The sequence below is a fragment of the Ectopseudomonas oleovorans genome, assembly GCF_029845265.1.
In the GTDB taxonomy this organism is placed as follows: Bacteria; Pseudomonadota; Gammaproteobacteria; order Pseudomonadales; family Pseudomonadaceae; genus Aquipseudomonas; species Aquipseudomonas oleovorans.
In genome coordinates this window covers 1-55951 of record NZ_JAOCLK010000027.1, presented here as the reverse complement: position 1 = coordinate 55951, position 55951 = coordinate 1, and the positions used below count along the sequence as shown (strand labels likewise).

Below are 55951 nucleotides of genomic sequence, written 5' to 3'. Positions count from 1 at the left end.
CCGTGCCCGCGCGCTGCCCGAATGGGTGGCCTTGACCGCGTTCTGCACACCGATCTGCAGACGCTCGATCATCTGCTGAGTATCCTTGGCGGACTCCTGAGTAAGCGCGGCCAACGCGCGCACTTCATCGGCTACCACAGCAAAACCACGGCCCTGCTCGCCTGCCCGCGCCGCCTCGATGGCAGCGTTTAGCTCCAGTAGGTTGGTTTGCTCGGCAATACCCTTGATCACCGCCAGTACGGCACCAATATTGGCGGTTTCCTGCTCCTAGGTCTGAATGGTAGTGGAGGCACTCTCCACTTCCTGTGTCAACTGGCGGATGGAGTGTATGGTGGCTCCCACCACCTCGGCTCCCTAACGCGACTGCACTTCGGCCTGGCGCGCCGCATCAGCGGCATTCTGCACATTGCGCGCCACCTCATGCACCGCTGCGCCCATCTCGGTTGCAGCCGTGCTGACCTGATCTACGGCCACATGCTCGCTACTGATGAGGCGGTCATTAGCGGTTGCCATTTCTGCCAGGCTTTGCGCTGAGTCGGCCACCTCCCCGGTGGCCCTGCCCACTTCCTTGATCAAGGGCTGCAGCTTGTCGAGAAAGCGATTGAAGGCGTGACTGAGCTTACCCAACTCATCTCTGGACAGCACATCCAGACGCACCCGCAGATCACCATCCCCATCGGCAATCTGCTCGATGCGATGCAGCAGGCTGTGCAGCAGACGCGTAACCAGCAGCGGGAAGCCCACTATCAGCACCAGACACACCAGCAGGCCTATGGCGATCAGTAACCCCTGCTGCCAGACCAGCGCATCGCCACGTGCTATGGCATCGGTACCCACCGCATTGGCTGCGCCATCTTCCAACTCGCCAAGTTTGTCGATGGCGGTACGTGCCTATTCGAATTGCGCCTCACTGTCAGCAAAACTCAGTCGGCTGGCGCTCTCCGGGTCACTCGAACTCATTTCCAGCACACGCAGAGACATTGCCTTCCAACGCTCATAGCCACGGTCAAACTCGGCCACCAGGGCAAGCGCCTCATTGCCGGGCTGCATGGCGGCGAACTTGTGCACACGGTCATACGCCTGCTGCAGATTTTCAGCATGGACAGCGCGCAACTGGTCGGCATACCGATGCGCACTCTCATCAAGCAAGCTGCGCTCGGCAACGAAAGCCTAATAGAGATCCCCGTCGGCATTGAGCAACAGGCTGACAGCTGGCAAATGGCGATTGGTCAGCGTCGTGCTGGACTCGGCAACCTGAGTGATGCCACGACCCCCCATCGCCACCAGCAGAATCGGCAGAGCAATCTTCCAGCGAAAACCAAGATCAGCGAATACACGCAACATGATGGCACTCCAGCATGACATTACCAGCAACTGCTTAGTCGAGCCTTGCCAGGCTGCTGCATACCCTGACAAATCGCAGCTGAACGCAGCGGACTGTGCCTGCCTGAATGCTTGCGATTTTCTACTCATGGGCTGGAACCACAGGGGCCGATGCGACACTAAGCCCTACCGGAAGGGCTTTCAGGACACTGCCGAGCCTTACCTTTTGTGCTAGCGTTCCCATGTTTTCGGCTGTGCGGCCCTGCCCGCGCCGAACCTCTCACCTGCAAACGGAGTTACATCATGGCAATCACCAAAGACCAACTGATCGGCGACCTGGCCGAGGCCACCTCCCTGCCGAAAGCCAGCGTACGCAATCTGCTCGACCAGTTGGCAGAGATCGTCGGCGACGCGCTGGAAAACGACGGTGAGATCACCCTGCCGGGTATCGGCAAACTGAAGGTAAGCGAGCGCCCGGCACGCACCGGCCGCAACCCGCAGACCGGCAAAGCCATCGAAATCGCTGCCAAGAAAGTGGTCAAGCTGGTACCTGCCAAGGCCCTGACCGACGGCCTGAACTGAGTGTTCGCCAGCCCAGGCGCAATGCCTGGGCCGGCTCTCCTGGCTACTCCACTACCTGCAGTTCGGTAACGATGTAACGGTTACCCTGCTGCTGCACTTGAAACTTCACCTTCTCTCCGGCTGAAACCCCTTCCAGTAGTTCAGGCTTCTCGACTTCGAAGACCATGGTCATCGGCGGCATGCCGATACTGGCGATGGGGCCGTGACGCAGGGTGATCTTCTGCGCGGCGGCGTCCACCTTGCGCACCTCGCCCTGGCTCAGCGGCGCGGGGGCGGCGGCCTGCAACGGCAGGCTGAACAGGGCGGTCAGTGCCGCGATTAACAATGGTTTCTTCATGCGTGTTTCCTCTCGTAGGTCAGTCGGCCTGCACCTGGATGGTGCCGACCATGCCGGCCTGGTAGTGGCCGGCGATCAGGCAGGCGAAATCGAATTCGCCGGCGCGGTTGAAGGTCCAGATCATCTCGCCGCTCTGCCCCGGCGCCACGTGGGCCATATAGGGCTCGTCGTGCTCCATACCGGGAAAACGCAGCATTGCCTCGGCATGTTCATCCAGGGTTTCGCGGGTACCGATGACGAACTCGTGGAGGATCTTACCGTCGTTGTGGTGGACAAAACGGATGGTTTCGCCCTGCCTGACCTGTAGCCGATCCGGAGTGAAGCGCATCTGATCGGTCATGCGGATCTCGATGGTGCGGTCGACTTCGCTGGCATGGCCGGCGATGCCCCAGGGCTTCTGCTCCCTGATCGTTGCGGCGGCCTGATGGCCCTCGTGCGCCTCGCTGTGGGCCAGCGCTGCCGGGCTGCCGAGCAGCCCGATCAGGGTCAGAACCAGTAACTGTGCTGTTTTCATCTGTGAATCCTCGCTTGCTATGGGAACCGGGCCGCGTGGCGGCCCGCCCCGTCAATGCCCGGCATGACCGCCCGGCTTGCGTACCTGCACTTCCACCGGCGCCTCGAGCGGCTGCTTGAGCGGCATCGACTGGCCGCCGCCGTCGTGCGAGCGGCTCGGGTTGGCCAATGCGCCCTTCCACTCATAGGCCACCGTGCCGGCCGGATGCTCGAACCAGCCCGGGTCGCGGTAGTCGCCGGCGGCTTGCTCCTTGCGCACCTTGAGCATGGTGAACATGCCGCCCATCTCCACCGAGCCGAAGGGGCCGTCGCCAGCCATCATCGGTACGGTGTTGTCGGGTAGCGGCATCTGCATCTCCGCCATGTCGGCCATGCCGCGCTCGCCCATCACCATGTAGTCGGGCACCAGTTTGGCGATCTTGCGGGTCATGTCGCGGTGATCGACGCCGACCAAAGTCGGCACGTCGTGGCCCATGGCGTTCATGGTGTGGTGGCTCTTGTGGCAGTGCAGTGCCCAGTCGCCCTCCTCGTCGGCGATGAACTCGAGCTGGCGCATCTGCCCCACCGCCACATCGGCGGTCACCTCCGGCCAGCGCGAGCCGACCGGGGTCGGCCCGCCGTCGGTGCCGGTGACCTCGAACTCGTGACCGTGCAGGTGGATCGGGTGGTTGGTCATGGTCAGGTTGCCGACGCGCAGGCGCACGCGCTCGCCCTGGCGCGCCACCAGCGGGTCGATGCCGGGGAACACCCGGCTGTTGAAGGTCCACAGGTTGAAATCGAGCATCTCCATGATCTTCGGCGTGTAGGCGCCCGGCTCAATGTCGTAGGCGCTGAGCAGCAAGCAGTAGTCGCGGTCCACCTCGGCGATCAGCGGGTGGTGCTCCCTGGGGTGGGTGACCCAGAAGCCCATCATGCCCATGGCCATCTGCACCATCTCGTCGGCGTGCGGGTGGTACATGAAGGTGCCGGGACGGCGGGCGACAAACTCGTAGACGAAGGTCTTGCCAGAGGGAATCGCCGGCTGGGTCAGGCCCGTCACACCGTCCATGCCGTTGGGCAGGCGCTGGCCGTGCCAGTGGATGCTGGTGTGCTCGGGCAGCTTGTTGGTAACGAAGATGCGCACCCGGTCGCCCTCCACCACCTCGATAGTCGGCCCCGGCGACTGGCCGTTATAGCCCCACAGGTGGGCCTTGTAGCCGGGCGCCAGCTCGCGTACCACCGGCTCGGCGACCAGGTGGAACTCCTTGACCCCGTTGTTCATCCGCCACGGCAGGGTCCAGCCGTTGAGGGTGACCACCGGGTTGTAGGGCCGCCCGCTGCCCGGCTGCAGCGGCGGTTGGGTGTCGGCGCTGGCCTGTAGCACCGGTTCGGGCAGGGCCGCCATGGCCACCCGGCTGACCGCCGAAGTGGCCACCGCAGCGCCGATGGCGCCGGCCCCGAGAAAGAAATCGCGTCGTGAAACCATCTGGGAAATTCCTTGTTCAATGGCCGGCGGCGGCCGGCTCGGCAGCAGCGGCAGGCGCCGCGCCGAGCGAGGGATTGGGGGCACCCAACAGGGCCATGTCGAGGTCGGCGCGCGCCAGCCAGAAGGCGCGCTGCGCCTGCAGGTAGCCATCCACCGCCTGCACCTGGCGGCGCGCATCGGCGAGCAGGTCGAAGGTGCTGATGAACATGCCGTTGTAGCGCAGCAGGTTTTCCTCGGCGATGCGCTGGCGCAGCGGCAGCACCTCGGCGCGGTAGTGCTGCGCCAGCTCGAAGGCGTTGCGGTAGGCGTGGTAGGCCTCGCGCACCTGCGAGCGGGCATTGATCGCCGTTTCGGCGGCGCGGTTGAGCGCCTGGCGATACTGCGCCTCGGCGCGCGCCACCTTGGCACCGCTCCAGTCGAACAGCGGCAGCTCGACGCTGATTTCGTAGCCGCGCTGGGTCGGCTCCTCGTTGGAGCGGTTGTTGACCACACCCAGCTCCAGCACGTTGATGAAACGCGTGGTGCGGGTCAGGCCGAGGTTCTGCGCCAGGCGCTCGGTATCCAGGCGCACGGCCTGGATGTCCTGGCGCTGGTTCATGGCCAGGCGCTCCACATCCGGCAACTCGTCCGCGTTTTTCGGCAGCGCCGGCAGGCGTTCGGGCAGGCGGTAGTCGAGCTGCTCGCCCCACAGGCCGAGCAGGCGAGTCAGCTGCTCGCGGCTGCGCACCCGCGCCTGTTCGGCCTGCAACAGGCCGATGCCGGCCTCGGCGTAGAAGTTCTGCTGCTCGGCCTGCTGCAGCTTGCTGAAGTTGCCCACCGCGGCCATGCGCCGGGCCAGCTCGGCGCCGGCTTCGGCGGCGGCCAACACCTGCCGCGCGTAGACCAGGCTCTCCTCTGCGGCGACCGCCTGGTACCAGGCCTTGCGCGTCTCGCTGGCAAGCTCGAACACCGCCAGGCTGGTCTGCCGCTGCAGTTGCTCGAAGCGCCGACCCTCCAGGCGCGAGGTCAGCGGCAGGGCGATCAGCCGCGCCAGATTCAGGTGCAGGCCGCGCTCGTATTCGACCTCGCTGCCCTTCTCCAGGCGGCCGTAGGAGAAGCCGGGATTGGGCAGGCGCCCGGCCTGCACCCGTTCGGCCTCGCCGATGCCCAGTTCGTCGAAAGACGCCTGCAGGCCGCGGTTGTTGAGCAGCGCCAGCTGCACCGCGGCATCCAGGCTCAGGGGTTCGGCCAACAGCTCGGCGACGCGCGCCTCGATCTGGCTGCGCCCGGCCTCGTCGCGGGCCCACAGCAGTTGCTTGTCCAACTGGCGCTCGGCGCTTTGCTGCACCGGATCGAAGCCGCTGTCCTGGCTGAAGCCGGCGCATCCGGCCAACAGCAGTGCGGCGCAGAGCAGTACGGCGGGTTTAATGGTGAGCATGGCCACCTCCCTCGACGGGCTCGGCGCCCTGCTCGGCCGGCTGCTCCCAGCCTTCCATGCTGTAGGTGCGCCAGCCGCCGATACGGCCGACCAGATCGTTGGCCGCGCGCCAGTCCTGCAACGGCTCGTCGGCCTGGGCGCGGTAGTCTTTCAGAGGGGAACGGTAATCCTGCGCCGGCACGGCGGCGTTGGCGTCCAGCGGGTCAGGCTGGGCCGCCATCAGGATGCCGGGCAGCGCCAGGGCAGCGATGCCCAGCAGCCTTCCGGCAAGGGAATGCAAAGTCATGATGTGTTCTCGCGTACGGCGGCCAAGCGACCGCGTGAGCTACAGGCGCCGCAAGGCGGCGCTACCTAAGGGGCTCAGGCGAGAGAAAGACGCGGGGGGCGTTCGGGCGTGTCGGCCACGCCGACGATAAGGCGGTCGAGCCAGGCTGCGGCCGGCTCGGCGGTTTGCAGGGCGGAATCTTTCAAAAACGCTTGACCGGGAGCCGCGACCCCGACACAGAAGGCGCACAGGGTACAGAGGCTGCCAGCGGCAGGAACCTCGCTGCTGGCCACCGAGGCGGCGTCCTGATGCGCGCCATGCGCGCTGTCGGCCGTCATGTCGTGGTGCCCGCCATGCTCGCTGCCGCTTATCTGCAGGGCGCCGCTGCGATGCACCAGCTCACACAACTGCATGCCGAGCGCCGCCATGGCCTGTGCCGGCAGGGCCAGCATCAGCATCCAGATCAGGGCGGTACGCAGGGTCTTGCGCATGGGGGTGGCGAAGCCAGAGTCAAAGGGCGATGGGACGAATTATCCACGCGCGGCCGCTTTGTCCAGCGCTACAAACTCAGATGCCCGGCATACAGGCCGTAGCCGGCCTACGGCCGCAGTCAGCAATACGGCGGCGAAGATCGGCCATTCGTAGCGGGTGAACAGCACCTTCCCCTGCGCGCACTTGGCCTGGCGAAACAGCAGCGCGCCCGACGCGCAGAGCAACGCCGACAGCATCAGGTACTTGACCCCGCCGGCATACAGCAGCCAGATCGCGTAGCCCACTGCCAGCAGGCCGATGGCCAGATCCTTGCGGCGCAGCCCGGCCAGGTCTTCATAGGTTTCGCTGCACAGCGCCAGCAACAGTGCATAGACCGCCGACCACAGGTAGGGCACCAGAATCATCGACGATGCCAGATAGATGAGCGACAAGTAGGTGCCCTGGGAAAACAGGGTGATCAGCAGGAACAGCTGGATCATACCGTTGGCCAGCCACAGCGCGTTGACCGGCACCTGATGGGCGCTTTCCCGGCGCAGGAAGGCCGGCATGGTGCCGTCCTTGGCACAGACGAAAAGGATTTCGGCGCACAGCAGCGCCCACTGCAACAGCGCACCGAGCAGCGACACCGCCAGGCCGACAATGACGATAAACAGCAGGATCGGCACCAGCTTGGCCACGGTGGTGATCAGGTTGATCAGCGCCGCCTCCTTGATACCGCGCAGCACCAGGACATGCACGCACCACAGCACCCCCGAGGCGCAGACGATGGCCAGTGGCGTGTTGCCCTGGCCGAAGGCCGGGACGAAATCCCCCAGGGTCGAGAACAGCAAGACGAAGTAGCCGACATTGCCCAGCCAGGCGCTGATCCAGTAACCCCAGGCCGAGGAAAAATCCATGTAATCGCCGAGTCCCGCCTTGGCGTAGACGTACACCCCGCCATCGAGCTGTGGCTTACGATTGGCCAGGTTCTGAAACACGAAGGCCAGCGCCAGCATGCCCACCGCGGTAATACCCCAGCCGATCAGCACGGCGCCGACGTCGGCCCGCGCGGCGATGTTCTACGGCAGCGAGAAGATCCCGCCACCGACCATCGAGCCCACCACCAGCGCGGTCAGCGACCCCAGGCCCAGCTTGCGGCTTCCTTGCGACATGGCGGCGCCCTCTTGCGGTTACCGCCAAACTCTAGTCGAGGCCGGCCGCCCTGCCAGCCTCGAAGGCACTCAACCCAGCATGGTCACATGACGTGGATGACTGGCGACGCGATCAAGCCAGGCGCGCACCGCTGGAAAGGCTTCGAGACTGAAGCCGCCCTCATGAGCCACGTGCGTGTAGGCATACAGGGCGATGTCGGCGATGGAGTAATGCTCGCCAACCAGATAGGGCGTGCGTTCGAGCTGCTTCTCCATCACCTTCAGGGCCTTGTAGCCGAGCTTCAGGCAGCGCGCGTGCTCCTCGCGGCGTTCCTCAGGCATGCCCTGGTAGAGCTGGATGAAACGCGCCACCGCAACGTAGGGCTCGTGACTGTACTGCTCGAAGAACTGCCACTGCAGCACCTGGGTGCGCAAGCGCGGCTCGGTCGGCAGAAACTCGCTGCCATCGGCGAGGAGGTTGAGGATGGCGTTGGACTCCCACAGACAGGTACCGTCTTCCAGTTCCAGCACCGGGATCTTGCCGTTGGGGTTCTTGGCCAGAAAGGCTTCGCTCTGTGTCTCGCCCTTGAGGATATCAATGGGAATCCACTGGTACTCCTTGTCCTGCAGATGCAGCATCAGCTTGACCTTGTAGCAGTTACCCGAGCGGTAATCGCCGTAGACCATGAACATTGCGTTGCCCTCCCCGTATTTCCTTCTTTTACCTGTAGGAGCCGGCTTGCCGGCGATCCGTCTTAGCAAGCGCATTGCCAGCAAGCCGGCTCCTACGCTACAAGCTTCTACTTCGCCTGTGCCTCTTGAATTACCGTCGCCAACCGGCGCAGCCCCTCGCTCAGGCGCTCCGGCGCCACGTGGCTGAAATTCAGTCGCAGGTGGCCTGGGTTGGCGTCCGGATCGATGAAGAACGGCTCGCCCGGCATAAAGGCGACGTTCTGCGCCAGCGCCGCGTCGAGCAGCGTGCGGGTGTCGAGCGGCTGCTTGAGGGTCAGCCAGAAGAACAGGCCACCCTGAGGGATTTCCCACTCGGCCAGGTCGGCGAAGTGCTCCAGCAGCGCGGCCTGCATGGCGTCGCGGCGAATGCGGTAGAAATCGCGCAGCTCGGCCAGGTGGCCGCGGTACTGCTCGCTGCCCAGCCACTGCAGCGCCTGCCACTGACCGATGCGGTTAGTGTGCAGGTCAGCCGACTGCTTCAGACGCAGCAGGTGCGGATACAGGTCCTTGGTGGCGATCAGGTAGCCGACACGCAGGCCCGGCAGTAGCGTCTTGGAAACGGTACCGGTGTAGATCCAGCTGGCCTGCTTGAGGCGGCTGACGATGGGCGTGGCGCTACCGGCATCGAACACCAGCTCGCGGTACGGCTCGTCCTCGATCAGGGTCACGCCGAACTCGTCGAGCAGGGCCGCCACGGCTTCACGCTTGGCTTCGCTGTAACGGGTGCCGGACGGGTTCTGGAAGGTCGGGATCAGGTAGGCGAAAGCCGGCTTGTGATTCTCCAGACGCTGACGCAGAGCCGCCAGTTCGGGGCCGTCGGCCTCCTGCGGTACGCTGATGCAGTCGGCACCGAACAGTTGAAAGGCCTGCAGGGCAGCCAGGTAAGTCGGCGCTTCGAGCAGCACTTCGGCGCCCGGATCGATGAACAGCTTGGAGGCCAGGTCCAGTGTCTGCTGCGAGCCGCTGACGATCAGCACCTGGCTGGCATCGCAAGGCACGCCCAACGCCCGTGCTTCGGCGGCGATGGCTTCACGCAAGGCTGGCTCGCCTTCGCTCATGCCGTACTGACCCATGCTCGCCGGCATCTCGGCCCAGTCCACCTTTGGCAGCATCGGTTCGGCCGGCAGACCGCCAGCGAACGACATCACTTCCGAACGCTGCGCCGCGGCAAGAATTTCACGAATCAGGGAGCTTTTCAGGCGGGCGATGCGTTCGGAGAAGGCCATGGAATGTCCTGGGGTGCAAAAGTTATTGGAATTAAGTCAAACTGCTTGACCGAAACTACGCCTCCAACCAGAGATACGTCAATATGACTGACCTAAAAAATTTCTCCGAGAAATTTTTGACGTCGCCCGCCGAGGGCACGCAGGCCGGCCGTCACGGCGCGCAGCTGATCAAGAACAGCACAGCTCAGCAGGCCGCCATGGAGGCTTTCTTCTTCGGCTATCAGGCTTTCACCGCCAAGCCGGACGAAATGCTGGCCAAGCGCGGGTTGTCACGCGTGCACCACCGCATTCTGTTCTTCATCGCCAAGTACCCGGGCCTGAACATGACCGAGCTGCTGGGTTACCTGGGGGTGAGCAAACAGGCGCTGAACATGCCGTTGCGCCAGTTGATCGAGATGGACCTGGTGCAGAGCGAAGCTGCCGCGGACGACAAGCGCAAGCGTGTGCTGGGTTTCACCGCCGAGGGCGCCAAGCTGGAACAGGCCCTGCGCCGCGAGCAGGCGCGCCTGCTGCAACGCGTGTTCGGCGAGATGGGTGAAGAGGCCGTGCAAGGCTGGCTGGCCGTCAATCACGCCCTGGCACGCAGCCGCCAGGAACGCACCTGAGCATCGTCGTCACGCCCCCGTAGCTCGCGAACCCCTTTGTTCGCGAGCAGAGCTCGCTCCTACCGATTCAGCCTGCCTTTCCACTCCCCCACACCACCGGTCATACCACGCCAACGCGTGATTGCACCCTGACACGACCTCTGCAATCATATGCGAATCATTATCACCTTAACTTAGATCTCGCGAGGTGCGCGTGTCGGTTCAGGATTCCAGCAACCAACAGCTGGTCGGTCTGCTTTATCGCGATCACCGTGATTGGCTGTTCGGCTGGCTGCGCAAAAGCCTGAATTGCGCGCAGCGCGCCGAAGACCTGAGCCAGGACACCTTCGTCCGCCTGCTCGGTCGCGCTGACCTGCATAGCCCACGCGAACCCAGAGCCCTGCTCACCACCATCGCCAAGGGATTGCTTGTCGACCAGTTCCGCCGCAACGCGCTGGAGCGCGCCTACCTGGAAGCGCTCGCGCAAGCTCCAGAAGCAGTGCAGCCCAGCCCGGAAGAACAAACCCTGGCATTGGAGCAACTGGCCGAGATTGACCGCCTGCTCGGCCAGCTGTCGAGCAAGGCACGCGCGGCGTTTCTCTATAACCGCCTGGATGGCCTAGGCCACGCCGAGATCGCCGAGCGCCTTGGCGTGTCGCCGTCCCGCGTGCGCCAGTACCTCGCCCAGGGCCTGCGCCAGTGCTACGTCGCGCTTTACGGAGCGCCGCAATGAGCCATGTCTCGGCTCGCGTGCTCGATGAGGCCATCGCCTGGCAGCTGTGCCTGGACTCTGGCGAAGCCAGCGAGCAGCAACGCCATGACTTCGCCGACTGGCTGGCCGCTCACCCGGAGCATGGCCTGGTCTGGCAACGCCTGGGCCGTATCGACCAGCAGCTTTCTGCCGCCAGCGCGCCGATGGCACGACGCGCCCTGTTGCAGAGCAGCGTCAGCCGTCGCCGCAGCCTGCGCCGTATCGGCGGCAGCGCCCTGAGCCTGCTGCTGGCAGCAGGTGTAACACTGGTGCTGATGGCTCAGCAGCGCCCGCTGGGCGATTACCTCGCCGACTACCATACCGCCAGTGGAGAGCAGCGCGACCTACTGCTCGCCGACCGCAGCCAGGTACGCCTCAACAGCCGCAGTGCGCTGGATATCGAATTCGACGAAAACGAACGCCGCCTGCACCTGCACAGCGGCGAAATTCTGATTCAGACCGCCAAGGGCGATAGCCGTCCCTTCATCGTCGAGACGGAGCAGGGACGCTTGCGTGCGCTGGGTACGCGCTTTCTGGTACGGCGTGAAGGCGCCGTGACCGAGCTGATCGTGTTGCAGTCGGCAGTCGCCGCCAGGCCGCTGGCCGGTTCACAGGAACGCATTATCCACAGCGGCGAACAGGTGCGCATGGACAGCCAGCACCTCAGCGCAAGCCACCCTGCCCCCATCGGTGCCGACGCCTGGAGCCGCGGCATGCTGGTGGCGGACAACCTGCCCCTGCAGCGCCTGATCGATCAGCTCGGCGAATACCGCAGCGGTTACCTGAGCCTCGATCCGAGCCTGGCCGATCTGCGCATCAGCGGCAGCTTCCCATTGCACGACAGCGACAAGGCACTGGCCGCTGTCGCACTGAACCTGCCGGCGCGCACCGAGCAACTGAGCCCCTGGTGGACCCGCGTGCTACCGGCGGAAAAATAATTTTCCCCGCCCCTGTCACTTTTCCTTCCTGCTTCGGCAAAAGGGCATTGAGATACATTAACTCTTAGGAGACGTTCGCAATGTCCTTCCGCCCTGCCCCGTTCCGCCACACGCTGCTGGCCCTGACCATTGCCTTTGCCGGCCATACCGGGCTGGCCCACGCTGAGGTTTACCAACTGCCCGCCGGCCCTCTGGCGACCACGCTCAACCAGATCGCCAGCCAGGCCGGCGTGACCCTGAGCATCGACCCGGCCCTGACCGCGGGCAAGAACTCGGCACCGGTCAACGGCGACTACGAAGCCATCGAAGCCCTCAATCAGGCGCTGCGTGGCACCGGCCTGCAGCTGCAAGGCGGCAATGGCGGCGCCTACAGCCTGGCCCCCGCCGCAGAAGCGGCAATGGCACTGCCGGACGTCACCGTGACCGCCAGCGAACAAGCCGCCGAGACCGCCTGGGGCCCAACCCGTGGTTACCTGGCCAACCGCACCGCGACCGGCACCAAGACCGACACGCCGCTGCTGGAAACCCCACGCTCGATCTCCGTCGCCACCCGCGAGCAGATGCAGGACCGCAAGGTGCAGAACCTCGATGACGCCGTGCGCTACATGCCGGGTGTCATCGCCAGCAGCTACGGCAGCGACAGCCGCGCCGACTGGATGAAGATCCGCGGTTTCGAACCGATCCAGATGCTCGACGGCCTGCCACTGCCCAAGGGCAGCTACGCCATGGCCAAGCTGGAAACCTGGAACCTGGAGCGCGTCGCCGTGCTGCGCGGCCCGGCCTCGGCAGTGTATGGCCAGACCCCGCCCGGCGGCCTGGTGGATGCCGTCAGCCGCCGTCCGCAGGCCGAAAGCAGCCATGAAGTGCAGGTGCAAGTCGGTAACTACAACCACAAGCAGATCAGCTTCGACAGCACCGGCAGGATCGACGATGAAGGTCGCTTTCTCTACCGTTTCAGCGGTACCGGGCGTGACAGTGGCACCGTTATCGAGCATATGGACGACCAGCGTTTCAACCTGGCGCCCAGCCTGACCTGGAATATTGCCGACGACAGCAAACTGACCTTCCTCGGCCAGTTCAACCGTGACGATACCGGCGGCACCAGCCAGTTCCTGCCACTGCAAGGCACCAAATTGAGCCCCCCAGCCGGCAAGGTCGACTACCACAAGAACCTTGGCGACCCTGACTGGGAGTTCTACGACAAGACCTTCTATGCACTGGGTTATGCCTTCGAGCACCGCATCAACGATACCTGGCAGTTCAATCAGAATCTGCGCTACAGCAAGCTAGAACTGGATAACCAGATCATCACGGCCGGTGGTACAGCATTCTCTGTAGCGCCCGACGGCACAGTTGATCGTGGCGCTAATATCTATGATGAAAACATCAGCCACTTCGCCGTGGACAACAACTTCCAGGCCGATTTCAACACCGGTGCAATCGGGCACACCCTGCTGCTGGGCCTCGACTACCTACGAGTGAATACTGATTACCGCTGGCAGTTCGGTGGTTCCTACCTTTATGACAATAACTGGAACATCATTGGAATCAACGTTCCTCCGAGCAACATTAACAACCCACGCTACGGCCAAGACTTCAGTGGCGTTACCTATAGCGATCTCCAGAACTACAGCCAGAAACGCAGAAACACCGGCCTCTATCTGCAAGACCAGATGGCACTCGACGCCTGGCGCCTGACCCTGGGCGGCCGATGGGACCGTCTGGACACCGATTCGGTGTTCCACAACGCCAACGATGCCAAGGACAGCCGTCGCGACAGCCAGTTCAGCGGCAATGCGGCGCTGAGCTACGTGTTCGACTCCGGTTTCACGCCCTATGTGTCCTACGCTGAATCCTTCCAGGCCGAAGCGGGCGGCAACGGCGGCGCGGCGTTCAAACCCAGCACCGGCAAGCAGTACGAACTGGGTATCAAGTATCAACCGCCGGGTAGCGACATGCTGTTCACCGCCGCTGTCTATGACCTCACGCGGCAGAACATCGTGACCACCAACATCGCCGGCGCCACCGAGCCGGTCAGCGAGGTAGAAGTCCGCGGCCTGGAGCTGGAAGCCACCGGCAATATCACCGAGAACCTCAGCCTGACCGCCTCCTACAGCTACACCAACAGCAAGATGACCGAGGTCGGTGACACGCGCGACAAGAACCGCGCCCTGCCACTGATCCCCGAGCATCAGGCGTCGATCTGGGCCGACTATGACTGGAGTCAGGGTGTGCTGGCGGGCTTCGGCGTCGGCTTTGGCGCCCGCTTCGTCGGTTCCACCGACAACATCTCTGTCGGTAGCATGGGCTTCGTACGTGATCCTTCCGACGGCCACAGCAGCGCCTATACCGTCTACGACGCGGCAGTGCGCTACGATCTTGGCCAGATCGACGCCAGCCTGCGTGGCGCCAGCGTATCGCTCAACGCCAACAACCTGTTCGACAAGGAATACCTGGCCACCTGCGATGGTTTCTACTGCTACGCCGGCGACCCACGCCGAGTCACGGCCAGCCTCGACTACAAATGGTGACCACCCGAAGGGCTAATGCCTGTCAGTCAATCGTAGAAAAATGACTGTGTAGGAGCCAGCTTGCTGGCGATCAAGCGTCTCGGCGAGCACCAGCCTCACAGAGGCAAAGCATCGCCGGCAAGCCGGCTCCTACAGGTCTGTAGCGCTGCCCGCGCGGTGATGACCAGGCGGCTCTTGCCGTTTGGACGCAGTCACTGCGCAACCCCCTGCAACTCGGCAGCGCCCTTGAAGAACACCAGCATCAGCGCCACGCCGGCCCCAAGCAACGGCAGCAACGCCACCAGCATCAACAGCACGCTGGCCAACATCAGTCCGCCGACGATATCGAGCCAGGCCATCACTTTCAGCGCCGGATAGGGACTTTGCAGCTTGAGCAACCGTATCCCCAGCCAGGTGGTGCATATGCCCATAAGACACAACAGCGCCACATAGCCGATGGTCTGCCAGTCCAATCCGGCGAACAGTTGGTCACCGAAAAGCATGTCCACTGCCTCCAGCAGCAGCGTCACCGCAAGCAGCAACCAGATCGGTACGCTGAGGTTGCGCGCAAAAAAACGGGCTTCGGCAAAGGCTTTGAAGCGCAGCAGCAGGTAGCAGCCGAGTAACGCCAGCGCCAGGCTAAGCCAGCCGGTGTAGGTAAACAGCAGTTCAGCTTCATCCGCCTCCAGCAGGCCCCCGGCAAATGCAAGCCCGACCACCAGCGCGTTGGCTACCACCGAGACCAGCGCCAGCCAGCCCAGCACCTGCAGTTGCCTGGCGCTCCAACCTGGCAACGACTGTACGCCCGCGCTGTCGAGCAACTCCACCTGCGGCGCACTGTAGGGATTGTCTGGTTGCATCGCCTTTATCCTTGTTCGGCAAAAAGCCGAGGCTAACCATCCAGGCAGCGCTTGGCCAGACTGTACGGTTCAACCCAGCGGTGGCTGTACCGCGACGCCACGGCAGCCGCGCAATAGGCTTTGCCAGTCACCGGAGAACGATCATGTCCACCGAACTGCTGCTCGCCTTCATCGCCTTCGCTTTCGTCACCTCGGTGACGCCCGGCCCCAACAATATGATGTTGCTCGCCTCCGGGGTGAACTTCGGCGTGCGCCGCAGCATTCCGCACATGCTCGGCATCAGCCTGGGCTTCATGCTGCTGGTGGCTGCCGTGGGCCTGGGCCTAGGCCAGGTGTTCCAACGTCTGCCGGTGCTGCATGACGTACTGCGCTATGTCGGCGCCGCGTATCTGCTTTATCTCGCGTGGAAGATCGCCCAGTCCGGCGCGCCGCAAAGCCGTGAGAATCCCGAGGCCAAGCCGTTTACCTTTCTCCAGGCGGCTGCTTTCCAGTGGGTAAACCCCAAGGCGTGGATCATGGCCATCGGCGCTATCACTACCTATACGCCGCAGGATGGCTTCTTCAGCAACGTGCTGTTGATCGCCGCCCTTTTTGCCCTGGTCAACTGCCCCAGCGTGGGATTGTGGACCGTCGCCGGCAGTATGCTGCGCAAGTGGTTGGACAACCCGCGCGCGCTGCGCGCCTTCAATATCGGCATGGCGCTGCTGCTGGTCGCCTCGCTCTACCCCATCATCGTCGACACTGGAATGTTCTGATGCAAGACGCCGCCCCCACTCGTCTGCGCCCACTGGCGGACACCTCCACCTCGGCCGTGGTCGCTGGCTTCATCGCCATGCTCACCGGCTACACCAGCTCCCTGGTGCTGATGTTCCAGGCCGGCCAGGCTGCCGGCCTCACTGCAGGGCAGATTTCCTCGTGGATCTGGGCGCTGTCGATCGGCATGGCGCTGTGCTGCATCGTGCTCTCGCTGCGTTATCGCGCGCCGGTGATGATCGCCTGGTCCACCCCTGGCGCTGCGCTGCTGATCACCAGTCTGCCGCAGGTCTCCTATGGCGAGGCTATTGGCGCCTACATCCTGGCCTCAGGGCTGATCGTGCTGATCGGCCTGACCGGCACCTTCGACCGTCTGATACGGCGCATCCCCGCCTCCATCGCCGCCGCGCTGCTGGCCGGTGTGCTGTTCAAGATCGGCCTGGAAATATGCGTGGCAGCCGAGCAACAGCCCTTTCTGGTGATCGCCATGCTGCTTGCCTACCTGCTCGGCAAGCGCCTGTGGCCGCGTTACTCGGTGCTGTCTGCGCTGATCGTCGGCAGCGTGCTGGCAGCGGTCTTAGGCCTGCTGGACTTCAGCGATTTCCAGTTGCAACTGGCCACGCCTGAATGGACCACACCCAGCTTCTCGCTGGCCGCCGCCATCAGCATCGGCATCCCACTGTTCATCGTCGCCATGGCCTCGCAGAACCTGACGGGCATGGCGGTGCTGCGCGCCAATGGCTATGACGTACCAGCCTCGCCGCTGCTGACCAGTACCGGCCTGGTGTCGATCCTGATGGCGCCGTTCGGCAGTCACGGCATTCACATGGCCGCCATCAGCGCCGCCATCTGCGCCGGGCCGGAAGCCCATGAAGACCCGCGCAAGCGCTACACGGCGGCGGTCTGGTGCGGAGTGTTCTACGCCATCGCCGGCATCTTCGGCGCCACCCTGGCCTCGCTGTTCGCGGCGCTGCCAGCGGCGTTGATCCTGTCCATCGCCGCGCTGGCACTGTTCGCCTCGATCATCGGCGGCCTGACCCAGGCCATGAGCGAGCCCAACGAGCGCGAAGCGGCGCTGATCACCTTTCTGGTCACCGCCTCGGGCATGACCCTGGCGGGCGTCGGTTCAGCGTTCTGGGGTATCGTCGCTGGCCTGCTGACCCTGGCCGTGCTGAACTGGGGCAAGCGCTAACTCCGATGCAATCCGGGCTACGAGCGGTAGGGTGCGCCGTGCGCACCACTGGATAACAGCGTGTTCAAGCGGTGCGCATGGCGCACCCTACTGTTCAGCCACCGTTTCGTGAGCCAGCTCGGCGCCATGCACACGGTTGACCCACAGGCCGAACAGCGCTGCGGTGATGAACATGATCAGACTGTAGATGGCTGCCGGAATGGCCATGGTCGGGTTGTTCAGCAGCGCCGGGCTCAGCGCCAGGGCGATGGCCAGGGTGCCGTTGTGGATGCCGATCTCCATGGCGATGGCGATGGCCTGACGCAGATTGAGCTTGAGCAGCCTGGGCACGCAGTAGCCCACCGCCATGCTCAGCAGGTTGAAGGCCAGCGCCGCGCCGCCCACCGCAGGCGCGTAATCGACAAAGGTGCGCCAGTCCTTGGCCACCGCCAGCAGGATGATCAGCAGCAGGAACAGCGCCGAGATGATCTTAACCGGCTTCTGCATGCGCTCGGCAAAGCCCGGAAAACGACTGCGCAGCCACATGCCGATGGCCACCGGACCAAGAACGATCGCGAATACCTGCACCACCTTGGCGAACTGCAGCGGGATAGCCTGATCGGCGGACATGAAGTAGGCCAGCGACAGGTTGACGATCAGCGGCATGGTCAGAATCGCGATCACCGAATTGACCGCGGTGAGGGTGATGTTCAACGCCACGTCGCCATGGGCCAGGTGGCTGTAGAGGTTGGCCGTAGTTCCGCCCGGCGAGGCTGCCAGCAGCATCAGGCCTACGGCCAGCGCCGGCGCCAGGCCGAACGCTTTGGCCAGGAAGAAGCACGCCAGCGGCAGCAACAGCAGTTGGCAAGCCAGACCGATCAATACCGGTTTGGGAAATTTGGCCACGCGGGCGAAATCGCCCAGGCTCAGTGACAGGCCAAGCCCGAGCATGATGATGCCCAGCGCAGCGGGAAGGAAAAACGTCAGCAAGGGATCGGCGGTCATTATTGTTATCGCTCCAGTTGAACCTGGCAGGATTGTGCTGAGTCAGGGCCACTGCTGGCAGTGGCCCTGCGAGCCAACCTTAGCCAACGTGCAGACGACCGGGCTAGGGTCTGTTGCCGTTTCGCGCACGGCCGCGACGGAGCCAGTTTTTGCGTGGGGCTAGGCGCGAGACGCGAAGTTTGGTCGCCCAAATGAGCCGTCGAGTAACGACGTACCACGCAAAAACTGGCCCGTCCCTTCGGGTTGCGCGGCAAATTGCGCCATGCGTCGTTGCGGGATTTGGCAAGGGAACGACCATTACCTGCATCCCGCGCCTCGCGTGGCGCAATTTGGCGCAGCAACGCGGCTCGCGTCGAAACGGCAACAGACCCTAGAGCCTTTATATTGCTGTGGCCCCGCCATCCACGGCCAATGCCTGACCCGTGGTGAATGCCGCGTGGTCGCTGCACAGATAGAGCACGGCAGCCGCGATCTCCTCGACCTTGCCGATGCGCCCGACCGGGTGCATGGCGGCGGCGAACTCCGCCTTCTTCGGATCCGCCTCATAGGCGCGGCGGAACATGTCGGTGTCGATCACCGCCGGGCAAACCGCGTTTACCCGCACCTTCTTCTTGGCGTACTCGATCGCCGCCGATTTGGTCAGGCCGATCACCGCATGCTTGGAGGCAGCGTAGATGCTCATCTTCGGTGCGGCACCCAGCCCGGCCACCGAGGCGGTGTTGACGATGGCACCACCGCCCTGGGCCAGCAGCAAGGGGATCTGGTGCTTCATACACAGCCACACACCCTTGACGTTGACGCCCATGATGGCGTCGAACTCGGCTTCGCTACCGTCGGCCAACTTGCCCTGTTCGATCTCGATACCGGCGTTGTTGAAGGCATAGTCCAGGCGGCCGTACTGCGCCACGGTGGCGTCCATCAGCGCCTTGACTTCGGCATCGCGGGTCACGTCGCAACGCACGAAGCAGGCCTCGCCGCCGGCCGCACGAATCAGCTCGACAGTGCCCTCGCCACCGGCCACGTCGACATCGGAAACCACCACCTTGAGCCCTTCGGCAGCGAAGGCCTGGGCGGTGGCACGGCCAATACCGGCTGCAGCACCGGTGACCAGGGCGACCTGGCCGGAGAACGTCATGCTCATGTCTGCTTCCTCGCAGCGATTCTTGTTGAATTGGCGAGGAGTCTAGCCAGGCGGCCGCACGCAGAGCAGCACTATCAGACTCTGGAGTGGTGGGTCATGCAGGGCGCTGATGACGACTCCACCAGCGCGGTGCCGCGATCAGCGGGTAGCCCGGGTGAAATCAGGGACAGATCGGACGGCATGCCAGACCGCCCCGGATTTCATCCGGGCTACAGGGCTCAGGCGCGCAGCTCGGCTACTACGGCAGCCAGCGCCTGCGCCGGATCGGCAGCCTGGCTGATCGGGCGGCCGATCACCAGATAATCGGAGCCGGCCTCCAGTGCCTGGCGTGGGGTGAGAATGCGCTTCTGGTCATCGGCACTGCTGCCGGCGGGACGAATACCCGGGGTCACCAGTTGCAGGCGCGGCTGCGCGACCTTCAGCGCCTGCGCTTCCTGCGCCGAGCAGACCAGGCCATCGAGCCCGGCATCGGCAGCCAGACCGGCCAGGCGCAGTACCTGCTCCTGTGGCGGTACGTCCAGGCCGATGCCGGCCAGATCCTGCTGCTCCATGCTGGTCAGCACCGTTACGCCGATCAGCAGCGGCTTGGCGCCTGCCAGCTTGTCCAGCTCGTTACGACAGGCCGCCATCATGCGCAGGCCGCCAGAGCAATGCACATTGACCATCCACACGCCCAGTTCCGCAGCGGCCTTGACCGCCATCGCCGTGGTGTTGGGGATGTCGTGGAATTTCAGATCGAGAAACAGCTCGAAACCCTTGGCCTGCAACGCCTCGACCACTTGTGGGCCGCTACGGGTGAACAGCTCCTTGCCGACCTTGACCCGACACAGCGCCGGATCGAGCTGATCGGCCAGCGCCAGAGCAGCATCACGGCAGGGAAAGTCGAGGGCGACGATGATCGGGGTTTGGCAGACAGGCATGGGCGGGTCTCGAACAGGATAAAAACGCCGCGCATTGTAGCGCAAAGCATCCGATCACTGGTCGCGGCCGAAATCCCTGTCCAGGGCAATCGCGCTATGCGTTCGAGGACCCGAGGATGCTGCATCGGTAGGGCGGGTGAAACCCGCCAATAGCCTCTGGCGGGTTTCACCCGCCCTACGAATCTGGCATTGCCCCGTAGGAGCGGCTTCAGCCGCGAAAGCTCATGGTAGCCAAACGGTCAGGCTATCAGCCGTTCACGCAGACGCCCAAGCATGCCCATCAGGCTACCCACCTTCTCCTGCTCACGCTCGTCACGCGGCACCTCGGCCAGGCGAGTGACCACCTGCTGCGGCTGCGCGCGCCAGATCAGCGCCTGCTCGGCAGCGGCCTTGAGGCCCTTCTCGAACAGCCCACGGCGAATCGGCTTGGGCAGGTAGCGGAAGATCTGCGCCTCATTGACCAGGCGCAGCAACGCCTGGGTGTCCTGAAACGGCGTGACCACCAGGCTGAGCAGACGCGGGTGCGCTTGCGCCAGGGTCTTGAGCAACGGCGCGGTGTCTTCGCCGGCCAGCTTGAGGTCACTGACCAGAATGTCCACGCCTTCGTTGTTGAGTTGCAGCATGGCCTCGGCCAGATTGCGCGCACGCAGCAGGCGGTGCCCGCCTGCGACGCAGAACTCGCCAACGACGCTGAGCGTGTCCGGCTCATCGTCGAGCGACAGCAGCGTCAGCGGCGCGCTCAGCTTCTCACTGGCAACAGCCTGCAAAGGCTGCGCCTGGCGCACCGCCAGCTCTGCCGCCTGACGCAGGGTGAAGGCCATTTCCTGCTGGTCCCAGGGTTTGGTCAAGTAGCGGAAGATGCCGCCGTTGTTCAACGCCTCCACCGCGGCATCCAGATCGGAATAGCCAGTCAGCAGGATGCGCAGGGTATTCGGCGCGATCTCGCGCGCTTCGGCCAGCAGCTGCGCGCCGCTCATCTGCGGCATGCGCTGGTCACTGACCAGCACGTGAATGTGCTCCTCACGCAGGCGCTGCAGGGCACGCAACGGGTCGCTCTCGGTCAGCACCTCGTAGTGGCGGCGAAACTGCAGGGCGAGACTGCGCAGAATGCGCTCCTCGTCATCGACGAAGAGAATGCGAACGGGTGCGGACATCAGGCGCTCCTTTTAATGGCGACAGTAGCGGGCAGCGGCAGGCTGATCAGAAAACGCGTGCCACGCCCTGGCTCGGAGGCGACGCGAATGCGGCCGCCGTGGTCCTGGACGATCTTGTAGCTGATGGACAACCCGAGGCCGGTGCCCTGGCCGACCGGCTTGGTGGTGAAGAAAGGATCGAAGATCTTCGCCATGACTTCCGGCGGCATGCCACGGCCGTTGTCCTGCAGCGAGACATGGATGCCCTCGGCATCGGCCCAGCTGCGAATCTGAATACGCCCGCTGCCATCGATGGCCTGGGCAGCGTTGGTCAAAAGGTTGAGCAACACCTGGTTGATCTGCGAGGGCGCGCAGGCGATACGCGGCAGCTCGCCTAGCTGCTGCACCACTTCGGCCTTGTCCTTGATGTGGTTGCGCGCGATCAGCAGCGCGCTGCGGATGCAGTCATTGAGGTCGACCTCCTCGCTCATGGCGCGGTCGAGACGGGCGAAATCCTTCAGGCCCACCACCAGTTCGGCGATCTGTTCCAGGCCATACAGGGTGTCGCCATACAGCTGCTGCAGATCCTCGGCCAGTAGCTCCGGCGCAGCCTGCTGGCGAGCCTGTTCGGCGGCCTGCAGGGCCTGGCTCAGGCTCGCCTCGTCGCAGTCGGGGTCGTTCAGGCACTGGCCCAGGCGCGCCTGGGCTGCGGCGAGTTCGAACAGTGGCTCACTCAATTCACGCAGCAGCTGCACGTTGTTTTTCACGTAGCCCAGCGGCGTGTTCAACTCGTGGGCAACGCCGGCGACCATCTGCCCGAGCGACGCCATCTTCTCCGATTGCAGCAACTGCGCCTGGGACTCCTTGAGGTCCACCAGCGCCTGGCGCAGCACGCGATTGCGCTGGGCGACGCGCGCTTCCATGGCCTTGAGCAGATCCAGCACCGTACCCAGACCGCAGTATTCGCCCTGGGCATCGATCAGGACGAAGTCCTCGGTGATCGGGTATTGCAGCTGGGCGGTGACCTGCTTGGAAGCCTCTTCCAGACTGGCTTCCAGGCTGACGATCAGCGGCGCGTCGTTCATCACCTCGCCAACCGGATGACGACCGCGCAGGTCGCGCCCGAAGCGCTGCATGAAGATGTCCTGCAGGGTGGCGCGACTGACCAGGCCGAGTGGCCGGTTGTTCTCGTCCACCACCGGCAGGGAAAGAAAGGCGCGGTGTTCAGCCGCCAGAAACAGATCGGCGACCTCGTTGATGCTCATCGACGCAGCGAGCGGCTTCACGGCTCGCATCAGCGATTGCAGCGCTCTGGCTTGGGTCACGAACGGCCTCCCCTGCTATCGGAAAGCCGTCATTCAAACAGCGCCAAGTTGCCATCATGTGACAGACATCACGCTGCCGGCGCGCCACCCTGGTGCGCCAGCCCTATTCCCCGCACCATTTTTCAGCTCCTGAGATAGCCGGCCAGCTTCTACGGAGCGCAAATCTCGGGCGGCCGGCCCTCTGGCATGAGCACTGCACGGCAAGCACATCCTTTTGCAGCAGGTTGCAGCCATGCCCTATCAAACCACCATCGGCAGCCTGGTCTACCGCTTCGCCGACCTCAAGACGCTGTTGGCCAAGGCCAGCCCGGCGCGTTCCGGCGATTACCTGGCAGGGCTGGCCGCCGCTACCTACGAAGAGCGCATGGCGGCCAAGCTGGCCCTGGCCGAGGTGCCGCTGGGGCGCTTTCTCGACGAGGCACTGATTCCCTACGAACAGGACGAAGTCACCCGCCTGATCATCGACCGCCACGATGCCACTGCATTTGCCCCGATCAGCCACCTCACGGTCGGCGACCTGCGCGACTGGCTGCTGCTGGAGAAGACCGACAGCGCGCGCCTGGCGGCCGTAGCCGCCGGGCTGACGCCGGAGATGGTTGCCGCCGTGAGCAAGCTGATGCGCAATCAGGACCTGATTCTGGTGGCGCGCAAATGCCAGGTGATCAGCCGCTTTCGCAACACCCTGGGCCTGCCCGGTCACCTGGCCGTGCGCCTGCAGCCCAACCACCCCACCGACAACGTGCGCGGCATCGCCGCCAGCATGCTCGACGGCCTGCTGTATGGCTCCGGCGACGCGACGGTCGGCATCAATCCGGCCAGCGATTCGCTGCCGACCCTGATGCGCCTGTGGCAGATGATGGACGAGGTGCGCCAGCACTTCGAAATCCCCATGCAGAGCTGCGTGCTCACCCACGTCACCACGCAGATCCAGGCCATCGAGGCCGGCGCGCCGATCGACCTGGTATTCCAGTCCATCGCCGGCACCGAAGCCACCAACGCCGGCTTCGGTGTATCCCTGGCAATCCTGCGCGAAGCCCACGAAGCCGCGCTGTCGCTCGGTCGCGGCACCCTCGGCGATAACGTCATGTACTTCGAAACCGGCCAGGGCAGCGCGCTGTCGGCCGGCGGCCACCATGGCGTCGACCAGCAGACCTGCGAGGCGCGCGCCTATGCCGTGGCCCGCGAATTCCGCCCGCTGCTGGTCAATACCGTGGTCGGTTTCATCGGCCCGGAATACCTCTACGACGGCAAGCAGATCATCCGCGCCGGCCTGGAAGACCACTTCTGCGCCAAGCTGCTCGGCCTGCCGATGGGCTGCGACGTCTGCTACACCAACCACGCAGAAGCCGATCAGGACGACATGGACAGCCTGCTCACCCTGCTCGGCGCAGCCGGTATCAACTTCATCATGGGCATCCCGGGCGCCGACGACATCATGCTCAACTACCAGAGCACCTCGTTCCACGATGCGCTGTACCTGCGCAGCGTGCTGGGCCTGAAACGCGCCCCGGAATTCGACGCCTGGCTGGCGCGCATGGCCATTACCGAGCCGAGCGGCCGCCTGCGCGAGATCGGCCGTGGCCACCACCTGCTCAAGCAACTGCCGCATATCTCGGGAGCCGCGTGATGGCCAATGATCTGATTCAGCAAAATCCCTGGGACGAACTGCGCGCACATACCTCGGCACGCATAGCACTCGGCCGCGTCGGCTGCAGCCTGCCCACCCGCGAGGTGCTCAAGTTCGGCCTGGCCCATGCCCAGGCGCGCGATGCCGTGCATCGTCCGCTGGACTTCGGCGAACTCAAGCATCAGTTGCATACGGCAGGCTTTCGTACCCTGAAAGTACGCAGCAACGCCGACGACCGGCAAACCTACCTGCTGCGCCCGGATCACGGCCGACACCTGCACGGCGACTGCCGTGTGCAGCTGCAACACGAACTGCCGGCACCGGAAATCGCCATCGTGCTGGCCGATGGCTTGTCGGCCGTCGCCGTGCAGCGCCATGCCCTGCCGCTGTTGCAAGCTTTTCGCGAACGCTTTGACACCGACTGGGCCAACACCCCGGTGGTGCTTGCCGAACAGGGCCGCGTGGCGATTGGCGACGGCATCGGCGAAGCGCTGCGTGCACGCCTGGTGATCGTGATGATCGGCGAGCGCCCTGGTCTGACCTCGCCGGACAGCCTCGGCCTGTATCTGACCTACGCGCCGCGGGTGGGCTGCCGGGACAGCGCGCGCAACTGCATCTCCAACGTACGTCCCGAGGGGCTGCCTTACCAGCTGGCAGCACACAGACTCGACTACCTGGCGCGCCAGGCGCTGCGCCTGCAACTGAGTGGCGTGCAGCTCAAGGACGACAGCAACCTGCAGCCGGTGGCGCTACAGGCCGACTGACAAGACCCGGCACGCGGGTTATGGTGATAACTCTATTGCCCCATGAGGAGTCATCATGCCCTGGTACGTCTGGCTGCTACTGGTTCTGGTGTTTGGCTCAGTGATCGGTAGCCTGCTGGTGCTGCGCAGCAGTGCCAAGAAAATGCCCCTGAGCGAAGATCAGCTCGAACGCATGCGTAAACGCGCCATCGAGCAGGAAGCCAAGGACGCGCGCGAGCGTCAGCGCTAAACGCACTCGTCCTGTCAGGTAACGCCAAGACTGCCCGCAACGCAGCCTGCTAGCAGGTTGTTGAAAAACGTAGGCGAGGCAGCTAATGCAATACCGATGGCGGCCCCGCAAAACAGGCGAGGAACGGTCGGAGTCGCGCTCGACTTTACGAGTTGTAAATGAGCATTCCGACCGGGCTGGCGCTCCAGCCTGTTTTTAACGCAGCAATAGCAACGCAGGTAGTTTTTCGACTGCCTGCTAGACTGCGCGCCTTCTCCAGGAGAGGTGCCATGCCCCTGCATCTGCATCTGCGCTTGCTGCTCCCCGCTCTGATCCTGGCCCTGGGCACCGGCCTGGGTTTCATCCAACCCGTCGGCCTGCTGCTGGGCAGCGTATTCGTCATCGTCCTGCTGGCCGGACGATCGCATCTGCCAAGCTGGCTATGGCTACCTCTGATTCTGCTTGGCGCAATCGCCCTGGCGGCGCACCTCCTACCCGGTTTCAGCCCTTGGCAACTGTGGCAGCCACGTCTCATCAGTGCTGATGCGGCGCCCTATGGCCTGCGCCTGTCCTGGGACAAACTGCTGCTGGGCAGCGCCCTGCTCGCCTGGTGGCTGGGGCAGCCACGCAGACCCGTGCTTTCGCTGAAAAATGCCTGGCTGACGTGCATCGCCACCCTGCTGCTGGTGCCGCTGCTGGCCATGGCACTGGGCCTGGTCGCCTGGCAACCCAAATGGCCGCAGGGTCTGCTGTTGTGGCTGGCGGTCAATCTCTGCGTGGCGGTGCTGGCGGAGGAATTGCTCTTTCGCGGCCTGCTACAGACCGCCCTGATCAAGCGCCTGGGCATCTGGCCCGGCTTGCTGTTGACGGCCGGCTTGTTCGGCGCGGCCCATCTGCCTTTCAGCGCGCTATTTGCCGTGGTGGCGACCTGCGCTGGCCTCGGTTATGGCCTGGCCTTTCACTACAGCGGCCGCCTGAGCCTGGCCATCGCGCTGCACACAGCGGTCAATCTGCTGCATATTCTGTTGCTGAGCTATCCGTTACGTCTTGCATGACGGCAATGCGGTAAGGCGAGAAGATGCGCTGCAACTCGCCCTTCTCCCGCAACTGCTCGAGCAAGGCAGCGAAGCGTTCGGGAGTTATCGGCGCGCCGGCACGAATCATCGCATGATGACGATAGATCTGATCGACACGCTCGGAGATCAGTAACTGGCGTGCATAATCGCGATTGCGCTCAAGGAAGTCATAGAGATTGGAGCGAGAGACCAATGCGACATCGGCGCGCCCGCGTATCACCATCAGCAGGTTGCTGTCGTGGGAGTGACCGAGGTTGGCATTGAAGGTGCTGGTCAGGAACTCCGGATCGCTGTTGAACTGGGCAAATCCGTAGTGATAACCGCGATAAAGCGCCAGGCGCTTGCCTTCGAGCTGTTCGAAGTAACTCTGGTCGCGCAGCGCCTCGTTCCTGGCGACGAACAACTCAGCATCTTCCAGCCTCATATCGACAGCTTCAGCGTCGATGTCCTGCCATCCCCATTGCGGATTCTCGAAAATCGCCATGTCGATACGCCCGCGCTGCAGGTCACTGAAACGACGCACGATGGCGGTGGGCAACATGGTGAAGTGGTATTCGCTCTGCTCTCGGTTGAGCGCTTCGAGCAGTTGCGGTAGCAAGCCACTCGAGTCGTGCAGGTTGGACTTGATCACATAGGGGGGGAAGTGCGCGCCACCGACCTTGACCACGTCGGCCGCATAGAGAGAATCCACTAGCAAGAGACACAAGGCACCCAAACATCCATGAACCCTGCACCGCGCATGCCGCATCTCGAGTCCCCAAAAAATTCCTTCTCTCAGTGTGCTGCACACTACTCCAGTCTCTCCTGACCGACCAGATGGATTTTCACCGCACTGACACTTTGTTGCCCAATGTCAGACGATAGCGCCCAAGTAGCTTCGATAGTTCTCCACTGGCCTGCAGCCGGTTCAACAACTCGGCAACTTCAGCCGGGCTCAGCGGCCCCTTGGGCCGCAGCAGCACCTGATGGTGACAGAGTTGATCCAGCCGATCGGAAACCAGCAACTCGGGCAGCATTTCCGGATGCCGATCCAGAAACAGCTCCAGGTACGAGCGCGTCACCACGGCGATATCGACGCGCCGCGCCAGCAGCATGCGCAGGTTGCTATCGTGGGAATAGGTCAACAGCGCATTGAACGCGCGTGCGAGATAATCAGGGTCGGCATCGAAACTGGCAAAACCATAGTGATAGCCGTTGTAGAGCGCCATGCGCTTGTCGTTGAAATCCTCGAAATAGTCTTGCCCACGCCCCGGCTCCGCCGCGGCGACATAGACTTCCGCATCATCGATATCCAGCCCCAAGACCAGGTATGACGTGCCCTGCCAACCCCAGCGAGTGGACTCGAAGAACATCAGATCGAAGCGTCCGCTCTCGAGGTCGCGGTAACGGCGGGTTGCCGAGGTCGGCACCAGAACGAAACGGTATTGCTGCTGCGCCGCATTGAGCGCGCGCAACAACTCGGGCACCAAACCTTGCGGATAAGGTGATTCGGGTTTGTCCAGGTATGGCGGGAAGTGATAACCACCGACACGCACCTCCTGCAGGGCAAGGGCAGCAGGTACATGCAACAGCGCAAGACAGCACAACAGGCAAAAGGCTAGTGCGCGCAAACTCGACCTCTCGTCACGGATCACAATGCGGGAACACCCCAGCGTCCGTGTTCGAGCCGAAAACCGGCAGTTGCTCCTATCCTAGCCGAATTCGCTCAGGCTTCCTTACACACCAATGACAACGCTTCTTCGGCCAGCTGATCCAGCGTCATTGGTCCCTGCGAGCGGAACCAGGTATTGGTCCAGCTCAGCGCACCGGTGAGAAAACGCCGCTGAATGAACGGGTCGCCCTTGAAGTATCCGGCCTCGCGCGCCTCGCCCAGTACCGCCAGCCAGATCTGCTCGTAGGTATCACGCAAGGCCAGTACCTGCGCCTGGCCCTCCTCCGAAAGGGAACGCCATTCGTAGACCAGAACCGCCATGGCCTCGCCGGTACCACCCATGATCGACTGCAGCTCGCAGCGGATCAGCGCCAGCAGCCGCTCGCGGGTGCCCTGCGCCTCGGCCAGTGCAGCGCGCATCAGGGCGGTGTTGTAGACGATGGTTTCCTCCATCACCGAACGCAGGATCTCTTCCTTGCTCTTGAAGTGGTGAAAGATGCTGCCGGACTGAATACCGATGGCGGCAGCCAGATCGCGCACCGTCGTGCGCTCGTAACCCTTGCTGCGAAACAGGTGCGCGGCCATCTGCAACAGCTTGCCACGGGCACTGTCCGGATCGGTTACCTGGCCGCTGGCGACCAGCTCCTGCATCACGGCCTGGGCTCTGTGTTCGTCCACGCTGACTTCTCCCCTGATTGCCTTGCACGGCGATTGTTCTGATGAATTCTCTATGCTGCCGGCAAGTGCTTGTCTTGCTTGATGAAATGTATGCGGCAGGCGCTGACCAAGCAAGCGCTTGGGCGCTTTTTTGGCCGAATTGCCGTCTCTCGCCACTTTTCAACCAAGCGCTTGCTTGGTAATGTCGACTCACCTTCTCAATGTGTGACGGGCCAATTCCAATGAACAAAACCGTACGCATCGGCTGCGCTTCCGCCTTCTGGGGCGATACCTCCACCGCTGCCGCTCAACTGGTTCAGGGTGCCGAACTGGATTATCTGGTGTTCGACTACCTGGCCGAGATCACCATGTCGATCATGGCCGGCGCCCGCATGAAGAAGCCGGATGACGGCTACGCCCGCGACTTCGTCGAGGTACTCGCGCCTCTGCTCGGCGAACTGGCAGCGAAGAAAACCCGCGTCATCAGCAACGCCGGCGGGGTAAACCCGATGGCCTGCGCTGCGGCCCTGAGCGCAGCCTGCGAGCAGGCCGGGGTGAACCTGAAGATCGCCGTGCTGCACGGCGACAACCTGCAACCCAAGCTCGGCGAGCTGGTCAAGGCCGGCACTCGCGAGATGTTCACGGGCGCCGCGCTGCCGCCCTTCTGCGTGTCGGTCAACGCCTACCTCGGCGCACCGGGCATCGTCGCCGCTCTGGAACAGGGCGCCGACATTGTCATCACTGGCCGCGTGGTCGACAGCGCGGTGGTCAGCGCCGCCCTGGTGCACGAATTCGGCTGGGCCTGGAGCGACTACGACAAGCTGGCCCAGGCCGCGCTGGCCGGGCACATCATCGAGTGCGGCGCGCAGTGCACCGGTGGCAATTTCACCGACTGGCGCGACGTGCCGGACTACGAGCACATCGGCTTTCCCATCGTCGAAGTCGAGGACGATGGCCGTTTCGTCGTGACCAAGCCGGATGGTTCCGGCGGCTTGGTCACGCCTTTTACCGTTGGCGAGCAGATGCTCTACGAGATCGGCGATCCGCGCGCCTACCTGCTGCCGGATGTGGTCTGCGATTTCACCCAGGTCGCGCTGAGCCAGGTCGGCGACAACCGCGTGCAGCTGCAGGGCGCACGCGGCCTGCCGCCCACCGGGCAATACAAGGTCAGCGCCACCCACCCGGACGGTTTTCGCTGCACCGCCAGCTGCGTGCTCGCCGGTATCGATGCCGTGGCCAAGGCCGAGCGGGTCAGCCAGGCGATCATCAACAAGACCGAAGAGATGTTCGCCGAACGTGGCTGGGGCCGTTACCAGGAGGTCAGCGTCGAGCTGCTGGGTAGCGAGGCCACCTATGGTGCCCACGCTCGGCGCCAGGACAGCCGCGAGCTGGTGATGAAGATCGCCGTGCGTCATGCCAAGAAGGAGGCGCTGATCCTCTTCTCCCGCGAGATCGCCCAGGCTGCCACCGGCATGGCGCCGGGCCTGACCGGCATCGTCGGCGGCCGCCCCACCGTCTACCCGGTGATCCGCCTGTTCAGCTTCCTGGTGGACAAGAGTGCCTGCGCCCTGAACGTCGAAATCGACGGCGAGCGCCAGCCGGTCGCCCTGCCCCAGGTCGATGCCTTCGACCCCGGGCGACTGCACGCACCGGCCGCCCTGCCCGTACCGATGGGTGAAGCCGACACTGCCGTGCCGCTGATCCGCCTGGCCGTGGCGCGCTCCGGCGACAAGGGCAATCACAGCAACATCGGCGTGATGGCGCGAAAACCCGAATACCTGGCGTGGATAGCCGCGACGCTGACGCCCGAAGCCGTGGCCAAGTGGATGGCGCATACCCTGGACGCCGAGCAGGGCCGCGTCAGCCGCTGGTACCTGCCGGGCAGCCACAGCCTCAACTTCCTGCTGGAAAACGCGCTGGGCGGTGGCGGCGTGGCCAGCCTGCGCATCGACCCGCAAGGCAAGGCCTTCGCCCAGCAGTTGCTGGAATTCCCGGTGCCGGTGCCCAAGGCGCTGGCCGACAGCCTGTAGGAGCGGGCTTGCTCGCGATCAACAACGCAAAAGCATCGCCAGCAAGCTGGCCCCTACATAAACCGATGCAGGTGCAACAAGGAAAACAACAATGGCATACGACTCGGTATTCAAACCTGGCCTGTTCGCTGACCAGACCATCCTGGTCACCGGCGGTGGCAGTGGCATTGGCCGCTGCGTGGCCCACGAGCTGGCCCATCTGGGCGCCCATGTGGTGCTGGTCGGGCGCAAGCAGGAAAAGCTGGAGAAGACCTGCGCCGAGATCACCGAGGACGGCGGCAGCGCCAGCTTCCAGGTTTGCGACATCCGTGACGAAGAAGCCGTGAAGGCCATGGTCGGCGCAGTGGTCAAGGAACGCGGGTGCATCCACCAGCTTGTGAACAATGCTGGCGGCCAGTTCCCCGCGCCGCTGATTGGCATCAACCAGAAAGGCTTCGAGACCGTGGTGCGCACCAATCTGGTGGGCGGCTTTCTGGTGGCCAAGGAAGTCTTCCTGCAGAGCATGAGCAAGCACGGCGGCAGCATCGTCAACATGCTCGCCGATATGTGGGGCGGCATGCCTGGCATGGGCCATTCGGGGGCGGCGCGGGCCGGCATGGAGAACTTCACCAAGACCGCCGCCTACGAGTGGGGCCACGCCGGTGTGCGGGTCAACGCCGTGGCGCCGGGCTGGATCGCCTCCAGCGGCATGGACACCTACCCCGAGTCGATGAAGAACATGATCCGCAACCTCAAGGATCACGTGCCGCTGCAGCGCATCGGCAGCGAGTCCGAGGTGGCCGCGGCCATCGTCTTCCTGCTCAGCCCTGGCGCCAACTTCATCAGCGGCAACACCATCCGTATCGACGGTGCCGCCAGCCAGGGCACCCGCGCCTGGACGCTGGGCAAGGCGAAATACAGCGATTCCTACAACGGTTTCCACCGGGCCTACCTGCCCGACGTACTGAAAGATCAGGAGTAAGGCGATGCCCGTGATCCAATCGGAAATCGATGTCCATGGCGAAGCCTTCGCGCAGAACCGTGAAGCCATGCTGGCAGCCATCGCGACCTTCCGCGACGTCGAACAAAAGGTGCTCGACAAGGCCCAGGAAGCCAAGGCCAAGTTCGAGAAGCGCGGCCAATTGCTGCCGCGCGAACGCATCAACCTGCTGCTCGATGCCGGCGCGCCCTTTCTAGAGCTGTCCTCGCTGGCCGGCTACAAGCTGCACGACGACAAGGACGGCAGCCAGGCCGGCGGTGGCCTGATCGCCGGTATCGGCTACATCGCTGGCGTGCGCTGCCTGGTGATCGCCAACAACAGCGCGATCAAGGGCGGCACCATCTCCCCCACTGGCCTGAAAAAATCGCTGCGCCTGCAGCAGATCGCCTTCGAGAACAAGCTGCCGGTGGTGACCCTGGCCGAGAGCGGCGGCGCCAACCTCAACTACGCCGCCGACATCTTCGTCGAGGGCGCGCGCGGCTTCGCCAACCAGGCGCGCATGTCCGCCATGGGCCTGCCGCAGGTCACCGTGGTGCATGGCTCCAGCACTGCTGGCGGAGCTTACCAGCCGGGCCTGTCGGACTACGTGGTGGTGGTGCGCGGCAAGGCCAAGATGTTCCTCGCCGGCCCGCCCCTGCTCAAGGCCGCCACCGGCGAGATCGCCACCGACGAGCAACTCGGCGGCGCCGAGATGCACGCCCAGGTCGCCGGCACCGCCGAGTACCTGGCCGAGAACGACGCCGACGGCGTACGCCTGGCGCGCGAGATCCTTGGCATGCTGCCGTGGAACCAACAACTGCCCGCTCGTGAGAAACGTACCTGGCGCGAACCGCTGTACCCGGCCGAGGAGCTGCTCGGCTTGGTGCCGGCCGACGCCAAGAAGCCCTACGACGTGCGCGAGATCATCGCGCGCATCGCTGACGGCTCGGAGCTCCTCGACTTCAAGAACGAGTTCGACAGCCAGACCGTCTGCGGCCACCTGCAGATCGAAGGCCAGGCCTGCGGCTTCATCGGCAACAACGGCCCGATCACCCCAGAGGGCGCGGCCAAGGCGGCGCAATTCATCCAGCTGTGCGAGCAAAGCAACACGCCGATCCTGTTCTTCCACAACACCACCGGCTTTATGGTCGGCACGGAGTCCGAGCAAAACGGCGTGATCAAGCACGGCTCGAAGATGATTCAGGCCGTGGCCAACGCCACCGTGCCCAAGCTCACCATCGTCGTCGGCGGCTCTTACGGCGCCGGCAACTACGCCATGTGCGGTCGTGGCCTCGACCCTCGCTTCATCTTCGCCTGGCCCAACAGCCGCACCGCCGTGATGGGCGGCGCCCAGGCTGGCAAGGTGCTACGCATCGTCACCGAGGACAAGCACGCCAAGGAAGGCAAGGAAGCCGATCCGAAAATGCTCGACATGCTCGAGCAAGTCACTGCGCAGAAGCTCGATAGCCAGTCCACCGCGCTGTACGGCACCGCCAGCCTGTGGGACGACGGCCTGATCGACCCACGCGATACCCGCAAACTGCTGGGTTTCTTGCTGGACATCTGCGCCGAAGCCAACCTGCGACCGTTGAAGAAAAGCAGCTTCGGCGTCGCGAGATTTTAAACGTAGGGCGGGTGAAACCCGCCAAGCATGTGGCGGGTTTCACCCGCCCTACAGACCCATTCGATACGGAGCACAACAACAATGATCTTCACCCAAGAACACGAAGAACTCCGCCGCACCGTTCGCAACTTCGTCGACAAGGAAATCAACCCGCACGTCGATGAGTGGGAAAAGGAAGGCCGTTTCCCCATCCACGACATCTTCAAGAAGGCCGGCGAGCTGGGCCTGCTGGGCATCTCCAAACCGGAGAAATTCGGCGGCATGGGCCTGGACTACAGCTACTCCATCGTCGCCGCTGAAGAGTTCGGCACCATCCATTGCGGCGGCATCCCGATGTCCATCGGCGTACAAACCGACATGTGCACCCCGGCCCTGGCCCGCTTCGGCTCCGACGAGCTGCGCGAAGAATTCCTGCGCCCGGCCATCACCGGCGAGATGGTCGGCTGCATCGGCGTCTCCGAGGTCGGCGCCGGCTCAGATGTGGCGGGCCTGAAGACCACCGCGCGCAAGGACGGCGACGACTACGTGATCAACGGCAGCAAGATGTGGATCACCAACTCGCCGTCGGCCGACTTCATCTGTCTGCTGGCCAACACCAGTGACGACAAGCCGCACGTCAACAAGTCGCTGATCGTGGTGCCGATGAAGACGCCCGGCATCACCGTAAGCCCGCACCTGGACAAGCTCGGTATGCGCAGCTCCGAGACCGCCCAGGTGTTCTTCGACAACGTGCGTGTGCCGCAGCGCTATCGCATCGGCCAAGAAGGCGCCGGTTTCATGATGCAGATGCTGCAGTTCCAGGAAGAGCGCCTGTTCGGCGCGGCCAACATGATCAAGGGTCTGGAACACTGCGTCGACACCACCATCGACTACTGCAAGCAGCGCCACACCTTCGGCCAGCCGTTGATCGACAACCAGGTCATCCACTTCCGCATGGCCGAGCTGCAAACCGAGATCGAGTGCCTGCGCGCGCTGGTCTACCAGGCCACCGAGCAGTACGTGAAAGGGCGCGACGTGACCAAGCTGGCGTCGATGGCCAAGCTCAAGGCCGGCCGCCTGGGCCGCGAAGTGTCCGACGCCTGCCTGCAGTACTGGGGCGGCATGGGCTTCATGTGGGACAACCCGGTGTCGCGCGCCTACCGCGACGTGCGCCTGGTGAGCATCGGCGGCGGCGCCGACGAAATCATGCTCGGCATCATCTGCAAGCTGATGGGCATCCTGCCAGGGAAAAAGAAAGGCTGACCTGCCACTCATACCGTTGCGGCGGGTTTCACCCGCCCTACACCGAGGCTATGCGATGAATGATCTGCCCCACTGCGAAACCCTGCAGCTGAACTCCGTCGGTGGCGTGCTGCACGTCACCCTCAACCGCCCGGACAGCCGCAACGCCATGAGCCTGGCGATGGTCGGCGAACTGCGCGCCACCCTGCAAGCCGTGCGCCATGATCCGAACGTGCGTGCACTCGTTCTGCGCGGTGCCGCTGGCCACTTCTGCGCCGGCGGCGATATCAAGGACATGGCCGGCGCCCGCGCCAAGGGAGGCGACGCCTACCGTGAGCTGAACCGCGCCTTCGGCGCACTGCTGGAAGAGGCCCAGGCCGCGCCACAGGTGCTGATTGCCGTGCTGGAAGGCGCCGTGCTGGGCGGCGGCTTCGGCCTGGCCTGCGTATCCGATGTGGCCATCGCCACCAGCGGCGCCAAGTTCGGCCTGCCGGAAACTACGCTGGGCATTCTCCCGGCGCAGATCGCTCCCTTCGTCGTGCACCGCATCGGCCTGACCCAGGCGCGCCGCCTGGCCCTGACCGCTGCCCGCTTCGACGGTGCCGAGGCCCTGCGCCTGGGCCTGGTGCATTACTGCGAGGACGGTGACGCCGCCCTGCAACAGCGCCTGGACGAGACCCTGGAACAGATTCGCCAGTGTGCGCCGCAGGCCAACGCCCAGACCAAAGCCCTGCTGCTGGCCAGCGAACGCGAAGCCCTCGGTCCGCTGCTCGACCGCGCCGCCGAACAGTTCGCCGCCGCCGTGACTGGCGCCGAGGGTGTCGAGGGCACCATGGCCTTCGTGCAGAAGCGCAAGCCGAAGTGGGCGCAGTAACCACACCAGCAACGGTAGGAGCGAGCTTGCTCGCGATCAGCTCGAACCAGGATCGCCAGCAAGCTGGCTCCTACAACAAAATCGACAGACCGTAGCCCAATGCAATCCGGAAACGCTCGCCAAAATGATTCCCCGGATTGCATCCGGCTATGCACAGCAGGAGCACAAAGATGCCCGCATTCAACAAGATCCTGATCGCCAACCGCGGCGAGATCGCCTGCCGGGTAATGCGCACCGCCATCGAACTCGGCTATCGCACCGTGGCGGTGTACTCCGAGGCTGATAGCGATGCCCGCCATGTACAGATCGCCGACGAAGCCGTATGCATCGGCCCGGCCCAGGTCAACCAGTCCTACCTGCGTATCGACGCCATCATCGAAGCCGCGCGCAAGACCGGCGCCGACGCCATCCACCCTGGCTATGGCTTCCTCTCCGAGAACGCCGATTTCGCCCGCGCCTGTGAAGCCGCCGACATCGTCTTTATCGGCCCGACCGTGGAAGCCATCCACCTGATGGGTAGCAAGCGCCTGTCCAAGATCGCCATGCTCGAAACCGGCGTGCCCTGCATTCCCGGATACGAAGGCGCCGCCCAGGATGACGACACCCTGGCCAGCGAAGCCGAGCGTATCGGCTACCCGCTGATGATCAAGGCCAGCGCCGGTGGCGGCGGCCGTGGCATGCGCCTGGTGCATGAATCATGCGAGCTTCTGGGGCAGATCCGCACCGCCCGCTCGGAGGCACAGAACGCCTTCGGTTCCGGCGAGCTGATTCTCGAACGCGCGGTGATCCGCCCACGCCACGTGGAAATCCAGGTCTTCGGCGACCAGCACGGCACTATCGTCTATCTCGGCGAGCGTGACTGTTCGGTGCAGCGCCGCCACCAGAAGGTAGTCGAGGAGGCGCCCTGCCCGGTCATGACGCCGGAGCTGCGCAAGGCCATGGGTGAAGCGGCGGTCAAGGCGGCAGCCTCGGTGAACTACGTCGGCGCCGGCACCGTGGAATTTTTGCTCGATGCCAGCGGCGAATTCTTCTTCCTGGAAATGAACACCCGCCTGCAGGTCGAGCACCCGGTTACCGAGCTGATCACCGGCCAGGATCTGGTGGCCTGGCAGATTCGCGTCGCCGAAGGCCAGCCCCTGCCGCTGCAGCAGGACGACATCCGCCTCACCGGCCACGCCATGGAAGTACGCCTGTACGCCGAGGACTCGGCCGCTGGCTTCCTGCCGCAAACCGGCCAGGTGCTGCGCTGGGAGCCCGAGCTGCTGGCCGGCGTACGCATCGACCACGGCCTGGTCGAGGGCCAGGTTGTCACCCCCTTCTACGACCCGATGCTGGCCAAGGTCATCACCTACGGCGAAACCCGCGACGAAGCCCGGCGCAAGCTGGTGCGTGCGGTCGAGCAGTGCGTGCTGCTGGGCGTCAACGGTAACCAGCGCTTCCTCGCCAACCTGCTCAAGAATCCGGAGTTCGCGGCCGGCAATGCCACCACGGCGTTCATCGCCGAGCATTTCGCGGATGACCCCAGCCTGCACCCACACACCGCCAGCCTGGCCGAACTGGCCATGGCCGCCGCCCTGCTCTACCAGATCTCGGCCGACGCCCGTGCACACCAGCCCGGCCTGTCCGGCTGGCGCAGCGCCGGCAGCGCGCCCTGGCGTTTCGTCCTCAAGCAGGGCGAGCACAAGCACACCGTGGAGCTGAATGTGATCGCCAGCGGTACCCAAGCGCGCCTTTGCGTGCGTCGCGGCGAAGAACAGCTGTCCCTGCGCCTGCTGGCCAGCGACGGCCGCTGGCTGACCCTGGAACTGGATGGCGTGCGCCGCCGCCAGGCCTACCACATCGAAGGCAAACGCCTGTGGCTGTATGGTGAGCATGGCAACCTGGAATTAGTGGATGTCACCCACGAGCCGGCCGGCGGGCAGAACGCCGCCAGCAGCGGCGCGGTGAAGGCACCGATGGATGGAGCCATCGTCGACGTACTGGTCGCCGAAGGCGGCAGCGTGAGCAAAGGACAACTGCTGGTGGTGCTGGAAGCGATGAAGATGGAGCACCCGCTCAAGGCTGGCGTCGATGGCATCGTCCGCCGCGTCGGCGTAAGTCAGGGCGATCAGGTGAAGAATCGCCAGTTGCTGGTGGAAATCGAAGCCGCCGAAGTTTGACCACATCACCGTGGGAGGGGCTTTAGCCGCGAGCGTCGTTCATCGCGGCTAAAGCGGATCGCCGCCCGGCCCTTCCCACAGCCCCATGACAACAAGAAGGAGCACGCCCATGTCACTTTCCGGCAAGACCCTATTCATCACCGGCGCAAGCCGTGGCATCGGCCGCGAGATCGCCCTCAAGGCCGCCGCCGATGGCGCCAACATCGTCATCGCGGCCAAGAGCGCCGAGCCACACCCGAAACTGGAAGGCACCATCTTCAGCGTCGCTGCCGAGGTCGAGGCCGCAGGCGGCAAGGCGCTGGCCCTGCAGTTGGATGTCCGTGACGAACAGGCTGTGGCAGCTGCCATGGCCCAGGCCACCGAACATTTCGGCGGCATCGACGCCCTGGTCAACAACGCCGGCGCGATCAAGCTGGTGGGCGTGGAGAAGCTCGAACCCAAGCGCTTCGACCTGATGTACCAGATCAACACCCGTGCGGTGATGGTCTGTAGCCAGGCGGCCCTGCCCTATCTGAAGAAGAGCGCCGGCGGACATATCCTCAACCTCTCCCCGCCGCTGAACCTCGACGCCAAGTGGTTCGCCCAGCACGGCCCCTACACCGTCACCAAGTACGGCATGAGCATGCTTACCCTGGGCATGAGCGAGGAGTTCAAGAAGTACGGCATCAGCGTCAACTCGCTGTGGCCGAAGACCATGATCGCCACCGCCGCCATCGAATTCGAGCTGGGCAGCCGCGACGCCTTCAAGCGGGCACGCACCCCGGCGATCATGGCCGATGCGGCGCATGCGATCCTGAGTAGCGAAGGCCGCAGCCTCACCGGGCGCCTGCTGATCGACGAGGACATCCTGCGCGAACAGGGCGTCAGCGATTTCGAGCAGTACCGTTTCGATCCCGCTGGCGGCAGCCTGGTACCCGACCTGTTCGTTGATTGAAGCCTGGGATGCGTTGGCTTCGTAGCCCAATGAAATCCGGATCAAGAGCTGCGGGCAAGCGTACGAAGCTCTTCCTCAGCCCGCACCAAGATAAGCCGTGATCACCCCGACAGCCGTCTGGAGATGCTGCTGATGGCTGAAGCCGGATGCCTTCAATGGCTTTAAGTCATGATCGGCAGCCTGCAGCCAGTGCAACTCGATGGCCGCTGACAGCTCGTAACCCGCAACGGTTTCCTTATTGCCCAATGCATCGCGCTCCCCCTGGATGATCAGCGTCGGCGTACGCAGCTCGGCGAGATGGGCCACTCGCGGTTTTTCCGGCTTGCCGGCGGCATAGAAGGGATAGCCCAGACAAATCAGCGCTGAGGCGCCGAACTCGTCAGCCAGCAGACTGGCCATACGCCCGCCCATGGATTTCCCGCCGACGGACAGCGGCCCTGAGACTCGTTGGCGCACCTGCGCATGCACTTCGCGCCATTGCTGCAGTAGTTGCGCCTGCGGATTGGGCGGGCGCTTGCGCCCATCCACCCGTCGCTGCGCCATATAGGCGAACTCGAAGCGCACCACACGCACGCCGCGTGCCGCCAAACCCTGAGCCATGGTCTGCATGAACGGACTGTCCATCGGCGCGCCGGCCCCGTGCGCGAGGATCAGCGTGCTCGATGCCGCCTGCGGCGGTTCGTCCCACAGCCAGGGTAGTCCCTGCTCACATTGACCGGCGTCAATAAACCCAGATGGCCCTTTGCTCATGCTTGCCTCGCGTCGATATCCGTGGTGTCCGTGGCTTGCTCATGCCTGCGGGCGCCACGGTTATCGGCCGCTCTGCCATAACCGTGGATGGAAGCCCAGACATGAACACAACAACCCGTTCCGCCTATAACTACAGGGTGGTTCGCCAGTTCGCCATTATGACGGTGGTTTGGGGCATCGTCGGCATGGGACTCGGCGTATTCATCGCTGCCCAGCTGGCCTGGCCCGAACTTAACTTGAACCTACCGTGGACGAGCTTCGGCCGTCTGCGCCCGCTGCATACCAATGCGGTGATCTTCGCTTTCGGTGGCTGCGCCCTGTTCGCCACCAGTTACTACGCGGTGCAACGCACCAGTCAGACCACGCTGTTCGCTCCGAAGCTGGCGGCCTTCACCTTCTGGGGTTGGCAAGCGGTCATCGTGCTCGCGGTGATCACCCTGCCGATGGGCTACACCAGCAGCAAAGAATACGCCGAGCTTGAGTGGCCAATCGATATCCTCCTGGGCATCGTCTGGATTACCTATGCCGTGGTGTTCTTCGGCACAGTCGCCAAGCGCAAGACCAAGCACATCTATGTGGGCAACTGGTTCTTCGGTGCGTTCATCCTCGTGACCGCCATGCTGCACATCGTCAACAGCGCCGCCATGCCGGTGAGCCTGTTCAAGTCGTACTCGGCTTATGCCGGCGCGACCGACGCGATGATCCAGTGGTGGTACGGCCACAACGCCGTGGGCTTCTTCCTGACCACCGGCTTCCTGGGCATGATGTACTACTTCGTACCCAAGCAGGCCGAGCGTCCGATCTACTCGTATCGCCTGTCCATCGTGCACTTCTGGGCGCTAATCACACTGTACATCTGGGCCGGTCCGCACCACTTGCACTACACGGCCCTGCCGGACTGGGCGCAGTCCCTGGGCATGGTCATGTCGGTGATCCTGCTGGCACCAAGCTGGGGCGGTATGATCAACGGCATGATGAGCCTGTCCGGTGCCTGGCATAAGCTGCGTACCGACCCGATCCTGCGGTTCCTGGTGGTGTCGCTGGCGTTCTACGGCATGTCCACCTTCGAAGGTCCGATGATGGCCATCAAGACGGTCAATGCGCTGTCCCACTATACCGACTGGACCATCGGCCACGTACACGCCGGCGCTCTGGGTTGGGTAGCGATGATCTCCATCGGCTCGCTGTATCACCTGATTCCCAAGGTGTTCGGCCGTGAGCAGATGCACAGCATCGCGCTGATCAACACCCACTTCTGGCTGGCCACCATCGGCACCGTGCTGTACATCGCCTCGATGTGGGTCAACGGCATCACTCAGGGTCTGATGTGGCGCGCAGTCAACGAAGACGGCACCCTCACCTACTCCTTCGTCGAATCGCTGGAAGCCAGCCATGTCGGATTCGTGGTACGGGTGATCGGTGGCGCCATCTTCTTCGCCGGCATGCTGCTGATGGCCTGGAACGTCTGGCTGACCGTACGTAGCGCGAAATCCACCGAGATGGAAGCCGCTGCGCAGTTCTCGGTAGAAGGAGCCCACTGATGAAACACGAAATTCTCGAGAAGAACATCGGCCTGATGGCCCTGGTGATGATCCTGGCGGTCAGCATCGGCGGCCTGACGCAGATCGTCCCGCTGTTCTTCCAGGACGTCACCAACGAGCCGGTGGAAGGCATGAAGCCCTACACCGCCCTGCAACTGGAAGGCCGCGACATTTACATCCGTGAAGGCTGCGTCGGCTGCCACTCGCAGATGATCCGCCCGTTCCGCGCCGAGACCGAGCGCTACGGTCACTACTCCGTCGCTGGCGAAAGCGTCTGGGATCACCCCTTCCTGTGGGGCTCCAAGCGTACCGGCCCGGACCTGGCCCGCGTCGGCGGTCGCTACTCGGACGAGTGGCATCGCGCCCACCTGTACAACCCGCGCAACGTCGTGCCGGAGTCGATCATGCCCGCCTACCCCTGGCTGGTCGAACAGAGCCTCGATGGCAAGGACACGGCCAAGAAGATGAGCGCCTTGCGCACATTGGGCGTGCCCTACAGCGAAGAAGACATCGCCGGCGCCAGCGATGCGGTCAAGGGCAAGAGCGAGATGGACGCCCTGGTCGCCTACCTGCAGGTGCTTGGCACCGCCGTGAAGAACAAGAGGTGAGCGCCATGTTCGAGTTTATCGATATCGGAATCCTGCGCGGCATAGGCACCGTGCTGGTGCTGATCGCCTTCACCGCCGTCACCCTCTGGGCCTACAGCGGCAAACGCCGCGACGCCTTCACCGAAGCGGCCAACCTGCCCTTCGCTGATGAGCCCAAGCCCGCCGTTTCGAGGACCCACGCATGACCACCTTCTGGAGTTGGTACATCACCCTGCTGACCGTCGGTTCGCTGGTCGCGTTGTTCTGGCTGATCTTCGCCACCCGCAAGAGCGAAGTGCACAAGAACCCGACCGAGCAGACCATGGGCCACGCCTTCGATGGCATCGAGGAGTACGACAACCCACTGCCGAAGTGGTGGTTCATGCTGTTCCTCGGCACCCTGGTGTTTTCCGTCGGCTACCTGCTGCTCTACCCGGGCCTGGGTAACTTCAAGGGCCTGCTGCCGGGCTATGAGGACGGCTGGACCCAGGTCAACCAGTGGCAGCGTGAGATGGATCGTGCCGATGAGCTGTATGGCCCGATCTTCGCCAAATATGCCGCCATGCCCATCGAGGAAGTGGCCAAGGACGAGCGCGCGCTGAAGATGGGCGGTCGCCTGTTCGCTTCCAACTGCTCGGTGTGCCATGGCTCGGATGCCAAGGGCAGCTACGGCTTCCCCAACCTGACGGACAACAGCTGGCGCTGGGGCGGTGAGCCGGAAACCATCAAAGCCTCCATCATGCATGGCCGCATGGGCGTAATGCCGGCACAAGGCCCGATGATCGGCGAAGATGGCGTGCGTAACGTCGCGGCCTATGTGCTCACCGAACTGGGTGGTCGTGAGCTGCCCGAGGGCACGAAAGCGGACATCGCCGCCGGCAAGCAGATCTTCTCCACCCTCTGCGCCGCCTGCCATACCCCTGCCGGCACCGGCATGCCGATGATGGGCGCACCGGATCTGACTCAACCCAGCGCGTTCATCTACGGCAGCAGCTTCGCCCAACTGCAACAGACCATTCGCTATGGTCGCAGCGGCAACATGCCGGCTCAGGGTGATTTTCTCGGTAACGACAAGGCTCACCTGCTGGCCGCTTACGTGCTCAAGCTGAGCCAGGGCGAAGACAAGTAATCCACGGCTTTACCGGCGACCGCAGCAAGGTCGCCGGCTCCCTCCTTATATAAGTGTGCGACCCAGTGTCGCACCTGCCGACCAATAGCCCTGCAACCTCCTTGATCTGGGCTAAGCTGCTTTTCAGTCGCCACCTGCCACAACTCCAAGGCGATCCATTCTTAGCGCTGCGCAAAATGATTGCGCCAAAAGCACACAGAGCCGCTCCCCGGGTCGACTCGAACGCCCCGTGAAACGCTCTGAAACCCGGTTCGCGTCGGTATGTTGCGTTGCAATGGCTACCTGCTTTCTCCATACTTGCCGCCGATTTTTGCCCCATAAAACTCCATTAACCGTGGAACCCCTAGCATGAGCACAGCAATCAGTCAGACTGCTTATAACTATAAGGTGGTCCGCCAGTTCGCCATTATGACGGTGATCTGGGGGGTCATTGGGATGGGTCTAGGCGTGTTCATCGCCGCACAACTCGTGTGGCCGGAACTAAACCTTGGCCTGCCGTGGACCAGCTTCGGCCGTCTGCGTCCGCTTCATACCAACGCGGTGATCTTCGCCTTCGGCGGATGCGCACTGTTCGCGACCTCGTATTACGTGGTCCAGCGCACCTGTCAGACGCGCCTGATCTCCGACGGTCTGGCTGCCTTCACCTTCTGGGGTTGGCAAGCGGTCATCGTGCTCGCGGTGATCACCCTGCCGATGGGCTACACCAGCAGCAAAGAATACGCCGAGCTTGAGTGGCCGATCGATATCCTCCTGGGCATCGTCTGGATTATCTATGCCGTGGTGTTCTTCGGCACAGTCGCCAAGCGCAAGACCAAGCACATCTATGTGGGCAACTGGTTCTTCGGTGCGTTCATTCTCGTGACCGCCATGCTGCACATCGTCAACAGCGCCGCCATGCCGGTGAGCCTGTTCAAGTCGTACTCGGCCTATGCCGGCGCGACCGATGCGATGATCCAGTGGTGGTACGGTCACAACGCCGTAGGCTTCTTCCTGACCACCGGCTTCCTGGGCATGATGTACTACTTCGTACCCAAGCAGGCCGAGCGTCCGATCTACTCGTATCGCCTGTCCATCGTGCACTTCTGGGCGCTGATCACCCTGTACATCTGGGCCGGCCCGCACCACCTGCACTACACTGCCCTGCCTGACTGGGCGCAGTCCCTGGGCATGGCCATGTCGGTGATTCTGCTGGCTCCGAGCTGGGGCGGCATGATCAACGGCATGATGAGCCTGTCCGGTGCCTGGCACAAACTGCGTACCGACCCGATCCTGCGTTTCCTGGTCGTGTCGCTGGCGTTCTACGGCATGTCGACCTTCGAAGGCCCGATGATGGCGATCAAGACCGTCAACGCCCTGTCGCACTACACCGACTGGACCATCGGCCACGTACACGCCGGCGCCCTCGGCTGGGTAGCGATGATTTCCATCGGCTCGCTGTATCACCTGATTCCGAAGGTGTTCGGCCGCGAGCAGATGCACAGCATCGGCTTGATCAACACCCACTTCTGGCTGGCTACCATCGGCACCGTGCTGTATATCGCCTCGATGTGGGTCAACGGCATCACCCAGGGTCTGATGTGGCGTGCGGTCAACGAAGACGGCACCCTCACCTACTCCTTCGTCGAAGCGCTGGAAGCCAGCCACGCAGGCTTTGTCGTGCGCATGATCGGCGGCGCCTTCTTCGTCGCTGGCATGCTGCTGATGGCCTACAACACCTGGCGCACCGTGCGCGCCGCCAAGCCGGCTGAGTACGAAGCGGCCGCGCAGATTCCCGCAGTTCAAGGGGGCGCTCACTGATGAAACACGAAATCATCGAGAAAAACATCGGCCTGATGGCGTTGCTGATGGTAATTGCCGTCAGCATCGGTGGCCTGACCCAGATCGTCCCGCTGTTCTTCCAGGACGTCACCAACGAGCCGGTGGAAGGCCTCAAGCCCTACACCGCCATGCAACTGGAAGGTCGCGATATCTACATCCGCGAGGGCTGCGTTGGCTGCCACTCGCAGATGATTCGCCCGTTCCGTGCCGAGACCGAACGTTACGGCCACTACTCCGTCGCTGGCGAAAGCGTCTGGGATCACCCCTTCCTGTGGGGCTCCAAGCGCACCGGCCCGGACCTGGCCCGCGTCGGCGGCCGTTACTCGGACGAGTGGCATCGCGCTCACCTGTACAACCCGCGTAACGTCGTGCCCGAGTCGAAGATGCCCGCCTACCCATGGCTGGTGGAGAACAAGCTCGACGGCCGCGACACCGCCAAGAAGATGGAAGTCATGCGCGGCTTCGGCATCCCCTACACCGACGAAGATATCGCCGGTGCCCGCGATGCCGTCAAAGGCAATACCGAAATGGACGCGCTGATCGCGTACCTGCAGGTTCTCGGCACTTCCATCAAGAACAAACGGTAAGACGCTATGGACATCGGGATGATTCGCGGCATCGGCACGGCGGTGGTTTTCATCGCCTTCATCGGCGTAGTGCTCTGGGCTTACAGCAGCAAGCGCAAATCGAGCTTCGACGAAGCTGCCAACTTGCCCTTCGCTGACGACCCCAAGCCCGAGTCCAAGAGCGATCAGGACTCTTCCAGGAGCAATAACCAATGACCACATTCTGGAGTTGGTACGTAACAATTTTGTCGCTGGGCACCATCTTCGCACTGACCTGGCTGATCTTCGGCACCCGTAAGGGCCAACGCCAAGACGTCACCGAGGAAACCGTCGGGCACAGCTTCGACGGCATCGAGGAGTATGACAACCCGCTGCCGAAGTGGTGGTTCATGCTGTTCGTCGCCACCATCGTCTTCGCCCTCGGCTACCTCGCCCTGTATCCGGGCCTGGGTAACTTCAAAGGTCTGCTGCCGGGCTACGACTACGTCGACAGCAAGAAGCAAACGCCTTTCACTGCTGGCGTGCAGATCGCTGACGGCTCCATGCGCTACTCTGGCTGGACCGGCGTGCACCAGTGGGAGAAGGAAATGGCGCGTGCCGATGAGCAATACGGCCCGCTGTTCGCCAAGTACGCTGCCATGCCGATCGAGGAAGTGGCCAAGGATGAGCAGGCCCTGAAAATGGGTGGCCGCCTGTTCGCTTCCAACTGCTCGGTTTGCCACGGTTCCGATGCCAAGGGCAGCTACGGCTTCCCCAACCTGACCGACAACGAATGGCGCTGGGGTGGCGAGCCGGAAGACATCAAGACCTCGATCCTCAAGGGCCGTCAGGGCGCGATGCCGGCTCAAGGCCCGGCCATCGGCGAAGACGGTGTACGCAACGTCGCCGCCTACGTGCTCACCGAACTGGCCGGTCGTGAACTGCCGGAAGGCGTAGAAGCGGATATCGAAGCGGGCCAGAAGGTTTTCGCCGGCACCTGCTTCGCCTGCCACGGTGCAGACGGCAAGGGCATGGCCGCCATGGGTGCGCCGAACCTGACTAACCCGGCTGCGTTCATCTACGGCAGCAGCTACGCGCAGCTGCAGCAGACCATTCGTTACGGTCGTCACGGCAACATGCCAGCCCAAGAAGAGTTCCTCGGCAACGACAAGGTGCACTTGCTGGCAGCCTACGTGTACAGCCTGTCGCATCAGACTCAAGAGCAGTAAGCGCACAACGACACTTTTGACAAGGGTCAATGAACGCCCGGGTCGCGACTGCTGGTCGCACCCGGGCGTTGTCTTTCAGGCGTACCATATAGCGACCGTGAATTGACCCTGACCGGCACGCATCGGCCCGGGCTGCCACCCACCGCTTTGGTATGCATTGATGAGCGAACAGATACCCGTCCAGGACGTCACCCCTCCTTCCTCTGCCAAGAATGCCGGCGTCGATCTCTACGCCAGCCGCGAGAAGATCTACACCCGCGCGTTCACTGGCCTGTATCGTAATCTGCGACTCGCTGGCGGCGCCCTGCTCTTCCTGCTGTTCTTCGGCACCGTCTGGCTGAACTGGGAAGGCCGCCAGGCGGTGTGGTGGAATCTGCCGGAGCGCAAGTTCCACATCTTCGGCGCCACCTACTGGCCGCAGGACTTCATGCTGCTGTCCTGGCTGCTGATCATCTGCGCCTTCGGCCTGTTCTTCATTACCGTGTTCGCCGGGCGTGTCTGGTGCGGCTACACCTGCCCGCAAAGCGTATTCACCTGGGTCTTCATGTGGGCGGAGAAGGTCACCGAGGGTGACCGCAACCAGCGCATGAAGCTGGACAAGCAGCCCATGAGCGGCGCGAAACTCGGGCGCAAGGCGGCCAAGCACGGTATCTGGGTTGGCGTCTCGCTGCTCACAGCGATCACCTTCGTCGGCTATTTCACGCCCATACGCGAGCTGGTAATCGAGATCTTCACCGGCCAGGCCAGTGGCTGGGCCTATTTCTGGATCGGCTTCTTCACCCTCGCCACCTACGGCAACGCCGGCTACCTGCGCGAGCAGGTATGCATCTACATGTGCCCCTATGCGCGCTTCCAGAGCGTGATGTTCGACCAGGACACCCTGATCGTCTCCTACGACCCACGTCGTGGCGAGTTGCGTGGTCCGCGCAAGAAGGACGCCGACTACAAGGCACAGGGCCTGGGTGACTGCATCGACTGCAAAATGTGCGTGCAGGTCTGCCCGACCGGCATCGATATCCGCGACGGCCTGCAGATCGAGTGCATCGGCTGCGCCGCCTGCATCGACGCCTGTGACGACATCATGGACAAGATGAACTATCCCAAGGGGCTGATCAGCTACACCACTGAACATAACCTGTCCGGCCAGAAGACCCGTCTGCTGCGCCCGCGCCTGATCGGGTACGCTGTCGCGCTGGTCGCCATGATCGGCCTGTTCGCCTGGGCTGTGGCCACTCGTCCGCTGGTGGAACTGGACGTGCTCAAGGATCGCGTACTGTTCCGCGAGAACGAGCGCGGCTACATCGAGAACGTCTACACCCTGAAGATCATGAACAAGGCGCAGCGCGACATGACCTACGTGATCACCGTCGACGGTCTCGACGGCCTGGTCTACGAAGGCAAGCGCGAAGTACGGGCCCTGGCTGGCGAGGTGTATTCCTTCCCGGTCGAGCTGTCCATCGCGCCGGAAAAGCTACCGTCGAGCACCAACAACATCGTCTTCCACGTACAATCCGCGGATGACCCCAGCATCAAGAACGACGCCGACAGCCGCTTCATCGGCCCAAGCCTCCACTAACAACGGAAAACGCATGACCGAGCAAACCCCATCGCCAGTCAAACCCTGGTACAAGCAGTTCTGGCCCTGGTTCATCCTGTTCCTGCTGGGCTACTCGGTAGTGCAGGGCCTGACCCTGCTGACCATCGCCACGAAGAATCCGCCAGGGCTGATCTCCGACGACTATTACGATGTCGGCAAGGGCATCAACCAGTCGCTGGAGCGCGAAAAATTGGCCGAGCGCCTGCAACTGCATGGCAAGCTGGTGCTGGACAACACCACCGGCGTCGCCACCCTGTCGCTGGAGGGCAACAGCAGACCACAGCAGATCGTGCTCAACCTGATCTCGCCGACCCAGCCGGAACGTGACCGCCGGGTGATCCTGCAACCCACTGCTGACGGTCACTACCGTGGTCAGATGGTCGATCAGGTCAGCGGTCGCCGCTTCGTCGAATTGCTCGGCCAGGAAGGCAGCCAGAACTGGCGCCTGTTCGAGGAAGAAACCATCGCCGATGGCCAGACCATCATGATCGGTGACAATCCCTCCTACTGACCCTGCCGATGCCCGCCCCTACTCCCTGCTATCACTGTGGCCTGCCGGTGCCCGCCGGCAGCCAGTTCCGTGCCGACGTGCTCGGCCAGACCCGCGAAATGTGCTGCCCCGGCTGTCAGGCCGTGGCCGAAGCCATCGTTGCCGGTGGCCTGGAGCATTACTACAGCCATCGCAGCGAGAACGCGGCCAACCCGCAGGCACTGCCCGCCGCCCTGCCGGATGAACTGGCGCTGTATGACCGTAGCGATGTGCAGCAGCCCTTCGTCCAGCACGAGGGCGAACTGAGCGAAACCCAACTGCTGATCGAAGGTATCAGCTGCGCGGCCTGCGGCTGGCTGATCGAGAAGCACCTGCGCGGCGTGCCGGGCGTGGCCGAAGCGCACCTGAACCTGTCCAACCATCGCCTGCAGGTGCGCTGGCAGGACAGCCAGATCGCCCTGAGCAAGCTGCTCGCCGAACTGCGCCGCATCGGTTACGCCGCCCACCCCTGGCGCGCCGACGAGGCGGCCGAGCGCATGGCTGCGGAGAATCGCCGGCGCATGCGCGAGTTGGGTGTGGCCGGGTTGCTGTGGATGCAGGTGATGATGGCGACCATGGCCACCTGGCCGGAATTCAACATCGACCTGTCGCCGGAGCTGGACAAGATCCTGCGCTGGACCAGCCTGTTCCTCACCACACCTATCGTCTTTTACTGTTGCGGCCAGTTCTTCCGCGGTGCCCTGCGCGACCTGCGCACACGCCACCTGACCATGGACGTATCGGTCTCGCTGGCCATCGGCGGCGCCTATGTCGCCGGTATCTGGTCGACCATCACCGGCCAGGGCGAGCTGTATTTCGACGCGGTGGGCATGTTCGCCCTGTTCCTGCTCGCCGGCCGCTATCTGGAGCGGCGTGCGCGCGAACGCACCGCCGCCGCCACCGCGCAACTGGTCAAGCTGCTGCCGGCGTCCTGCCTGCGTCTGGATGCCGACGGTCAGAGCCAGCGCATTCTGCTGCGCGAACTGCAGGTCGGCGAACAGGTGCTGGTGCAGCCCGGTTCGTTGATTCCCGCTGACGGGCGCATCCTTGCCGGCCAGTCCAGCGTCGACGAGTCACTGCTGACGGGTGAATACCTGCCTCAGGCACGCGGCATCGGCGACGGCGTCACTGCCGGCACGCTGAATGTCGAAGGCCCGCTGACCGTCGAGGTGCAGGCGCTGGGCGATGCCACGCGCCTGTCGGCCATCGTCCGCCTGCTGGAACGCGCGCAGAGCGAGAAACCGCGCCTGGCAGAGATCGCCGACCGCGTCTCGCAATGGTTTCTGTTGTTCATCCTCGTGGCTGCTGCCGTGGTCGGCTACGCCTGGTGGGAGATCGACTCCAGCCGCGCTTTCTGGGTCGTGCTCGCCCTGCTCGTGGCCACCTGCCCTTGCGCACTGGCCCTGGCCACCCCAACAGCGCTGACCACCGCCACCGGCACCCTGCATAAACTGGGCATGCTACTGACCCGCGGCCATGTGCTCGAAGGCCTGAACCAGATCGACACCCTGGTGCTGGACAAGACCGGTACGCTGACCGAAGGCCGCCTGACGCTCAAGGCCATCCATCCGCTGCGCGATCTCGACCAGGGCGATTGCCTGGCGCTGGCCGCCGCACTGGAAAACCGTTCGGAACACCCCATCGCCCGTGCGTTCAGCCAAGCACCTCGCGCAGCGCAGTCTGTCGACAGCCATCCCGGGCAAGGCCTGCAGGGCCTGGTCGATGGCCGCCTGCTGCGCATCGGCGAGGCCAGCTTCGTTTGCGCCCTGAGCGGCCAGGCCGTACCAGCGATTGCCAGCGAGCACGGCCAATGGCTGCTGCTGGGCGACGAACAGGGGCCACTGGCCTGGTTCGTCCTCGACGACCGCCTGCGTGAAGACGCGCCGGACCTGATCGCCGCCGCCCGCAGCCGTGGCTGGCATATCCATCTGCTGTCTGGCGACAGCTCGCCGATGGTGGCCGAAGTAGCCCGTCAACTGGGCATCGAAGATGCCCGTGGCGGCCTGACTCCGGATGCCAAACTGGTGGTACTCAAACAGCTGCACAGCGAAGGCCGCCGCGTGCTGATGCTTGGCGATGGCGTCAACGACGTACCGGTGCTGGCGGCTGCCGATATCAGCGTGGCCATGGGCTCGGCCTCCGACCTGGCGAAAACCAGCGCCGACGCCGTGTTGCTGTCGAACCGCCTGAGCAGCCTGGTCGATGGCCTGAAGCTGGCCAAGCGCACGCGCCGTATCATCATCGAGAACCTGGCCTGGGCGACGCTGTACAATGGCCTGGTACTGCCCTTCGCCGCCCTGGGCTGGATCACGCCGATCTGGGCAGCCGTGGGCATGTCGCTCAGCTCGCTGTTGGTGGTGCTCAACGCCCTGCGCCTGAGTCGCACCCCGAACACGTAGGAGCGAGCTCTGCTCGCGAACCGCTTCTTCGCTCGCGATGCTCGCTCCTCCCCAGACGCCTCCATGGAGACCGCATGTCCGCCCTCTACATCCTGATCCCCGTCGCCATCGGCCTGGTCGGTTTCGCCATCTGGCTGTTCTTCTGGGCGGTGGACAGCGGCCAGTACGACGACCTCGACGGGCCGGCACACAGCATTCTGTTCGACGACGAAGACCCATTGCACAAGGCTGGCGTCGAACAGGTCGAAGAGCAGAACAGGCAGGACAAGCCCGATGCCTGAACTGGCGCCACTGCTGGTATCGGCGCTGGTTCTCGGCCTGCTCGGCGGCGGCCATTGCCTGGGCATGTGCGGCGGCCTGATGGGCGCCCTGACCCTGGCGATTCCCCCCGAACAACGCAGCAGACGCCTGCAACTGCTATTGGCCTACAACCTCGGGCGCATCCTCAGCTACGCGCTGGCAGGCTTGCTCCTTGGGCTGGCCGGCTGGGTCGTGGCCGGCAGCCAGGCCGAGGTCATCATGCGCACGCTGGCGGCGCTGCTGCTGATCGCCATGGGTCTTTATCTCGCCGGCTGGTGGAGCGGCCTGACGCGCATCGAAGCACTGGGCCGTGGCCTGTGGCGACACATTCAACCCCTGACACGCCGCTTCATGCCGGTCACAAGCATCCCCAAGGCAGTGGTGCTGGGTAGTCTCTGGGGCTGGCTGCCGTGCGGGCTGGTCTACAGCACCCTGCTGTGGGCCTCCAGCCAGGGCAATGCAGTCAACAGCGCCCTGCTGATGCTGGCGTTCGGCCTGGGCACCTGGCCGGTGCTGCTGGCCACCGGGCTGGCAGCAGAACGCATCACAACCCTGCTACGCAAGCGCGGCGTGCGCATGGCGGGTGGCCTGCTGGTCATCCTGTTCGGCATCTGGACCCTGCCCGGCCCACACCAGCACTGGCTGATGGGGCACTGAGGCGTAGCCGGATGTAATCCGGGAGCAAGGTACCCAGCATCCCCGGATTTCATTGGGCTACGCCGCGACAACACCTCCAGTGCTCAACGTGCCCTTGATTCAGGTCAAGGCTGCCACCTACGTGCATCCCTAGACTGGCCACACAGCCTGTCCAGGATTATTCCCCATGCTCAAAGCCATCCAGTGGGACGCCGACCTGATCCGCCGCTACGATCTCGCCGGCCCGCGCTACACCTCCTACCCGACTGCCGTGCAGTTTCACGACGATATCGGCCCGTTCGACCTGCTGCACGCTCTGCGCGACAGCCGCAAGGCCGGACGCCCGTTGTCGCTGTACGTGCACGTGCCGTTCTGCGCGCACATCTGCTACTACTGCGCCTGCAATAAAGTCATCACCAAGGATCGTGGCCGCGCCTTGCCTTATCTGGAAAAGCTCGAGCGGGAAATCGAGATCATCAGCCGCTACATCGATCGCAACCAGCCAATCGAGCAACTGCATTTCGGTGGCGGCACGCCAACCTTCCTCAGCCATGACGAGCTGCGCCGCCTGATGCAGCACCTGCGCCAGCACTTCAACCTGCTGGATGACGATTCCGGCGATTACAGCATCGAGATCGACCCGCGCGAGGCGGACTGGTCGACCATGGGCCTGCTGCGTGAACTGGGCTTCAATCGTGTCAGCCTCGGCGTGCAGGATCTCGACCCCGAGGTGCAGCGCGCGGTCAACCGCCTGCAGACCCTGGAAGAGACCCGCGCCATTGTCGAGGCGGCCCGCACCCTGCAGTTCCGCTCGGTGAACATTGACCTGATCTACGGCCTGCCCAAACAGACCCCGGAGCGCTTCGCGCGCACCGTGGCCGAGGTCATCGCCCTGCAACCGGATCGCCTGTCACTGTTCAACTATGCGCACCTGCCGGAACGCTTCATGCCGCAACGGCGCATCAACAACGATGACCTTCCCAGTCCGGGCGACAAACTGGCCATGCTGCAGGCCAGCATCGAGCAGCTGACGCGCGCTGGGTATCGCTACATCGGCATGGACCACTTCGCCCTGCCCGATGACGAACTGGCCATCGCCCAGGAAGAAGGCACGCTGCAACGCAACTTCCAGGGCTACACCACCCACGGCCACTGCGACCTGATCGGCCTGGGCGTATCCGCCATCAGCCAGATCGGCGATCTGTACAGCCAGAACGACAGCGATATCACCAGTTATCAGCAGACCCTGGGCAACGGCCAACTGGCAACTCGTCGAGGCCTGCATTGCAATGCCGACGACCGCCTGCGTCGCGCCGTGATTCAGCAACTGATCTGCCATTTCCAACTGCGCTTCGCCGACATCGAGCAAACGCATGGCGTGGTGTTCCGTGATTATTTCTGCGCCCTATGGCCCGAACTGGAGCAACTCGCGGCTGACGGCCTGATCAGTCTCGACGCTCAGGGTATTGAAGTGCGCCCGGCCGGACGCCTGCTAGTGCGCTCGCTATGCATGCTCTTCGACCGCTATCTCAACGATCAGGTACGCCAGCGTTTTTCTCGGGTGATCTGAACACGAGCAGCCTGCGCCAGTGACGGAACGCCGTCACTGGCTGGCATATCACCCCATCGCCAGCGTGGCGGCGCTCTGCATCTGCTCATTCGACAGGCCGTTCTCACGCATGAGCTTGATCAGGTTGGCATTGGCCGCAGTCAATGCGCTGTTGAGCGACGCCAGCTCGGTCTGCAGCCCTTCCAACTGCTGACGCTTGCCCTCGGCGTCAAGCCTCTGGTCGCTCATGACGGCCTCGATCTGCGCCTGCTTCTCGACGATCTGCGCACGCAACTCGCGGATCATCTTGAGCAGATCCCTGATCGCCTGAGGCAGGTCGCTATCGTCGATATCTTGATGCTTCTCAGACCTGGTCGACATGCCCTTGCCCAGCTCGGACAGGCTCACGCGCAATCCTTCGCGACTCTCCTGCGCAGTTCGTTCAGCCGTGCTGAACTGTCGTTGAACACCCTGAGCCAGATTGTTCAGTGAACCCAGCGAAGCGATGCGCATTACCCTGCTCCCTGCCTTGATCTATCATGTCAGGGTCACATCGGCAGACCGGGATCAAACTTGGGCAAGCAGTCAGGCTTGCATAGCTGGTCGCAAACCCGCCCCTGCTGTACCCTAAGCGCCATTGCGTATCTATAAGGAGGTTGAACGATGTCCGAGAGCATCAAGCTGCACAAGCAGCATCAAGCCCATTGCAAGGATTGCAGCCTGGCCAGCTTGTGCCTGCCGCTCTCGCTGAACATGGAAGACATGGACGCCCTCGACGACATCGTCAAGCGTGGTCGGCCGCTGAAAAAAGGCGAATTCCTGTTCCGTCAGGGTGACTCCTTCGGCTCCGTATTCGCCGTACGCTCCGGTGCGCTGAAGACCTTCAGCCTGAGCGATGGCGGTGAGGAGCAGATAACCGGCTTCCACCTGCCCAGCGAGCTGGTCGGCCTGTCCGGGGTCGACGGCGAGCGCTACCCGGTATCGGCACAGGCGCTGGAAACCACCTCGGCCTGCGAGATTCCCTTCGAGCGCCTCGATGACCTGGCCCTGCAATTGCCACAGCTGCGCCGCCAACTGATGCGTATCATGAGCCGCGAGATCCGCGACGATCAGCAGATGATGCTGTTGCTGTCGAAGAAGACCGCGGACGAACGCATCGCCACCTTCCTGGTCAACCTCTCCGCCCGCTTCCGCGCCCGTGGTTTCTCGGCCAACCAGTTCCGCCTGGCCATGTCGCGTAACGAAATTGGTAACTATTTGGGCCTTGCGGTGGAGACGGTGTCTCGCGTATTTACCCGCTTCCAACAGAACAAGCTGCTCGAAGCCGAAGGCAAGGAAGTGCACATTCTCGACCCGATCGAACTGTGTGCTCTGGCCGGCGGCAATCTCGACGTTTGAGTTCGCACGAGTTCGCGGGCTCAACGCATTAGGACCCCACGATGATCTTTGACGAATTCAGCATCAAGACCCTGATCCGCCCGGTAGCGGACTTCCCAAAACCGGGCGTGGTGTTTCGCGACATCACCCCGCTGTTCCAGTCGCCGCGCGCCCTGCGCATGGTCGCCGACAGTTTCATCCAGCGCTATGTGGAGGCTGAATTCAGCCATATCGGCGCCATGGATGCGCGTGGCTTCCTGATCGGCTCGATCATCGCCTATGAACTGAACAAGCCGCTGGTGCTGTTTCGCAAGCAGGGCAAACTGCCGGCTGACGTGCTCAGCGAGGGCTACCAGACCGAATATGGCGAAGCCTTCCTCGAAGTGCACAGCGACAGTCTCTGCGAAGGCGATTCGGTACTGATCTTCGATGACCTGATCGCTACCGGCGGCACCCTGATCGCCGCAGCCAACCTGGTGCGACGCATGCGCGCCGCGGTCTTCGAGGCCGCCGCGATCATCGACCTGCCGGAACTGGGCGGCTCGCAGAAACTGCAGGACGCAGGCATTCCCACCTTCACCCTGACTGCCTTCGCCCTCGACGATCGCTAAGCCGTCACGCCCGCCGACCGGCCACTGCGACGCGGGCCCTGCCAGGCCTCACTACAGCCATAGCCAGACTCCCATGCACGAACTCGAACTGAACCCATCCAGCAACTGGCGTCAGCGCCTGGGCGCTGTCATGGACGGCGCCACCATGCAGCGCCTGGTAACCCTGCTGATCATCATCAATGCGGTCATTCTCGGCCTGCAGACCTCGCCATCGATCATGGCTGACTGGGGCAAGCCGCTGCTGATCCTCGACAGTCTGATCCTCGCCTGCTTCGTCATCGAACTGGCCCTGCGCTTCACCGCGCGCGGCATCGGTCTGCTGCGCGATCCCTGGGCGGTGTTCGACTGCCTGGTGGTGGGCATCGCCCTGGTGCCGGCCAGCGGTCCCTTCGCGGTACTGCGCGCCTTGCGCGTGCTGCGGGTACTGCGCCTGGTATCGATCAATCCGAGCATGCGCAAGGTGGTGCAGGCGCTACTCGCCTCACTGCCAGGCATGGGCAGCATCGTCATGCTGATGGGGCTGATCTTCTATGTCGCGGCGGTAATGGCCACGCAGCTGTTCGGTGAAAGCTTCCCCGAGTGGTTCGGTAACATCGGCGCCAGCCTGTACACCCTGTTTCAGGTAATGACTCTGGAAAGCTGGTCGATGGGCATCGTGCGCCCGGTGATGGAACAGCATCCGCTGGCCTGGCTATTCTTCGTGCCCTACATCCTCGTCGCGACATTCATGATGCTCAACCTGTTCATCGCCGTTATCGTCAACGCGATGCAGAGCACCCACGAGCCCAATGCCGAGGAGCAGGCCGCAGCAACTCGCGAACAGGCAATTCTCGACGAGCTGCGCGCACTGCGCAGCGAGGTGGCCGAGCTGCGCCGTAACACGCCGTAAACCCCGCCGTCAGCGCTATCCGCCGCGTTTAGCGCGGCGGGTTGCGTACCCTCTTTCCTGAAATCTACCCATCAGACCCGCCTTAAGTTGGCGGCGCTCAGCGCCCGTA

General features: G+C 63.6%; 54 protein-coding genes and 2 pseudogenes (1 of these 56 cut by a window edge). 35 read left to right on the top strand and 21 right to left on the bottom strand.

Features of this window, described 5'->3' with window-relative positions; translation table 11 throughout:
• Positions 1–1344 (bottom strand): annotated as a pseudogene (locus N5J71_RS14665) (methyl-accepting chemotaxis protein); it reaches 267 nt to the left of the window's first position.
• A 282-nt stretch (positions 1345–1626) separates the two neighbouring features.
• Between N5J71_RS14665 and N5J71_RS14660 the strand changes: the two are divergent.
• Positions 1627–1905 (top strand): HU family DNA-binding protein, encoded by a 279-nt coding sequence (locus tag N5J71_RS14660; RefSeq protein WP_003461063.1) that lies wholly within the window; start codon positions 1627–1629, stop codon positions 1903–1905.
• Between the two features lie 43 nt (positions 1906–1948).
• Here the strand turns inward: N5J71_RS14660 and N5J71_RS14655 are convergent, their stop codons facing one another.
• The 9 genes and pseudogenes from N5J71_RS14655 to N5J71_RS14615 form a co-directional block, all read right to left on the bottom strand.
• Complete coding sequence (locus tag N5J71_RS14655; protein ID WP_003461061.1) at positions 1949–2242, bottom strand: copper-binding protein; 294 nt, start codon at positions 2240–2242, stop codon at positions 1949–1951.
• A 19-nt stretch (positions 2243–2261) separates the two neighbouring features.
• Positions 2262–2756 carry a cupredoxin domain-containing protein gene (locus tag N5J71_RS14650; protein WP_003461059.1) on the bottom strand — a complete coding sequence of 165 codons (495 nt, stop codon included), beginning with the start codon at positions 2754–2756 and terminating at the stop codon, positions 2262–2264.
• 51 nt (positions 2757–2807) lie between these two features.
• Positions 2808–4220 (bottom strand): multicopper oxidase family protein, encoded by a 1413-nt coding sequence (locus N5J71_RS14645; protein WP_206408005.1) that lies wholly within the window; start codon positions 4218–4220, stop codon positions 2808–2810.
• A 16-nt stretch (positions 4221–4236) separates the two neighbouring features.
• Positions 4237–5637, bottom strand: a complete 1401-nt coding sequence (locus N5J71_RS14640) for a TolC family protein (protein WP_279917139.1) — start codon at positions 5635–5637, stop codon at positions 4237–4239.
• Positions 5624–5923, bottom strand: a complete 300-nt coding sequence (locus tag N5J71_RS14635; protein WP_075747131.1) for a hypothetical protein — start codon at positions 5921–5923, stop codon at positions 5624–5626. The genes N5J71_RS14640 and N5J71_RS14635 overlap by 14 nt, the downstream gene beginning before the upstream one ends.
• A gap of 74 nt (positions 5924–5997) precedes the next feature.
• Positions 5998–6393, bottom strand: coding sequence for a hypothetical protein (locus N5J71_RS14630; RefSeq protein WP_279917138.1), 396 nt, complete (start codon positions 6391–6393; stop codon positions 5998–6000).
• A gap of 183 nt (positions 6394–6576) precedes the next feature.
• Positions 6577–7545, bottom strand: a pseudogene (locus N5J71_RS14625) (amino acid permease); the annotation flags it as partial.
• Between the two features lie 69 nt (positions 7546–7614).
• The gene (locus N5J71_RS14620) at positions 7615–8217 is read right to left on the bottom strand and encodes a glutathione S-transferase family protein (protein WP_003461047.1); all 603 of its coding nucleotides are present in this window, start codon (positions 8215–8217) and stop codon (positions 7615–7617) included.
• A 107-nt stretch (positions 8218–8324) separates the two neighbouring features.
• Complete coding sequence (locus tag N5J71_RS14615; protein WP_074859548.1) at positions 8325–9482, bottom strand: aminotransferase-like domain-containing protein; 1158 nt, start codon at positions 9480–9482, stop codon at positions 8325–8327.
• An 83-nt stretch (positions 9483–9565) separates the two neighbouring features.
• Between N5J71_RS14615 and N5J71_RS14610 the strand changes: the two genes are divergently transcribed.
• The 4 genes from N5J71_RS14610 (at position 9566) to N5J71_RS14595 (ending at position 14286) form a co-directional block, all read left to right on the top strand.
• A complete protein-coding gene (locus N5J71_RS14610) occupies positions 9566–10087 on the top strand; it encodes a MarR family winged helix-turn-helix transcriptional regulator (RefSeq protein ID WP_003461043.1) in 522 nt (173 codons plus the stop codon).
• Between the two features lie 187 nt (positions 10088–10274).
• Positions 10275–10799: an RNA polymerase sigma factor gene (locus N5J71_RS14605; protein WP_003461041.1), complete on the top strand. Its 525-nt coding sequence runs from the start codon at positions 10275–10277 to the stop codon at positions 10797–10799.
• The gene (locus N5J71_RS14600; RefSeq protein WP_279917137.1) at positions 10796–11755 is read left to right on the top strand and encodes a FecR domain-containing protein; all 960 of its coding nucleotides are present in this window, start codon (positions 10796–10798) and stop codon (positions 11753–11755) included. The genes N5J71_RS14605 and N5J71_RS14600 overlap by 4 nt, the downstream gene beginning before the upstream one ends.
• Positions 11756–11835: 80 nt before the next feature.
• Positions 11836–14286 carry a TonB-dependent siderophore receptor gene (locus N5J71_RS14595; protein WP_279917136.1) on the top strand — a complete coding sequence of 817 codons (2451 nt, stop codon included), beginning with the start codon at positions 11836–11838 and terminating at the stop codon, positions 14284–14286.
• Positions 14287–14477: 191 nt separating this feature from the next.
• Here the strand turns inward: N5J71_RS14595 and N5J71_RS14590 are convergent, their stop codons facing one another.
• Positions 14478–15125, bottom strand: a complete 648-nt coding sequence (locus N5J71_RS14590) for a hypothetical protein (protein ID WP_003461036.1) — start codon at positions 15123–15125, stop codon at positions 14478–14480.
• Positions 15126–15268: 143 nt separating this feature from the next.
• On the opposite strand from N5J71_RS14590, the gene N5J71_RS14585 reads away from it, so the two are divergent.
• Positions 15269–15880 carry a LysE family translocator gene (locus N5J71_RS14585; RefSeq protein WP_039964706.1) on the top strand — a complete coding sequence of 204 codons (612 nt, stop codon included), beginning with the start codon at positions 15269–15271 and terminating at the stop codon, positions 15878–15880.
• Positions 15880–17070 carry a benzoate/H(+) symporter BenE family transporter gene (locus N5J71_RS14580; RefSeq protein ID WP_084341162.1) on the top strand — a complete coding sequence of 397 codons (1191 nt, stop codon included), beginning with the start codon at positions 15880–15882 and terminating at the stop codon, positions 17068–17070. The genes N5J71_RS14585 and N5J71_RS14580 overlap by 1 nt, the downstream gene beginning before the upstream one ends.
• An 87-nt stretch (positions 17071–17157) precedes the next feature.
• Here N5J71_RS14580 and N5J71_RS14575 read toward each other — a convergent pair whose 3' ends face one another.
• The 5 genes from N5J71_RS14575 to N5J71_RS14555 form a co-directional block, all read right to left on the bottom strand.
• Complete coding sequence (locus N5J71_RS14575; protein ID WP_003461028.1) at positions 17158–18054, bottom strand: bile acid:sodium symporter family protein; 897 nt, start codon at positions 18052–18054, stop codon at positions 17158–17160.
• A 379-nt stretch (positions 18055–18433) separates the two neighbouring features.
• The gene (locus N5J71_RS14570) at positions 18434–19195 is read right to left on the bottom strand and encodes an SDR family oxidoreductase (protein WP_074859562.1); all 762 of its coding nucleotides are present in this window, start codon (positions 19193–19195) and stop codon (positions 18434–18436) included.
• A 218-nt stretch (positions 19196–19413) separates the two neighbouring features.
• Positions 19414–20115, bottom strand: coding sequence for an orotidine-5'-phosphate decarboxylase (pyrF, locus tag N5J71_RS14565; protein ID WP_279917135.1), 702 nt, complete (start codon positions 20113–20115; stop codon positions 19414–19416).
• A gap of 239 nt (positions 20116–20354) precedes the next feature.
• Positions 20355–21272 carry a response regulator gene (locus tag N5J71_RS14560; RefSeq protein ID WP_104726975.1) on the bottom strand — a complete coding sequence of 306 codons (918 nt, stop codon included), beginning with the start codon at positions 21270–21272 and terminating at the stop codon, positions 20355–20357.
• Entirely contained in the window at positions 21269–22573 is a 1305-nt protein-coding gene (locus N5J71_RS14555; protein WP_481787214.1) for a sensor histidine kinase, read from the bottom strand. Before N5J71_RS14555 ends, N5J71_RS14560 begins: the two co-directional genes overlap by 4 nt.
• A 232-nt stretch (positions 22574–22805) precedes the next feature.
• Between N5J71_RS14555 and N5J71_RS14550 the strand changes: the two genes are divergently transcribed.
• The 4 genes from N5J71_RS14550 (at position 22806) to N5J71_RS14535 (ending at position 26227) form a co-directional block, all read left to right on the top strand.
• A complete protein-coding gene (locus N5J71_RS14550; protein WP_279917134.1) occupies positions 22806–24200 on the top strand; it encodes an ethanolamine ammonia-lyase subunit EutB in 1395 nt (464 codons plus the stop codon).
• Positions 24200–24964, top strand: a complete 765-nt coding sequence (gene eutC, locus N5J71_RS14545; protein WP_075747099.1) for an ethanolamine ammonia-lyase subunit EutC — start codon at positions 24200–24202, stop codon at positions 24962–24964. The genes N5J71_RS14550 and eutC overlap by 1 nt, the downstream gene beginning before the upstream one ends.
• 55 nt (positions 24965–25019) lie before the next feature.
• Positions 25020–25193 (top strand): DUF2897 family protein, encoded by a 174-nt coding sequence (locus N5J71_RS14540; RefSeq protein ID WP_003461005.1) that lies wholly within the window; start codon positions 25020–25022, stop codon positions 25191–25193.
• A gap of 275 nt (positions 25194–25468) precedes the next feature.
• Complete coding sequence (locus N5J71_RS14535) at positions 25469–26227, top strand: CPBP family intramembrane glutamic endopeptidase (RefSeq protein WP_279917141.1); 759 nt, start codon at positions 25469–25471, stop codon at positions 26225–26227.
• On the opposite strand, the gene N5J71_RS14530 is transcribed toward N5J71_RS14535, so the two are convergent.
• The 3 genes from N5J71_RS14530 to N5J71_RS14520 form a co-directional block, all read right to left on the bottom strand.
• Positions 26178–26996, bottom strand: coding sequence for a substrate-binding periplasmic protein (locus N5J71_RS14530; protein WP_003461003.1), 819 nt, complete (start codon positions 26994–26996; stop codon positions 26178–26180). The two genes, N5J71_RS14535 and N5J71_RS14530, sit on opposite strands and share 50 nt — an antisense overlap.
• Positions 26997–27072: 76 nt before the next feature.
• The gene (locus tag N5J71_RS14525; protein WP_003461001.1) at positions 27073–27882 is read right to left on the bottom strand and encodes a substrate-binding periplasmic protein; all 810 of its coding nucleotides are present in this window, start codon (positions 27880–27882) and stop codon (positions 27073–27075) included.
• A gap of 71 nt (positions 27883–27953) precedes the next feature.
• Positions 27954–28577 carry a TetR/AcrR family transcriptional regulator gene (locus N5J71_RS14520; RefSeq protein ID WP_021489915.1) on the bottom strand — a complete coding sequence of 208 codons (624 nt, stop codon included), beginning with the start codon at positions 28575–28577 and terminating at the stop codon, positions 27954–27956.
• A gap of 221 nt (positions 28578–28798) precedes the next feature.
• Between N5J71_RS14520 and N5J71_RS14515 the strand changes: the two genes are divergently transcribed.
• The 7 genes from N5J71_RS14515 (at position 28799) to N5J71_RS14485 (ending at position 38356) form a co-directional block, all read left to right on the top strand.
• Entirely contained in the window at positions 28799–30586 is a 1788-nt protein-coding gene (locus N5J71_RS14515; protein ID WP_279917133.1) for an acyclic terpene utilization AtuA family protein, read from the top strand.
• Positions 30587–30677: 91 nt separating this feature from the next.
• On the top strand, positions 30678–31547 hold the full coding sequence (locus tag N5J71_RS14510) for an SDR family oxidoreductase (RefSeq protein WP_074859575.1): 870 nt from the start codon (positions 30678–30680) through the stop codon (positions 31545–31547).
• A 4-nt stretch (positions 31548–31551) separates the two neighbouring features.
• Positions 31552–33168: a geranyl-CoA carboxylase subunit beta gene (atuC, locus tag N5J71_RS14505; protein ID WP_279870975.1), complete on the top strand. Its 1617-nt coding sequence runs from the start codon at positions 31552–31554 to the stop codon at positions 33166–33168.
• Between the two features lie 81 nt (positions 33169–33249).
• Positions 33250–34410 (top strand): citronellyl-CoA dehydrogenase, encoded by a 1161-nt coding sequence (gene atuD, locus N5J71_RS14500; protein ID WP_279917132.1) that lies wholly within the window; start codon positions 33250–33252, stop codon positions 34408–34410.
• A 55-nt stretch (positions 34411–34465) separates the two neighbouring features.
• Positions 34466–35263 (top strand): isohexenylglutaconyl-CoA hydratase, encoded by a 798-nt coding sequence (atuE, locus tag N5J71_RS14495; protein WP_279917131.1) that lies wholly within the window; start codon positions 34466–34468, stop codon positions 35261–35263.
• A 170-nt stretch (positions 35264–35433) separates the two neighbouring features.
• Positions 35434–37422 carry an acetyl/propionyl/methylcrotonyl-CoA carboxylase subunit alpha gene (locus tag N5J71_RS14490; protein WP_279917130.1) on the top strand — a complete coding sequence of 663 codons (1989 nt, stop codon included), beginning with the start codon at positions 35434–35436 and terminating at the stop codon, positions 37420–37422.
• Between the two features lie 109 nt (positions 37423–37531).
• Positions 37532–38356, top strand: coding sequence for an SDR family oxidoreductase (locus N5J71_RS14485; protein ID WP_279917129.1), 825 nt, complete (start codon positions 37532–37534; stop codon positions 38354–38356).
• 75 nt (positions 38357–38431) lie between these two features.
• Here N5J71_RS14485 and N5J71_RS14480 read toward each other — a convergent pair whose 3' ends face one another.
• Positions 38432–39106, bottom strand: coding sequence for an alpha/beta family hydrolase (locus tag N5J71_RS14480; RefSeq protein ID WP_279917128.1), 675 nt, complete (start codon positions 39104–39106; stop codon positions 38432–38434).
• A 101-nt stretch (positions 39107–39207) separates the two neighbouring features.
• On the opposite strand from N5J71_RS14480, the gene ccoN (N5J71_RS14475) reads away from it, so the two are divergent.
• The 14 genes from ccoN (N5J71_RS14475) to hemN all read left to right on the top strand — a co-directional run bounded on the left by ccoN (N5J71_RS14475) (position 39208) and on the right by hemN (position 52986).
• Positions 39208–40647, top strand: a complete 1440-nt coding sequence (ccoN, locus tag N5J71_RS14475; RefSeq protein ID WP_279917127.1) for a cytochrome-c oxidase, cbb3-type subunit I — start codon at positions 39208–39210, stop codon at positions 40645–40647.
• Entirely contained in the window at positions 40647–41255 is a 609-nt protein-coding gene (gene ccoO / locus N5J71_RS14470; protein ID WP_128578977.1) for a cytochrome-c oxidase, cbb3-type subunit II, read from the top strand. The genes ccoN (N5J71_RS14475) and ccoO (N5J71_RS14470) overlap by 1 nt, the downstream gene beginning before the upstream one ends.
• Before the next feature lie 5 nt (positions 41256–41260).
• Complete coding sequence (locus tag N5J71_RS14465; RefSeq protein ID WP_279917126.1) at positions 41261–41440, top strand: cbb3-type cytochrome oxidase subunit 3; 180 nt, start codon at positions 41261–41263, stop codon at positions 41438–41440.
• On the top strand, positions 41437–42363 hold the full coding sequence (ccoP, locus tag N5J71_RS14460) for a cytochrome-c oxidase, cbb3-type subunit III (protein WP_279917125.1): 927 nt from the start codon (positions 41437–41439) through the stop codon (positions 42361–42363). Before N5J71_RS14465 ends, ccoP (N5J71_RS14460) begins: the two co-directional genes overlap by 4 nt.
• 348 nt (positions 42364–42711) lie before the next feature.
• Positions 42712–44160: a cytochrome-c oxidase, cbb3-type subunit I gene (ccoN, locus tag N5J71_RS14455; RefSeq protein ID WP_279917124.1), complete on the top strand. Its 1449-nt coding sequence runs from the start codon at positions 42712–42714 to the stop codon at positions 44158–44160.
• Complete coding sequence (ccoO, locus tag N5J71_RS14450) at positions 44160–44768, top strand: cytochrome-c oxidase, cbb3-type subunit II (RefSeq protein ID WP_017677204.1); 609 nt, start codon at positions 44160–44162, stop codon at positions 44766–44768. The genes ccoN (N5J71_RS14455) and ccoO (N5J71_RS14450) overlap by 1 nt, the downstream gene beginning before the upstream one ends.
• A gap of 6 nt (positions 44769–44774) precedes the next feature.
• Positions 44775–44963 (top strand): cbb3-type cytochrome oxidase subunit 3, encoded by a 189-nt coding sequence (locus N5J71_RS14445; RefSeq protein WP_090428479.1) that lies wholly within the window; start codon positions 44775–44777, stop codon positions 44961–44963.
• The gene (gene ccoP, locus N5J71_RS14440; RefSeq protein WP_279917123.1) at positions 44960–45955 is read left to right on the top strand and encodes a cytochrome-c oxidase, cbb3-type subunit III; all 996 of its coding nucleotides are present in this window, start codon (positions 44960–44962) and stop codon (positions 45953–45955) included. The genes N5J71_RS14445 and ccoP (N5J71_RS14440) overlap by 4 nt, the downstream gene beginning before the upstream one ends.
• 160 nt (positions 45956–46115) lie before the next feature.
• The gene (gene ccoG / locus N5J71_RS14435) at positions 46116–47531 is read left to right on the top strand and encodes a cytochrome c oxidase accessory protein CcoG (protein ID WP_279917122.1); all 1416 of its coding nucleotides are present in this window, start codon (positions 46116–46118) and stop codon (positions 47529–47531) included.
• A gap of 13 nt (positions 47532–47544) precedes the next feature.
• On the top strand, positions 47545–48063 hold the full coding sequence (locus tag N5J71_RS14430; protein ID WP_257598031.1) for a FixH family protein: 519 nt from the start codon (positions 47545–47547) through the stop codon (positions 48061–48063).
• An 8-nt stretch (positions 48064–48071) separates the two neighbouring features.
• Complete coding sequence (locus N5J71_RS14425) at positions 48072–50480, top strand: heavy metal translocating P-type ATPase (protein WP_279917121.1); 2409 nt, start codon at positions 48072–48074, stop codon at positions 50478–50480.
• Positions 50481–50554: 74 nt separating this feature from the next.
• Positions 50555–50761 (top strand): cbb3-type cytochrome oxidase assembly protein CcoS, encoded by a 207-nt coding sequence (gene ccoS, locus N5J71_RS14420; protein ID WP_003460980.1) that lies wholly within the window; start codon positions 50555–50557, stop codon positions 50759–50761.
• Complete coding sequence (locus tag N5J71_RS14415) at positions 50754–51437, top strand: sulfite exporter TauE/SafE family protein (protein WP_279917120.1); 684 nt, start codon at positions 50754–50756, stop codon at positions 51435–51437. Before ccoS ends, N5J71_RS14415 begins: the two co-directional genes overlap by 8 nt.
• A gap of 166 nt (positions 51438–51603) precedes the next feature.
• Positions 51604–52986: an oxygen-independent coproporphyrinogen III oxidase gene (gene hemN / locus N5J71_RS14410; protein WP_279917119.1), complete on the top strand. Its 1383-nt coding sequence runs from the start codon at positions 51604–51606 to the stop codon at positions 52984–52986.
• A gap of 48 nt (positions 52987–53034) precedes the next feature.
• Here the strand turns inward: hemN and N5J71_RS14405 are convergent, their stop codons facing one another.
• Positions 53035–53478: a hypothetical protein gene (locus N5J71_RS14405; protein ID WP_003460977.1), complete on the bottom strand. Its 444-nt coding sequence runs from the start codon at positions 53476–53478 to the stop codon at positions 53035–53037.
• Between the two features lie 150 nt (positions 53479–53628).
• Here N5J71_RS14405 and fnr point away from each other — a divergent pair, with 150 nt between their 5' ends.
• The 3 genes from fnr to N5J71_RS14390 all read left to right on the top strand — a co-directional run bounded on the left by fnr (position 53629) and on the right by N5J71_RS14390 (position 55842).
• Entirely contained in the window at positions 53629–54363 is a 735-nt protein-coding gene (gene fnr / locus N5J71_RS14400) for a fumarate/nitrate reduction transcriptional regulator Fnr (RefSeq protein WP_074861268.1), read from the top strand.
• Positions 54364–54404: 41 nt separating this feature from the next.
• Positions 54405–54953, top strand: coding sequence for an adenine phosphoribosyltransferase (locus tag N5J71_RS14395; protein ID WP_279917118.1), 549 nt, complete (start codon positions 54405–54407; stop codon positions 54951–54953).
• A gap of 73 nt (positions 54954–55026) precedes the next feature.
• Positions 55027–55842 (top strand): ion transporter, encoded by an 816-nt coding sequence (locus N5J71_RS14390; protein ID WP_279917117.1) that lies wholly within the window; start codon positions 55027–55029, stop codon positions 55840–55842.
• Positions 55843–55951: the final 109 nt, after the last annotated feature.

Excerpts from the sequence above, each read along its gene's own strand:
- N5J71_RS14660 (WP_003461063.1), top strand. The coding sequence starts at position 1,627 with ATGGCAATCACCAAAGACCAACTGATCGGCGACCTGGCCGAGGCCACC.
- N5J71_RS14655 (WP_003461061.1), bottom strand. The coding sequence starts at position 2,242 with ATGAAGAAACCATTGTTAATCGCGGCACTGACCGCCCTGTTCAGCCTG.
- N5J71_RS14650 (WP_003461059.1), bottom strand. The coding sequence starts at position 2,756 with ATGAAAACAGCACAGTTACTGGTTCTGACCCTGATCGGGCTGCTCGGC.
- N5J71_RS14645 (WP_206408005.1), bottom strand. The coding sequence starts at position 4,220 with ATGGTTTCACGACGCGATTTCTTTCTCGGGGCCGGCGCCATCGGCGCT.
- N5J71_RS14640 (WP_279917139.1), bottom strand. The coding sequence starts at position 5,637 with ATGCTCACCATTAAACCCGCCGTACTGCTCTGCGCCGCACTGCTGTTG.
- N5J71_RS14635 (WP_075747131.1), bottom strand. The coding sequence starts at position 5,923 with ATGACTTTGCATTCCCTTGCCGGAAGGCTGCTGGGCATCGCTGCCCTG.
- N5J71_RS14630 (WP_279917138.1), bottom strand. The coding sequence starts at position 6,393 with ATGCGCAAGACCCTGCGTACCGCCCTGATCTGGATGCTGATGCTGGCC.
- N5J71_RS14620 (WP_003461047.1), bottom strand. The coding sequence starts at position 8,217 with ATGTTCATGGTCTACGGCGATTACCGCTCGGGTAACTGCTACAAGGTC.
- N5J71_RS14615 (WP_074859548.1), bottom strand. The coding sequence starts at position 9,482 with ATGGCCTTCTCCGAACGCATCGCCCGCCTGAAAAGCTCCCTGATTCGT.
- N5J71_RS14610 (WP_003461043.1), top strand. The coding sequence starts at position 9,566 with ATGACTGACCTAAAAAATTTCTCCGAGAAATTTTTGACGTCGCCCGCC.
- N5J71_RS14600 (WP_279917137.1), top strand. The coding sequence starts at position 10,796 with ATGAGCCATGTCTCGGCTCGCGTGCTCGATGAGGCCATCGCCTGGCAG.
- N5J71_RS14595 (WP_279917136.1), top strand. The coding sequence starts at position 11,836 with ATGTCCTTCCGCCCTGCCCCGTTCCGCCACACGCTGCTGGCCCTGACC.
- N5J71_RS14590 (WP_003461036.1), bottom strand. The coding sequence starts at position 15,125 with ATGCAACCAGACAATCCCTACAGTGCGCCGCAGGTGGAGTTGCTCGAC.
- N5J71_RS14585 (WP_039964706.1), top strand. The coding sequence starts at position 15,269 with ATGTCCACCGAACTGCTGCTCGCCTTCATCGCCTTCGCTTTCGTCACC.
- N5J71_RS14580 (WP_084341162.1), top strand. The coding sequence starts at position 15,880 with ATGCAAGACGCCGCCCCCACTCGTCTGCGCCCACTGGCGGACACCTCC.
- N5J71_RS14575 (WP_003461028.1), bottom strand. The coding sequence starts at position 18,054 with ATGACCGCCGATCCCTTGCTGACGTTTTTCCTTCCCGCTGCGCTGGGC.
- N5J71_RS14570 (WP_074859562.1), bottom strand. The coding sequence starts at position 19,195 with ATGAGCATGACGTTCTCCGGCCAGGTCGCCCTGGTCACCGGTGCTGCA.
- pyrF (WP_279917135.1), bottom strand. The coding sequence starts at position 20,115 with ATGCCTGTCTGCCAAACCCCGATCATCGTCGCCCTCGACTTTCCCTGC.
- N5J71_RS14550 (WP_279917134.1), top strand. The coding sequence starts at position 22,806 with ATGCCCTATCAAACCACCATCGGCAGCCTGGTCTACCGCTTCGCCGAC.
- eutC (WP_075747099.1), top strand. The coding sequence starts at position 24,200 with ATGGCCAATGATCTGATTCAGCAAAATCCCTGGGACGAACTGCGCGCA.
- N5J71_RS14540 (WP_003461005.1), top strand. The coding sequence starts at position 25,020 with ATGCCCTGGTACGTCTGGCTGCTACTGGTTCTGGTGTTTGGCTCAGTG.
- N5J71_RS14530 (WP_003461003.1), bottom strand. The coding sequence starts at position 26,996 with ATGCGGCATGCGCGGTGCAGGGTTCATGGATGTTTGGGTGCCTTGTGT.
- N5J71_RS14515 (WP_279917133.1), top strand. The coding sequence starts at position 28,799 with ATGAACAAAACCGTACGCATCGGCTGCGCTTCCGCCTTCTGGGGCGAT.
- N5J71_RS14510 (WP_074859575.1), top strand. The coding sequence starts at position 30,678 with ATGGCATACGACTCGGTATTCAAACCTGGCCTGTTCGCTGACCAGACC.
- atuC (WP_279870975.1), top strand. The coding sequence starts at position 31,552 with ATGCCCGTGATCCAATCGGAAATCGATGTCCATGGCGAAGCCTTCGCG.
- atuD (WP_279917132.1), top strand. The coding sequence starts at position 33,250 with ATGATCTTCACCCAAGAACACGAAGAACTCCGCCGCACCGTTCGCAAC.
- atuE (WP_279917131.1), top strand. The coding sequence starts at position 34,466 with ATGAATGATCTGCCCCACTGCGAAACCCTGCAGCTGAACTCCGTCGGT.
- N5J71_RS14490 (WP_279917130.1), top strand. The coding sequence starts at position 35,434 with ATGCCCGCATTCAACAAGATCCTGATCGCCAACCGCGGCGAGATCGCC.
- N5J71_RS14485 (WP_279917129.1), top strand. The coding sequence starts at position 37,532 with ATGTCACTTTCCGGCAAGACCCTATTCATCACCGGCGCAAGCCGTGGC.
- N5J71_RS14480 (WP_279917128.1), bottom strand. The coding sequence starts at position 39,106 with ATGAGCAAAGGGCCATCTGGGTTTATTGACGCCGGTCAATGTGAGCAG.
- ccoN (WP_279917127.1), top strand. The coding sequence starts at position 39,208 with ATGAACACAACAACCCGTTCCGCCTATAACTACAGGGTGGTTCGCCAG.
- ccoO (WP_128578977.1), top strand. The coding sequence starts at position 40,647 with ATGAAACACGAAATTCTCGAGAAGAACATCGGCCTGATGGCCCTGGTG.
- N5J71_RS14465 (WP_279917126.1), top strand. The coding sequence starts at position 41,261 with ATGTTCGAGTTTATCGATATCGGAATCCTGCGCGGCATAGGCACCGTG.
- ccoP (WP_279917125.1), top strand. The coding sequence starts at position 41,437 with ATGACCACCTTCTGGAGTTGGTACATCACCCTGCTGACCGTCGGTTCG.
- ccoN (WP_279917124.1), top strand. The coding sequence starts at position 42,712 with ATGAGCACAGCAATCAGTCAGACTGCTTATAACTATAAGGTGGTCCGC.
- ccoO (WP_017677204.1), top strand. The coding sequence starts at position 44,160 with ATGAAACACGAAATCATCGAGAAAAACATCGGCCTGATGGCGTTGCTG.
- N5J71_RS14445 (WP_090428479.1), top strand. The coding sequence starts at position 44,775 with ATGGACATCGGGATGATTCGCGGCATCGGCACGGCGGTGGTTTTCATC.
- ccoP (WP_279917123.1), top strand. The coding sequence starts at position 44,960 with ATGACCACATTCTGGAGTTGGTACGTAACAATTTTGTCGCTGGGCACC.
- ccoG (WP_279917122.1), top strand. The coding sequence starts at position 46,116 with ATGAGCGAACAGATACCCGTCCAGGACGTCACCCCTCCTTCCTCTGCC.
- N5J71_RS14430 (WP_257598031.1), top strand. The coding sequence starts at position 47,545 with ATGACCGAGCAAACCCCATCGCCAGTCAAACCCTGGTACAAGCAGTTC.
- N5J71_RS14425 (WP_279917121.1), top strand. The coding sequence starts at position 48,072 with ATGCCCGCCCCTACTCCCTGCTATCACTGTGGCCTGCCGGTGCCCGCC.
- ccoS (WP_003460980.1), top strand. The coding sequence starts at position 50,555 with ATGTCCGCCCTCTACATCCTGATCCCCGTCGCCATCGGCCTGGTCGGT.
- N5J71_RS14415 (WP_279917120.1), top strand. The coding sequence starts at position 50,754 with ATGCCTGAACTGGCGCCACTGCTGGTATCGGCGCTGGTTCTCGGCCTG.
- hemN (WP_279917119.1), top strand. The coding sequence starts at position 51,604 with ATGCTCAAAGCCATCCAGTGGGACGCCGACCTGATCCGCCGCTACGAT.
- N5J71_RS14405 (WP_003460977.1), bottom strand. The coding sequence starts at position 53,478 with ATGCGCATCGCTTCGCTGGGTTCACTGAACAATCTGGCTCAGGGTGTT.
- fnr (WP_074861268.1), top strand. The coding sequence starts at position 53,629 with ATGTCCGAGAGCATCAAGCTGCACAAGCAGCATCAAGCCCATTGCAAG.
- N5J71_RS14395 (WP_279917118.1), top strand. The coding sequence starts at position 54,405 with ATGATCTTTGACGAATTCAGCATCAAGACCCTGATCCGCCCGGTAGCG.
- N5J71_RS14390 (WP_279917117.1), top strand. The coding sequence starts at position 55,027 with ATGCACGAACTCGAACTGAACCCATCCAGCAACTGGCGTCAGCGCCTG.